45 protein-coding genes, 1 other RNA gene and 1 pseudogene are annotated in these 43538 nt (G+C 51.0%); 1 reads left to right on the top strand and 46 read right to left on the bottom strand.

The genetic code is table 11. From position 1 onward, the window contains the following. The 10 genes from GXX34_11610 to GXX34_11565 form a co-directional block, all read right to left on the bottom strand. A partial coding sequence (locus GXX34_11610; protein ID HHW08152.1) for a chemotaxis protein CheC occupies positions 1–544 on the bottom strand: 544 nt, incomplete at its 3' end. Beyond that, the gene (locus GXX34_11605; GenBank protein HHW08151.1) at positions 541–909 is read right to left on the bottom strand and encodes a response regulator; all 369 of its coding nucleotides are present in this window, start codon (positions 907–909) and stop codon (positions 541–543) included. The genes GXX34_11605 and GXX34_11610, both read right to left, overlap by 4 nt. Before the next feature lie 89 nt (positions 910–998). Further along, the gene (locus tag GXX34_11600) at positions 999–1748 is read right to left on the bottom strand and encodes a prepilin peptidase (GenBank protein HHW08150.1); all 750 of its coding nucleotides are present in this window, start codon (positions 1746–1748) and stop codon (positions 999–1001) included. 17 nt (positions 1749–1765) lie between these two features. Then, positions 1766–3451: a Flp pilus assembly complex ATPase component TadA gene (tadA, locus tag GXX34_11595; protein ID HHW08149.1), complete on the bottom strand. Its 1686-nt coding sequence runs from the start codon at positions 3449–3451 to the stop codon at positions 1766–1768. A gap of 34 nt (positions 3452–3485) precedes the next feature. Further along, positions 3486–4568 (bottom strand): 3-dehydroquinate synthase, encoded by a 1083-nt coding sequence (locus tag GXX34_11590; GenBank protein ID HHW08148.1) that lies wholly within the window; start codon positions 4566–4568, stop codon positions 3486–3488. Then, on the bottom strand, positions 4549–5085 hold the full coding sequence (locus tag GXX34_11585; protein ID HHW08147.1) for a shikimate kinase: 537 nt from the start codon (positions 5083–5085) through the stop codon (positions 4549–4551). Before GXX34_11585 ends, GXX34_11590 begins: the two co-directional genes overlap by 20 nt. Then, the gene (gene aroC, locus GXX34_11580) at positions 5085–6245 is read right to left on the bottom strand and encodes a chorismate synthase (protein ID HHW08146.1); all 1161 of its coding nucleotides are present in this window, start codon (positions 6243–6245) and stop codon (positions 5085–5087) included. Before aroC ends, GXX34_11585 begins: the two co-directional genes overlap by 1 nt. A gap of 127 nt (positions 6246–6372) precedes the next feature. After that, positions 6373–6843: a MerR family transcriptional regulator gene (locus GXX34_11575; GenBank protein ID HHW08145.1), complete on the bottom strand. Its 471-nt coding sequence runs from the start codon at positions 6841–6843 to the stop codon at positions 6373–6375. Between the two features lie 126 nt (positions 6844–6969). Beyond that, complete coding sequence (locus GXX34_11570) at positions 6970–7827, bottom strand: shikimate dehydrogenase (GenBank protein HHW08144.1); 858 nt, start codon at positions 7825–7827, stop codon at positions 6970–6972. Positions 7828–7837: 10 nt separating this feature from the next. After that, the gene (locus GXX34_11565; protein HHW08143.1) at positions 7838–8335 is read right to left on the bottom strand and encodes a YqeG family HAD IIIA-type phosphatase; all 498 of its coding nucleotides are present in this window, start codon (positions 8333–8335) and stop codon (positions 7838–7840) included. 163 nt (positions 8336–8498) lie between these two features. On the opposite strand from GXX34_11565, the gene sigK reads away from it, so the two are divergent. Beyond that, positions 8499–9212, top strand: a complete 714-nt coding sequence (sigK, locus tag GXX34_11560) for an RNA polymerase sporulation sigma factor SigK (protein HHW08142.1) — start codon at positions 8499–8501, stop codon at positions 9210–9212. 22 nt (positions 9213–9234) lie between these two features. Here sigK and GXX34_11555 read toward each other — a convergent pair. The 36 genes and pseudogenes from GXX34_11555 to queA form a co-directional block, all read right to left on the bottom strand. Beyond that, positions 9235–10172: pseudogene (locus tag GXX34_11555) on the bottom strand (cytochrome C biogenesis protein). Between the two features lie 279 nt (positions 10173–10451). Then, positions 10452–10628 carry a hypothetical protein gene (locus GXX34_11550; GenBank protein ID HHW08141.1) on the bottom strand — a complete coding sequence of 59 codons (177 nt, stop codon included), beginning with the start codon at positions 10626–10628 and terminating at the stop codon, positions 10452–10454. A gap of 260 nt (positions 10629–10888) precedes the next feature. After that, the gene (locus GXX34_11545) at positions 10889–11338 is read right to left on the bottom strand and encodes a hypothetical protein (GenBank protein HHW08140.1); all 450 of its coding nucleotides are present in this window, start codon (positions 11336–11338) and stop codon (positions 10889–10891) included. Between the two features lie 147 nt (positions 11339–11485). After that, the gene (locus tag GXX34_11540; GenBank protein HHW08139.1) at positions 11486–12706 is read right to left on the bottom strand and encodes a U32 family peptidase; all 1221 of its coding nucleotides are present in this window, start codon (positions 12704–12706) and stop codon (positions 11486–11488) included. A gap of 42 nt (positions 12707–12748) precedes the next feature. Further along, positions 12749–13828, bottom strand: coding sequence for an endolytic transglycosylase MltG (gene mltG / locus GXX34_11535; GenBank protein HHW08138.1), 1080 nt, complete (start codon positions 13826–13828; stop codon positions 12749–12751). A gap of 107 nt (positions 13829–13935) precedes the next feature. Further along, entirely contained in the window at positions 13936–14190 is a 255-nt protein-coding gene (locus tag GXX34_11530) for a DUF1292 domain-containing protein (GenBank protein HHW08137.1), read from the bottom strand. Positions 14191–14251: 61 nt separating this feature from the next. Next, the gene (ruvX, locus tag GXX34_11525; GenBank protein HHW08136.1) at positions 14252–14683 is read right to left on the bottom strand and encodes a Holliday junction resolvase RuvX; all 432 of its coding nucleotides are present in this window, start codon (positions 14681–14683) and stop codon (positions 14252–14254) included. A 61-nt stretch (positions 14684–14744) separates the two neighbouring features. Further along, positions 14745–15005: an IreB family regulatory phosphoprotein gene (locus GXX34_11520; protein HHW08135.1), complete on the bottom strand. Its 261-nt coding sequence runs from the start codon at positions 15003–15005 to the stop codon at positions 14745–14747. Positions 15006–15112: 107 nt separating this feature from the next. Beyond that, positions 15113–17761: an alanine--tRNA ligase gene (gene alaS / locus GXX34_11515; protein HHW08134.1), complete on the bottom strand. Its 2649-nt coding sequence runs from the start codon at positions 17759–17761 to the stop codon at positions 15113–15115. Between the two features lie 207 nt (positions 17762–17968). Then, positions 17969–19018: an AI-2E family transporter gene (locus GXX34_11510; GenBank protein HHW08133.1), complete on the bottom strand. Its 1050-nt coding sequence runs from the start codon at positions 19016–19018 to the stop codon at positions 17969–17971. A gap of 54 nt (positions 19019–19072) precedes the next feature. Beyond that, positions 19073–19267, bottom strand: coding sequence for a hypothetical protein (locus tag GXX34_11505; GenBank protein HHW08132.1), 195 nt, complete (start codon positions 19265–19267; stop codon positions 19073–19075). Positions 19268–19285: 18 nt separating this feature from the next. Beyond that, positions 19286–19441 (bottom strand): hypothetical protein, encoded by a 156-nt coding sequence (locus tag GXX34_11500; GenBank protein HHW08131.1) that lies wholly within the window; start codon positions 19439–19441, stop codon positions 19286–19288. Positions 19442–19560: 119 nt separating this feature from the next. Then, entirely contained in the window at positions 19561–21399 is a 1839-nt protein-coding gene (locus tag GXX34_11495) for a long-chain fatty acid--CoA ligase (protein HHW08130.1), read from the bottom strand. A gap of 187 nt (positions 21400–21586) precedes the next feature. Next, entirely contained in the window at positions 21587–22675 is a 1089-nt protein-coding gene (gene mnmA, locus GXX34_11490) for a tRNA 2-thiouridine(34) synthase MnmA (protein ID HHW08129.1), read from the bottom strand. Positions 22676–22696: 21 nt separating this feature from the next. After that, the gene (gene nifU, locus GXX34_11485) at positions 22697–23071 is read right to left on the bottom strand and encodes a Fe-S cluster assembly scaffold protein NifU (GenBank protein HHW08128.1); all 375 of its coding nucleotides are present in this window, start codon (positions 23069–23071) and stop codon (positions 22697–22699) included. Beyond that, on the bottom strand, positions 23061–24266 hold the full coding sequence (nifS, locus tag GXX34_11480; GenBank protein ID HHW08127.1) for a cysteine desulfurase NifS: 1206 nt from the start codon (positions 24264–24266) through the stop codon (positions 23061–23063). The genes nifU and nifS overlap by 11 nt, the downstream gene beginning before the upstream one ends. A 50-nt stretch (positions 24267–24316) precedes the next feature. Beyond that, positions 24317–24769: an Rrf2 family transcriptional regulator gene (locus GXX34_11475; GenBank protein ID HHW08126.1), complete on the bottom strand. Its 453-nt coding sequence runs from the start codon at positions 24767–24769 to the stop codon at positions 24317–24319. Between the two features lie 91 nt (positions 24770–24860). After that, positions 24861–26204 (bottom strand): AAA family ATPase, encoded by a 1344-nt coding sequence (locus GXX34_11470; GenBank protein ID HHW08125.1) that lies wholly within the window; start codon positions 26202–26204, stop codon positions 24861–24863. A 79-nt stretch (positions 26205–26283) separates the two neighbouring features. Further along, entirely contained in the window at positions 26284–26607 is a 324-nt protein-coding gene (gene trxA / locus GXX34_11465; GenBank protein ID HHW08124.1) for a thioredoxin, read from the bottom strand. A gap of 21 nt (positions 26608–26628) precedes the next feature. Then, positions 26629–26907: a metal-sensitive transcriptional regulator gene (locus GXX34_11460; protein HHW08123.1), complete on the bottom strand. Its 279-nt coding sequence runs from the start codon at positions 26905–26907 to the stop codon at positions 26629–26631. A gap of 77 nt (positions 26908–26984) precedes the next feature. Next, the gene (locus tag GXX34_11455; protein ID HHW08122.1) at positions 26985–27731 is read right to left on the bottom strand and encodes a tRNA threonylcarbamoyladenosine dehydratase; all 747 of its coding nucleotides are present in this window, start codon (positions 27729–27731) and stop codon (positions 26985–26987) included. A 42-nt stretch (positions 27732–27773) separates the two neighbouring features. Continuing rightward, positions 27774–27967, bottom strand: a non-coding RNA gene (gene ssrS / locus GXX34_11450) — 6S RNA. Between the two features lie 103 nt (positions 27968–28070). Then, positions 28071–29867, bottom strand: coding sequence for an aspartate--tRNA ligase (gene aspS, locus GXX34_11445; protein ID HHW08121.1), 1797 nt, complete (start codon positions 29865–29867; stop codon positions 28071–28073). A 15-nt stretch (positions 29868–29882) separates the two neighbouring features. Next, positions 29883–31151, bottom strand: a complete 1269-nt coding sequence (locus GXX34_11440; protein ID HHW08120.1) for a histidine--tRNA ligase — start codon at positions 31149–31151, stop codon at positions 29883–29885. 39 nt (positions 31152–31190) lie between these two features. Beyond that, entirely contained in the window at positions 31191–31814 is a 624-nt protein-coding gene (locus tag GXX34_11435) for an MBL fold metallo-hydrolase (GenBank protein HHW08119.1), read from the bottom strand. Positions 31815–31841: 27 nt separating this feature from the next. Further along, positions 31842–32282: a D-tyrosyl-tRNA(Tyr) deacylase gene (locus GXX34_11430; GenBank protein HHW08118.1), complete on the bottom strand. Its 441-nt coding sequence runs from the start codon at positions 32280–32282 to the stop codon at positions 31842–31844. Positions 32283–32295: 13 nt separating this feature from the next. Further along, complete coding sequence (locus tag GXX34_11425) at positions 32296–34458, bottom strand: bifunctional (p)ppGpp synthetase/guanosine-3',5'-bis(diphosphate) 3'-pyrophosphohydrolase (protein ID HHW08117.1); 2163 nt, start codon at positions 34456–34458, stop codon at positions 32296–32298. Positions 34459–34487: 29 nt separating this feature from the next. Continuing rightward, positions 34488–37370, bottom strand: coding sequence for a single-stranded-DNA-specific exonuclease RecJ (gene recJ, locus GXX34_11420; GenBank protein ID HHW08116.1), 2883 nt, complete (start codon positions 37368–37370; stop codon positions 34488–34490). Positions 37371–37501: 131 nt separating this feature from the next. Continuing rightward, positions 37502–37885, bottom strand: a complete 384-nt coding sequence (locus tag GXX34_11415; protein HHW08115.1) for a LapA family protein — start codon at positions 37883–37885, stop codon at positions 37502–37504. A 49-nt stretch (positions 37886–37934) separates the two neighbouring features. Then, entirely contained in the window at positions 37935–38816 is an 882-nt protein-coding gene (gene secF / locus GXX34_11410; protein ID HHW08114.1) for a protein translocase subunit SecF, read from the bottom strand. 5 nt (positions 38817–38821) lie between these two features. Further along, on the bottom strand, positions 38822–40060 hold the full coding sequence (secD, locus tag GXX34_11405; GenBank protein HHW08113.1) for a protein translocase subunit SecD: 1239 nt from the start codon (positions 40058–40060) through the stop codon (positions 38822–38824). A 131-nt stretch (positions 40061–40191) separates the two neighbouring features. Further along, entirely contained in the window at positions 40192–40614 is a 423-nt protein-coding gene (locus tag GXX34_11400; protein HHW08112.1) for a type II toxin-antitoxin system PemK/MazF family toxin, read from the bottom strand. After that, positions 40614–40778, bottom strand: a complete 165-nt coding sequence (locus GXX34_11395; GenBank protein HHW08111.1) for a hypothetical protein — start codon at positions 40776–40778, stop codon at positions 40614–40616. The genes GXX34_11400 and GXX34_11395 overlap by 1 nt, the downstream gene beginning before the upstream one ends. A gap of 193 nt (positions 40779–40971) precedes the next feature. Continuing rightward, positions 40972–41253: a preprotein translocase subunit YajC gene (yajC, locus tag GXX34_11390; protein HHW08110.1), complete on the bottom strand. Its 282-nt coding sequence runs from the start codon at positions 41251–41253 to the stop codon at positions 40972–40974. 62 nt (positions 41254–41315) lie between these two features. Then, a complete protein-coding gene (gene tgt / locus GXX34_11385; protein ID HHW08109.1) occupies positions 41316–42425 on the bottom strand; it encodes a tRNA guanosine(34) transglycosylase Tgt in 1110 nt (369 codons plus the stop codon). 28 nt (positions 42426–42453) lie between these two features. Then, complete coding sequence (queA, locus tag GXX34_11380) at positions 42454–43479, bottom strand: tRNA preQ1(34) S-adenosylmethionine ribosyltransferase-isomerase QueA (GenBank protein HHW08108.1); 1026 nt, start codon at positions 43477–43479, stop codon at positions 42454–42456. Positions 43480–43538: the final 59 nt, after the last annotated feature.

Genomic DNA, 43538 nt, shown 5'->3' with positions numbered 1-43538 from the left:
CGTTTATCTCTGTTTCGTCGATTCTAAAAGTGATAAAGAGCATTAAACGGAATAGTTTCTCTTCATTCTGGAGGTCAACCAGAAAATCCCCTTGGCCCAGGAGCCGGACCTGGGGCAGGGTGTAATGGAGTTCCAAGTTCAAGTAATTGCCCAGCTCTCCCACAATGGAATTCAGCACAATATTGGCAATCTCTTTGATGATGTCCAGATCGATATCGTCAAAATGATCATGCTGCCGGTACAACCCTGCATCCTCGCCGTGACACAGATTGAGAAACTGCCTCATCTTATCGGCAGGAAAAATGAGATTGGCCACGCCCGCCAGTTGTTCCCTAAAGCGAATGGACGACACCACCAGGGTCCCTTCAGGCATTCCATGGAAGTGAATCCCCGACACCCTTTTATCGAAGTCCACCAACTCGAGATGGGGCACATTCAATAAAATGCGCCGGTTTACGATTTCCGAAAGGAGACTGGCAGACTTTCCTACACCTACGTTAAAGATTTCCCTCAAAATATCATATTGCATTGGACTCAGTTTCATTGGGCATCGCCTTTCATTATCCCAGCAGCCATTTGGGCTTTTTCCAGATTGAAGGGCTTGTTGAAGAAAGCCTTGATCCCAAGTTCTTCCAGCTCCTTCCTGACACTCATTTGTACGTCGGCGGAGATCACGATGATATTGGCGTTGGGATCGGCTTTCTTGATCCTGGTGATTAAAGTCTGGCCGTCCACCAAGGGCATGAGCAAATCCACAAAAACAAAATCAGGCTTGTACTCCAGGTACTTTTGCCACCCCTCTTCCCCATCCCCGGCGAAAGCAATTTCCAAGTCCGGCATGACACTCCTGAGCATTTTCGCCGTGGTAATCTGGGAAAATTTCGAATCGTCAATGATTAATATACGCATTCCCACGCACCCTTTCTAATCTCTACCACGGTTACTGAAACCGTTTGGCTTATTATACCATATAACTTATCTCTTTTTGATCAAGGATCTCAGCGGATCCCTGACAAAAATAGATACAACTGGATTAATTCTTCTCCCCACAAGGCGGCCACAAAAATGCCAACCGCCAAGAAGGGCCCGAAAGGAATAGGTTCTTTGAGTTTTTTTACCCCGGTGGCGAGCAAGAAACCGCCTCCCAGGGCCCCGCTGACAAAGCTGATAAACAAAGCCAGAAGCACGGCGGGACCTCCCAACATCAAACCGGCGGCAAACATCAGCTTGATGTCCCCTCCACCCATCGCGCCTTTACTGAGGACGGCGATCGCCAGTAAGATGCCTCCGCCTAGGAGAGAACCCACTAGGGACTGCCCCCAGGATATTTCCGGCTCCAACACCTGCCACAACAACCACCAGTTCAGGATCATCAGGATCAACCGGTTGGGAATGAGAAGCAGCTTGATGTCGATGAAGGTAATCACAATCAAAATACTGAACAGGAACCAGTATTTAAGGAGCAGGATATGCCAACCGGTGGCCAGGTAGGTTAGCAAAAAGACAACCCCGGTTAATAACTCCACCAGGGGATACTGTATACTGATAGACTCCCGGCAGTAGCGACAGCGTCCTTTCAGCAGCAGGTAACTCATAACCGGTATTAGATCCTTGACCCCAAGTTCAGTGTTGCAGTGAGGACAGCGGGAATGGCCGTAAACGACGGATTCCTCCCTGGGAATACGGTAGATACAAACATTCAAAAAAGAGCCGGTCACAAGACCTAAAACAAAGGACAGGATAGCCAAGCTGGATCACCCTAGCGTCATGTGTTTTCGGCACCGTAGGCTACACGCATCACTTCGGCCACGGTAGTGAGTTTTTGAAAAGCCTTGGCGATGCCGTCTTCCTGAAGGGGCACCATGCCCGAGGCTATGGCTGCCCTCTTCAATTCATCGCTGGCCGTTCGTTTCATGGTCAACTGCCTCAATTCCCGGTGCATGGGCAGCAGCTCCAAGATGGCCAGGCGCCCGTGATAACCTGTGTACTCGCAATGACGGCAACCCGTGCCCCTGGTTAATTCACCTAACGGAAAACCCATTTCCTCCAGGTAGATGGCCTCGCTGGACCCGGGTTCGGGGCGGTAAGGCTCCTGGCAATGGGGGCAAAGCCGGCGTACCAGCCGCTGGGCCACCACCGCGTGCAAAGAAGAAGCTACCAAATAGGGTTCAACCCCCATGTCCAACAACCTGGTCACGGCACCGGCCGCATCTGCAGTATGTAAAGTACTGAACACCAAGTGTCCGGTGATGGCTGCCCGTACGGCAATCTCGGCGGTTTCCCGGTCTCTTATCTCTCCCACCATAATGACGTCGGGATCTTGCCGTAGAATCGCTCTTAACCCGGCCGCAAAATCCAACCCGGCTTTTGCACGGACACGGATCTGGTTGATGCCCGGTAAAACGTATTCCACCGGGTCTTCGATGGTCATGATGTTGAGCTCAGGTTTATTGATATGATCCAGGGTGGCATAGAGGGTGGTGGTTTTGCCGCTGCCCGTGGGCCCGGTAATGAGGATCATGCCGTAGGTACTGGTAATTAACTGCCGGTATTGTTTCAACGTACCGGCTGAAAAACCGATGTCATCCAAGGGAATGAGGGAGGTCGCTCCATCCAGGATCCTGAGGACCACCTTTTCTCCGAACAGGGTGGGCACCACTGCTACCCGCAGGTTCACCAGCTTGCCATTCAGGTGAAGCTGCAGGCGCCCGTCCTGGGGCAGCCGTTTTTCCGTAATGTCTAAGTTGGCCATGATTTTGATCCTGGATACCAGGGGAGGCAGGATGCCCGGGGGAAGTTCCATTACCTCCCGGAGCAGCCCATCAATGCGGTATCGGAGGCGTACCCTATCCATGGACGGTTCCACATGAATATCGCTGGCTCGCAGCCGAATCCCTTGGCTCAGGGTGGTATTGATGAGCTTGATCACTAAAGCTTCGTCGTGAATGGTCTCCTTAATCTCCCAGGTGCCGGCGGGTGCGGCCGACAGTTCAGGGTCTTGGGAGGCTTGACTGGCCAGTTCCTGTAAGCCGTAGAACTGGCCGATAAACTGCTCGATTTCTCCTTCCGGGCTGATAGCCGGCTCTACCTCCAGTTTGCACACTTGTTGAATATCATCGATAGCCAGCACATCCAAAGGGTCGGCCATGGCCAGCAGCAAGCGGTTATCCTGCCGTTTCACCGGCACCACTTTGTATCTTACGATTAACGATTTCGGGACGACCCCGTGGATGACGCTCATGTCCACTTCGTCAAACAAGTGTATTTCCGGGACCCCCAATTGTTCTGCCAGCGCAGCGGTGATTTCCTTTTCCGGTACCAGTCCCAACCGGATCAGGATACGTCCCAGCCTTTCTTGGGTCACTTGCTGCAGCTGCAAAGCCTCCTCCAAGCCTTCTTTGGTCAAGAGACCCTTCTCCAGCAGTATCTCCCCAAGGCGTTTGCGTCCCATCCTGACCTCTCCCAAACCGCAAGCATTGTGCTTGTTAAAAGTGTTCCAGCATCAGTTTCACATCTTCCGGCGTGAACCTTCTGATGGTCATTTCGCCTATTCTCACCGGTAACACCAGGCGCAAGGACCCGCCCCGCGCTTTCTTGTCGTGCATGATTACGTCCAGGATCCCGGCTTTATCTACATCGGCGGGCCATTCCGCCGGCAACCCGAAAGCATTTAAAAGGGCCAGCTGCCGGTCCAAGACACTCTCATCCCGGCAGACTGCCAGGGCCAAAGCGATTTTCGTCGCAATCACCATGCCGACCGCCACGGCCTCCCCATGACGGTATCTTTCATAGTTGGTCAATGTTTCCAAAGCATGACCAAAGGTATGGCCGTAATTCAACAAAGCCCTGATACCCACTTCCCGTTCATCCCGCCCCACGATTTGGGCCTTGATTTGACAGGAATGCCGCACGACCCTGCCCAGGATGGATTTATCCAGGTGCATGATCTGGTTTCCTTCTGCTTCCAGCAGGCGGAAAAAGGCTTCATCTTGGATGACACCATACTTAACCACTTCCGCCATGCCGGCTTTTAGTTCCCGCCGGGGCAAGCTGGTCAAGGTTTGCAGGTCAATCCATACCACCCGGGGCTGGTAGAAACAGCCGATTAAGTTCTTGCCTTCCCGGTGATTAACCCCTACTTTGCCCCCGACGCTGCTGTCCACTTGGGCCAGCAAGGTGGTTGGCACCTGCACAAAAGGAACACCCCGCATGTAAGTGGCGGCCACAAAGCCCGCCAGATCCCCTACTACCCCGCCCCCCAGGGCCAGGATGGGAGAATTGCGGTCAAAATCATGGGCCACCAGCGCATCGTATACCTGTACGGCGGTGTCGATTGATTTGCTTTGCTCGCTGTCCGAAATGATGAAAGTCTCCGGCTGAAAACCGGCGTCTTTCAGCCCGTCCAGCAAAATCTGGCCGTAGAGCTCGATCACTACCGGGTTGGAGACTACTAGGCATTTCTTGGCCGGGATGAGGCGCCTGAGATACGCCCCCAGTTCTGCCAGTGAGTTCCAACCCAGCTCAATCGGGTAGCTCCTTTCGCCTAAGTCAACGAGAAGTGTTTCCATCTATAACCCCCCTTTCCTGCAGGTAGGCTAAAATCCGGTCTACGGTTTCCTCCTGGCTAAGCTCGCTGGTGTCCAGGGTAAAGTCCGCCTGGGCATAGAAAGGCTTTCTTTCCTCCATCATTTGCCTGATCTTTTCGACGGATTTGTCTTTTTGCAAGAGAGGCCTCCCGCCTCGTTTGCTCACCCTGGCCTGGATTACCTCCGGGCTGGCGGTCAGGCAAATTAAAATGCCGTTTCGCTGTAAAGCCCGGACGTTCTCCTCATTGAGCACCGCCCCGCCGCCGGTGGCAATGACGCAATTGGTACGGTTAGCGGCTTTGGTGACGATGAGATGCTCTTCGGAACGAAAGCGCACTTCGCCATGCCGGGCAAAGATCTGGCTGATGGTTATCCCGGTCAGTTTTTCTATTTCTTTATCGGTATCCACAAATTCCATCTGCAGGATTTCCGCCAATCTCTTGCCGGTGCTGGTTTTGCCCGCGCCCATAAATCCAATGAGAACGATGTTCGCCTTCATCAAAAGCCCCTCACATACTCGCAATAATGCTGCCAGGCGGCTTTGATCTCCGCCAGGTTATCACCGCCGAATTTCTCCAGCATGGCATTGGCCAGTACAGGAGCAATGGCCGCCTTTCCGACAATGCTCGCCGCCGGCACGGCACATACATCGGACCTTTCTTTCGCCGCATCCCGAGGTTCCTTGGTAACCACATCGACGCTGGCTAGAGGTCTCATCAAGGTAGGGATGGGTTTCATGGCCGCCCTTAATACCAGCATTTCACCGTTGGTGATACCGCCCTCCAGGCCGCCGGCACCGTTAGATATACGATAATAACCGTCCACCTGATTATAGTGGATTGGATCGTGGACCCGGGAGCCGGGTAAAGTACCGGCTTTGAAACCCAAGCCGATTTCTACCCCTTTGATGCCCTGAATGCTCATTAAAGCCTGAGCCAAGAGGCCGTCCAACTTGCGATCCCAATGCACATAGCTTCCTAACCCGGGCGGCAGGCCCTTCACCAGGATTTCAAAGATCCCCCCGAGAGTCTCCCCCGCTTGCCGCGTTTCATCCACAGCCTTCATCATGTATTCACCGGCCACCGGATCGGCGCAGAAAAACGGGGACTTGGCGGCCCGTTCTGCAATCGTGTCCCAGTCCAGGTTGGTGCCGGAACAGAAGACACTGCCCACGCAGGTAACGTGGGACAACACCTTAATATTGAACTCAAACAAAAACTGCCACACCAAGGCACCGACCGCCACCCGTGCCGCCGTCTCCCGGGCACTGGCTCTTTCCAGGACATTTCGGATGTCTTGATGATGGTATTTCATTGCCCCGGCCAGGTCCACATGGCCGGGACGAGGACAGGTCACGTTTCTTTGGGTCAAGTCTGCTCCCGCATCGGGGCGCATCACCTCTTCCCAGTTGACCCAATCCTTGTTCCGGATGACCATCGTAATCGGGCTGCCTAAGGTCATGCCGCCTCGGACCCCGGATAAAATCTCCACCCGGTCCTCTTCAATCCTCATGCGGCCGCCGCGGCCGTAACCCTGCTGCCGGTCCCGCAGCCAGGCATTGATCAAATCTATATCAATTTTCACGCCGGAAGGCATCCCCTCGACGATAACCGTCAACTGGGGTCCATGGGATTCTCCGGCGGTGAGAAACCTGAGCATTGCCTTCACCCGCCTTGTCAAGTATTAAATTTATTCTTAACCATATTCTCGCAGTCTAACTAAAATCCTGTTACTCCCATGTAACATTTTGTTAATCTATGCAAAATAAAATAGCTGCTTGCGCAGCTTAACTGACTTCCGGTTTTCTTGTCTGCAGCTTGTCTCTCAAGAACTCCAGTAAGCTCTTATTCTGCTCTTCAAACAGTTTTTCCTCGGCAGCTTCTTTTTGCATCCGGAGGCGCTGTACCTCCTCGGCCAACCTCCTGCTTTCTTCCTGGGCCTTACGCAATTCTTCAATGATGGTGGAGAACATGAAAAAGATCGTCGTTTTCAAATTATGGTCTATGCCCATGGCACTTGCCAGGGTGCGTTCCAATTCCAACCGGCGCTTGGCGCCTTTAATGGTGTACTGCTCGGTTTGCAGCAGTTCTTTGATCTGACTGAAAGTTTCCAAATGGTTTTGATCATATCTCTTTCTCTTTCCTTTTGGTTCACGAATTCTCAAGAATTCGGCGAATTCTTTCTCCCAAAAGCGAAGCGTACTGACTTCGACTTGAAGAATACTCGCTACTTGCTGGATCGTTAGCTTCTCTGACACCTGTTCAGCCCTCCCTCTAAATGCCATGATTTAAATATTATGGATATTATTGAGATTTCCTGCCATGAAATGCTAATTTTCTTTCACCTTTTCCAAACAAAAAACGACAAGTCGTGCAACTTGTCGTCATAGAAACCGGTCCAACACCCGGCGCATGATGAGTACAGGCGCCTCGTGCCCCGTCCACAGGCGAAAGGCCTCGGCTCCTTGGAACACCAGCATTCCCTCGCCGTTGAGGACCCGGCAGCCTCTTTGCTCCGCCTTGGCTAGGAGTCTCGTTTGCCTGGGGTTATAGATCAAATCACACACGATCAAAGGTGGGTTAAGCCACTCCTCGTTAATGGGAGGCATGGCATCCACCTGAGGATACATCCCTAACGGCAGAGTATTAATCAGGATGTCCGCCGACCGCAGGCAGCCGGACAGGGCTTCCGGTACCAATTCCACCGCCTCGGCGATCACGGTACCGGCACGGGCAATTTCTTGAGCCAGGCTCAGCCCTTTGGTAAAACTGCGATTGGCGATAAGCAACCTGCCCACGCCTGCTTGAGCCAGGGCAAAACCGACGGCCCTGGCAGCACCGCCGGCCCCGAGCATTAATACTGATTTTCCTTTGATGTCAATACTGAGTTCCTGAGTCAATGAACGCAAGAAACCGGCTCCGTCAGTGTTGTAACCCCACAGTTCGCCGTCCCGGTTCACAATGGTATTGACGGCACCCACCATTTTCGCCGAGTCGTGCAAGCGATCAAGGAAGGAAATGACCTGTTCTTTATATGGAATAGTCACGTTGCATCCGGCGATGTGGAGGGCTCTAATGCCATTAACAGCATCTGCCAGATTGCCGGGAGGTACGGCAAAAGGTACATAAACATAATCAAGACCGAGATATTGAAAAGCCGCATTATGCATGGGAGGCGACAGGGTGTGTCCTAAAGGATAACCCATAATGCCTACCAAACGGGGACTGGAGAATATCTTCATACGCCACCTCTCATGTTCTCTTCGCCATACCGGATAAGACCAGCTTCTCCAACTGCCGCATGAACCTGGTACCGATGAATTCTTTCTTGGTGAGAGGTACCACCAGAATCGTCATCAACCTCAACCGGTTGCCTCCTAAGACATCCGTAAACACCTGATCCCCAATCACCGCGGTGACCTGGGGATCCAGCCCGAGCATCTCCATGGCTTTCCGGAAAGCCCTGCGGCGAGGTTTGCCCGCTTTAGAAATGAAAGGCACCCCCAGCTGTTCCGCCACCTTCCGCACCCTGCCGTGGCTGTTATTGGAAACCAGGCATGGTTTTAAATTGTATTGCGGCAGCTGCTCAAACCAAGCCCGCACTTTTTCCTGGATAAAATTGCTGTTCCATTCCGTCACCGTGTTGTCCAGATCAATGATTAGACCCCGGATACCCTTTTCCGCCAGTTCGGCCAAAGGAATATCCTCCAACCGGTTTACATACAAATGAGGTCTTAACAGTTTGAACATAGCCAGCTCCTATCCTTCATGTACTCTTCTTAATTATACTATACCAAAACTGCCGGGCAAGGATCAAAAACCGCGGGAGTTGCCTTTTCTTTACAGTTAATGGTACTAGCAACTGTTCCGGTGGATTTCATATATTATAGGGTAACACTGCGGGGGTGATGAAATGTTTAATTACCTGGTCTTAGGTGCTCTAATTCTTTCCCTCCTAAAAGGCATTTCATTACTGGTGTCCTACCTTAGCAACAATGCTTTTCCCCAACCTCTGTCAGAAGAAGAAGAAGCCCGTTACATTTCATTGATGCTGCAGGGAGACGAGGAAGCCAGGAACATGCTCATCGAGCACAACTTGCGTTTAGTGGCCCATATCATCAAGAAATTCGAAGGTACAGGCGAGGATAATGATGACCTTATCTCTATCGGAACCATTGGTTTAATTAAAGCAATTAATACCTTTAATCCCAGTAAAGGCACCAGGCTCGCTACATATGCCGCCCGCTGCATTGAAAACGAAATTCTCATGCACCTCCGCTCCATCAAAAAGACCAAGGGAGAAGTGTCCATTCACGATCCCATTGGGGTGGACCGGGAAGGTAATGAAATCACTTTAATCGATGTACTAGGCACCGATCAAGATATCGTAGCCGACACAGTAGAACTGCTGCACGAGCAAGAACGAGTCCTGGCTAAATTAAAAACCCTCACGGCCCGGGAAAGAAATGTTTTGATCATGCGTTACGGCTTATTTAACAGCTTTAGAAAAACACAGCGAGAAATCGCCAAGAAACTAGGGATTTCTCGCTCCTATGTATCAAGGATTGAAAAACGGGCCTTAGAAAAACTGACTAAGGAGATTACCTCCGAAAACCATGAAGCTTGAGGATGCCTGATGGGCACCGTAATTAAATGAAAGCCAAGGAAAAAAGATACGCCCCCAGTAGAATGAGGATGCCTCCACTGGCATAAGTGACATAAGGACTGTATTTCTGAAAATGCCGCAAATTCTTGATAGCGCCGGTAAAGGTTCCTGCCACTATTAGCGGCATGCCGTGGCCCAACCCATAGGCAAATAACATCAAGCCCCCGTAAACCAGATCTCCTTTACTGGCCAAATAGGTGAGAATCACCGCCAACACAGGCGTGGCACAAGGCGAAGCGACGAGGCCAAAGAAGAGGCCCATGAGAAAGCTGCCCACCACGCCTTTTACTTTGATGGGCATGGTCTTAAAACCGGGAAAACTGAAGTGGAAAACACCGCACAGCTGCAACCCCATGAGAATGGCTACTGCGGCCATGATCAAGTACCAGTGGGAGCCGATTTGTCCAAATACTCTGCCGAAACTGGCGGCCGTGATGCCCAGGATGGCAAAGGTTACTCCCAGCCCGAGGACAAAAAGAAAGGACATGGAAAAACCTTTAAGCCTGGAAGGATTGCTGTATCCACCTACATAGCCTACCAAGACCGGTATCATGGATAAAATGCAAGGACTAAAACTGGTCACCACCCCGGCCACAAAAATCAAGGGCAGTGCCAAACCCAGGCTTCCCGTTATGGATTGGCTCACCAGATTGGTAAAATACTCAATCATCTTAACCCCTTCTCCGCCACCTTACCTCGTTACAACAGCGCTTTTAAGAAACCTTCCAGCGTCGCCTTGGACATGTAACCGGACATATCCCCACCGACCCGTTCACCTTGAGCGTTAATAAATACATATGACGGGATATACATGACCTGGTATTCGATGGCCAATGCCAAGCCGGTACCGTCAGTATCAGCCAGGATAAATTCGATCCGGTCGCCGTATTCTTTCTTCAATTCAGCGATGGTCGGTTTCATGGCCACGCACGCCGGACAGCGGTCCGCGAAAAACTCGATGAATATGGGTTTGTTTTGGGCCAGGGCTAAAGCCAAGCGTTCCTCCGGATTCGGGGTGGCTTCCAACTCACCGGCACCTGCGCTGAGGAGGCGGAAGGCCGTCACCCCGGCTATCAGGATCGCTGCGACCAAGATAATGGTTAGCCGCTTTTTCATAAACAACCCCCCTGTTAAACATAAAGTGGGACAGCATATGGTCCATGTTGCCCCACCGCGCTATTATATTATATCGCAGAAAAACTAAACCATGAACCCATCCACGACCAATCTCTTGAACAAGCCGAAACCTTTTAGGTCCACTTGTAACCCCTCCGGATGGACCGGAACGGTTTTGTCTATATAAACATTTAAGCCGTCCACCTGCGTGTATTCATAAGATTTCACATTATCCGGCTTGCCTGCGAACACGGCAGGCATTTGACAGGAACCTGCTCATCCCCCTACCGAGGCCACCAGTAATGTAACCGTATCAGTTTTACTCTTGATGTAATTAATGGCTGCCTCCGAAAATTTCACCCGTGTCATGGCTTTTCTCCTTTCCAGTGTAATGATGCAAGCAAATTATGCTCCCGGTTGTTTTTTTATTATACTTTTTAAACAAATTGCTGTCAATATATATTTGCGAAAAGAACGGTTAACAAAAAGGCTGCCCATGCAGCCTCTCATGACCGTTACCCCTACTTAAGGGCGCAGCTTTTGCTTAAAGAAAACTTCATGATGCAGCCATCTTCCGTAAAAGCATTATCCACCAACCAGCAATTCTGGCTGAAGCTTCGATTCAAGAAAAATATCAAGAAGGGATCTACCGGGCACAAGTTTTGCCGATGGTGCTGCACTAAATCCAGGTTCGCTTTCTTGAAGGCACATCCATGAACCATCACCGTAATATCCACCGGTGAGGCTTCTTTCAGTTCAAGCCTTTCGCAAAAAGGAAACTCCGCCTGCAGTCTGTAATTTAAGAAAGCAATTAATTGCTCAACGGTCTTAGGCTCAGTTTCCAGACTTCCCCATAAATCTTCGGCCAAAGACCAGCCCATCTTCGCTCTGATATTTTCCATTTCTTTACCGGCGGATTTGCCTAATACCTGGAGGTACTTGGTCAGCAACGCGTCCCCTTTATGATCCACCTTTATCCCCCCGCCTGTCATTGTGTTAGTTAATTATAATAGATGACCCTTTGCTTGAAAACCCCGGCCAGTTATGTATACATCATACTTAAAAAAAAAAGAAGCCACCTCTAGTCAACCAGTGCCGGAGATGGCTTGCCGGCGGGACTAATCACCCTCAACCCGGCGGCGGAGGATGGAGTATGGCGTGATCCTTTCCGGTACTTCCAGATATACTTTTTGCTGGGCATGGGGTGCCGCATCCAGGGGAGCTCCGGATTCATCATATAGCTTTTCCAAGCGAAAGGTAAATGGGGCCCCCTGAGGTGAAAGTACTTCCAAGGTGTCACCCACGGCAAAACGGTTTCTCTGTTCCACCAGGGCCAAATCGGGATACGGGTGTTCCAGGACCAGCCCCACGAATTGCACCGGCAGCGGAACACGCCCGGCAGGCGTTTCCCGGTCACCATGGGGAGGACCAAAATAAAACCCCGTCGTAAAACCCCGGTCCGAGACTTTCTGCAGCTCCAACAGCCAATCTTCCCGGAAACTGTAACTGTCCGGGTTTTCCCAAAAAAGGTCCAGGGCCTCCCGGTAGGTTTTAACCACAGTCGCCAGGTAATGAATGCTTTTCATCCGGCCTTCTATTTTCCAACTGTCTAACCCGGCCCTCACCAGCGCGGGAACGTGGGAAATCATACACAAATCCCTGGGGCTGAGAATATAAGTGCCTCGCTCATCCTCCTCGATGGGCATGTACTGCCCGGGACGAGTCTCTTCTACCAAATGATAGCGCCAGCGGCAAGGATGGGTACAAGCACCCCTGTTGGCACTGCGCCCGGTCAGGTAGCTGCTCAACAAGCACCGGCCGGAATAAGCCATGCACATGGCACCGTGCACAAAAGCTTCCAGCTCCACCTGGGTCTTTTCTCTTATCTCCATTATCTCTTGGAAAGACAGTTCCCGCGCCAGGACGATCCTCTTAACCCCCTGCTCCTGCCAAAAGCGGGCACTGGCCCAATTGGTGGTATTGGCCTGGGTACTCAAATGAATCGGAAGCTCGGGCACCGTTGCCCTGGCTAATGCCACCAGGCCGGGATCAGATATAATTACCCCATCTGCTTTAAGGGCCGCCAGTTCTCTTAAATAACCGGGTAATCCTCCCAGGTCCCGGTTGTGGGCCAGGATGTTCACGGTCACATAAACTTTCCTGCCGTGCTGGTGCGCAAACCGGATTCCCTCAGCCATTTCCCCTAAGGAAAAGTTTCCCGCAGCGGCTCTTAGGCTGTACCGCTCTCCTCCTAAATAAACGGCGTCAGCACCATATATAACGGCGATTTTCAGTTTTTCCAAGTTCCCTGCCGGGGCAAGGATTTCAGGCTTGGTCATTGCATGTTGCCTCCACCTGCGAGCACAAATATCCTTAACTTATTATTTTGAGGCTCCGGCTCTGTTATGCTCTGCCAAGGTCCGGGAAAAGACATGGGAACCGTCAGGATTTGCCCTGAAAAACATGTAATCCACCTCTGCCGGATATAAAGCCGCTTCTAAGGACGCCCTGCCGGGAGAGGCAATGGGTCCGGGAGGCAGCCCGTAGTACTTGTAGGTATTGTAAGGCGAATCAATCTCCAGGTCTTCATACAAAAGCACTTCCTTCGGCTCATCCAACAGGTACTGTACTGTAGCACAGGATTCCAATTTCCAGTTCTTTTTCAACCTATTGTAAAAGACCCCGGCAATCATTGCTCTTTCCTCATCCAGTTTCGCTTCCTTTTCCACCAGGGAGGCCATCGTCACCACTTCCAGCGTCGATAAACCCAGCTCTTGGGCCCGCCGGCGATAATCTTCATGATAAACCTCGCCGAAGCGCTTCAGCATCTTGTGGATAATCTCTTCGGCGGTGGCACCGGCAGCGAACTGGTACGTATCCGGGAACAAGAAACCCTCCAGCCGCTTGTCACCCTCGGGTACTCCGTTCAAAAACTCATAGTGAAATTCCCCGTGGGCTGCCGCCTGAAGGAATTCCTCGCGGCTCACCAGATTCGCCGCGGCGATCCTGGCCGCAATCTGCTCCAAGTCAAAACCTTCTGGGATGGTGACCGTGACCACCGCTCCCCGGCCCCCCCGCGTTAAAGCTACAGCAATCTGCTCCATGGGCCAGGCAGCGTCCAAAGTATAGGTTCCTGCCTTAAATTGAGGACTGATCCCTTTTAACCTGGTATAGTAATAAAAGACTTTGGGATGGCGGATCACTTTTTTATCAGCCAGTATCTGGGCCACCGCATAAGGACTGCTGCCCATGGGTATTTCCACTTCCACCGGTCGGGATTCGGCAGCATAAGGTTTGAGGTAGTAGTTCATCAGCGGAAATGGTAAAATACATAAAACCGTCAGAAAAACTAAAAGCACAACCAGCCGTTTCACCCTATTCCCCTTGGCTCTCTCCCCGGTACGCCTCCGGCGGGCCCGGGTGCCCATTTCCGCCGTCGCCAAATTCTGACGAGTATCCAACGCAGATTCCCCTTATAGAAAACAATTAATACAATTATTATAGCGTTTAGGCAATATTTCCACAACCAACCGGGAGAAAAACAAAAGCCGCCCAAGGGCGGCCGGTCCTACTCGTCCATCAAAGCTTCCCAAACTTGCATTACGGTGTCCCATTCCTCGTCATCGGTGATTTCATAGAGGCATTCTTCCCCGTTCTCATCAACTTCTATTTTCAGCACTAATGCCTCACCGGTATCCTCATCATTGGGGATCAAGACCGCATATCTTTTTCCTTCCACTTCAAAGGCTTCAATCAACGTAAAGCTGAAGACATTCCCTTCCTCATCCACCAGTTCAATAATGTTATCATGTGTTTCAGTCATGGCATCCACCCTTTCAAAAAATACATACCTTATCTTACCGCGTAAAAGATGTCCTGTCAAACTAATCCTGGTTGTGACGGCTATGGTAACGACTGTCCAAATAGCTTTGCAAAATGACACCGGCGGCCATCTTGTCGATGACTTTTTTCCGCTTGGCACGACTAACGTCTGCATGAAGCAAAAGGCGCTCTGCTTCTATTGTTGACCATCTTTCGTCTTGTAATACCGTCGGAATCTGTAACTCTTTTTCCAGTATGTCCCGGAAAGCCAGTACCTTTTCCCCTTGTGGCCCAAGAGTGCCGTTCATGTTTTTCGGCAATCCCAGGACGACCAGTTCCACTTCATACTCTTCGATCAGTTGGGCCAACCGGCGCAAATCTTCCTCCGGGCCAGACCGTTTAATGACGGTAACTCCCTGGGCCGTCAACCCTAAAGGATCGCTCACGGCCACTCCGATGGTTTTATCTCCGATGTCAAGTCCCATAATTCTCATACCACATACCTCGCCCTAAGCAGGGAAAAACCTCATACAAAACTGTATGAGGTTTAACTGCTTACTCTATTTTCAAATAATGGCGTAATAGTTCCTCCAGCAGTTCATCTCTCTCCAATTTCCTGATCAGGTTACGGGCGTTATTGTGACTGGTAATGTAAGCGGGATCACCGGACAAAAGGTATCCCACAAGCTGGTTAATAGGGTTGTACCCCTTTTCCTGCAGCGCCTGATACACGGCCATGAGTACTTCTTTGGCTTCCGGTAGATCTTCCTTGTTCACTCTAAACATCATCGTCTGCTCCAGGTTACCTTTAGTCATCATCCCACCTCCACCATCTACCAAGCCCTAATGTGTACATTCGCTACTACCAGGCCAATCCCTGCTTGAGGAAAGACTTTACCACAAAATTTTCCCAGCAGGCGGAGCTATTTAAGCTGCTCTTTCACGATATCAACTACCTTACTTAAAGCTTCGTCCAGCTTGGACGGGTCCTTGCCTCCCGCCTGGGCCATATCCGGCCGGCCGCCCCCGCCCCCCAGGGTTACTTTGGCTACTTCTTTGACGATCAAGCCGGCATGAATCCCTCTCGGCAACAAATCCTTAGTTGCCGCCGCCACAAAGTTAACCTTGTCATCCATAACGGCACCTAGGACTACCACGCCGGATCCCAGCTTTTGTCTTAATAAATCCGCCATGGTTCTAAGCCCTTCCATATCGGATGCCTGCACCTTCACGGCCAGCACCGCGGCTCCGGCTACCGTTTGTTTTTGATGCAACAACTCCTCCACTTGATAGCGGGCTATTTTTTGGTTGAGCTGTTCGATTTCCCTGTCCTTGTCCTTCAACTCCTGCAAAAGACCTTGGATTTTGTTCACTACCTGGTTAGCCGGCGTTTTGAGCAGGCTCGTGATTTGACTCAAAAGGTCTGATTGTTGTTCATAGAAATCCAAGGCAGCCGTGCCGGTTACCGCTTCAATTCGTCTTAGACCCGCCCCGACACCGGTTTCACTCAAAATCTTGAAGGAGCCGATGACACCGGTTTGCGGCACGTGGGTACCCCCGCACAATTCCTTACTAAAATCGCCCATTTTAACGACGCGCACCTGTTCACCATATTTCTCACCGAAGAGGGCAATGGCCCCCACACTCCTGGCCTCATCATAGCTCATTTCAAAGGTTTCAACCGGCAAGTTGTTTAGAATCTGCTCGTTGACCTGCCTTTCTACCGCGCGCAGCTGTTCTTCCGTGGGCGCTTCAAAATGAGTGAAATCAAATCTTAACCGGTCGGCCTCTACCAGGGAGCCGGCCTGGTGCACATGGCTGCCCAAAACATTTTTCAAGGCTTGGTGCAGGAGGTGGGTAGCGGAATGGTTACGAGCAATGGCTTGTCTCCTATTGCCGGCTACCTCGAGCCTGACCGTGTCACCGGCTGCCACAGAACCGTTCATTACCCGGCAAAGATGCACCGGGTGCCCGTCGGGGAGCTTCTTTGTATCCAGGATCTCCCCTTGCCCGTTGCGACCGGATAACAACCCTTCATCTCCCACTTGGCCGCCGCTCTCCCCGTAGAAAGGAGTCCGGTCAAAAATCAGCCATCCTTCGCTGCCGGCGTCAAGTTGTGTTAAAGGCCGGCCGTTCTGGACAATCGCCAGGACTTTGGCGTCGCAAGCCAGGGTGCTGTATCCCAAAAACTCAGTGGGCGGGATTGCATGAATAACGTCCGCGAAAGAGGTCGCAAAATCAAAGGCATTGGCTTCTTCCCTGGCTGCCCTCGCCCGGCGGCGCTGTTCTTCCAGCGCTGCTTCAAAGGCCTCCCGGTCGATAGTCAACCCATGTTCTTCGGCAATGTCTTCCGTCAAATCCAGGGGAAAACCATATGTATCGTAAAGGAGGAATGCGTCCTTGCCGCTGATGACTTTGCTGTTGCTTGCCAGGACACGCTGCACAATTTCGTTAGCCACCCTGGTGCCTTCCGTCAATGTTTCATGGAAGCGGGCTTCCTCCACTTGGATGACCTTCATCACCTGTTCTTTTTGCTCCAGCAGTTCCGGGTAAGCATCCTTCATAATGTCTACGACCACGGGCACCATGCGGTCCATAAAGGGCTCCTCGATGCCTAAAGTCTTGCCAAACCGGATCGCCCGGCGCAAAATTCGCCGCAGCACATAGCCCCGGCCTTCATTGGAGGGAAGCACCCCGTCGCTAATGAGAAAAGTGCATGCCCGGGCATGATCCGCAACGACCCGGAAAGGAAAACCTGCAGTCCCTTTTTGATATTTTTGGCCGCTGATGTCCTCCACAGCCTTGATCAAAGGAGTAAAGAGATCTGTATCGAAGTTGCTGTCCACATCCTGCAGCACGGAAGCAATTCTTTCTAAACCCATGCCCGTGTCAATGCTGGGTCGGGGCAGGGGAGTTAGCTTACCGTCCGCATCACGTTCATACTGCATAAAGACCAAATTCCAGATTTCCAACCACCGGTCGCAATCACACTTACCGATGGCACATTCCGGCGCCTGGCAGCGAAACTTTTCGCCACGGTCAATGACGATCTCACTGCAGGGACCACAAGGCCCGGTATCGCCCATGGCCCAAAAATTATCTTTCTCTCCTAACCGTACAATTCTTTCCTTGGGAATCTCCGTTAATTCCAGCCAGAGGTGGAAAGCTTCATCATCATCGTAGTAAATAGTGGCCCACAGTTTATCCTTGGGCAGCTGCAATACCCCGGTCAAGAACTCCCAGGCATAGGCAATGGCTTCCCTTTTAAAGTAATCGCCAAAGGAGAAATTACCCAGCATCTCAAAAAAAGTGTGGTGCCTGGCCGTCCGTCCTACCGTATCCAGGTCATTGTGCTTGCCGCCGGCCCTGACACACTTTTGTGACGTCGTGGCACGCTTGTACGGTCTTTTATCCAGTCCTAAAAATACGTCCTTGAACTGGACCATACCGGCATTGGTAAACAGCAAGGTTGGGTCATCATGAGGCACCAGGGAACTGCTGCGCACGATCTGATGACCTTTACTTTCAAAAAACTTGAGAAATTTGGTCCTGATCTCACTTCCGGAGAGCATCTCTGACAACTCCTTTAACCCAGTTATCCTTAAAATTAAAAACCCGTCGCTGACAACACGTCAGGGACGGAACTCAATCGGGACGGTGAAGCTTACCCCTTGTCCATCATGGTCAGCTACTGTCTGCTTTGCTGTAATATTATACATAAGGCTGCAATCATTGTCAATTATTCCGGCCGGTTCTCGGCAAATTGTGACAATCATCCTTCAGTCTTGCACCGGCCTAAGCAGCCATGCCAGGACCACATGCCGCCAGAGCACTCTGAGGGTCAGGGCCACGGGTACCGCCAGCAGCATGCCGATGACTCCGTAGAGCTTATTGCCCAACAGCAGTACGAAAATAACCAGTAAAGGGTGCAGTCCCACACTGGAACTGATGATCTTAGGAGATAGGACGTTGCTTTCCAACTGCTGGATGACAAAGATCACGATGAGGGCGGAGATGGCTTTACTTTTAGACTCCAGGATCCCTACCGCAAACGCCGGGATAGCTCCAATGATGGGCCCAAAATACGGGATCACGTCGAATATCCCCACAACAAGGCCCAGCAGAAAGGGAAACTCCAGTCCAATGAGAAAAAAACCGATGGAGGTCAACAGGCCCACCGTCAATGCCAGGATTAGATAACCTTTCAAATATTTGATTAACTGCTCGTCCAGTTCCGCCCAAAGATGAAGAATTCTCGTTCTTTTTGCTTCCGGTATCATTGCCAATATCTTTTTCATGGTGCGCCCTTCATCCTTGAGCATGAAAAAGGCCAGCACGGGCACGATGAGAATGTTGAAGACATGAGTAAAAACGCCCAGGATTCCGTTGATGACCTGCCCGATACTATCGGTAAGGGCCGTCTCCACTTGCCTGATGGCATGGTCAATTTCTTGCCGCACGGCATGCGGTATGTCAATTTTTTGATACTTATTGTAAAATCCCTGCAGTAGTTCATGGGCCTGATTTGTATATTCCGGGATAGAAACCAGCAGCACCTGCAGCTGCCCCCATAAAATAGGAAAGAGATAAATCCCCGCCAGCAATAAGATGACGACAATAATGGAATATGTAAGAACAATACCGCCTGTGCGGGAAAACCCCTTTTGCTGAAAGAACTCCACCATAGGGCTTAAGAAGTAGGCCAGCAGGGCGGCTATCAGGAAAGGTTCCAAGATGGAACGAATCCAATAAAGAAGCATCACGGTAATGGCCACCAATGCCCCCGCCAAGATCCGGTACCACCACTTGGGCTCTAGATGCAATGTCAATAAACCTCCACCCCTCCCGGCCAAGCTAGCAAAAAAGAGGGATTGAACGATCCCTCACTTTTTTCTGGCTATCCCTTTGACGCCGTCCTTGGCTTCATGCATGGCTTTTTCCGCTCTTCCTCTTAACTCACTGATCTTGTGGGACATGTCTTCCATATTGACCTTTTTCAGCGGTTTGCCAAACCATTTACTCATGAGACCGCCGATAATACCACCTGCAATCATACCGCGCCAAAATCCCATGGTCATACGCATACCCCCTGTCCTTTATGTTCCGTTACCGATAGCAACAAGACTCCCATCTTCTTCCACCTGATAAATACGGTTATGGACATCATACTCGACAAAACAGTTCCAGCAGTAATACTGGTCAACATTAATCTTTCCCACTTCCCGCCCTCCACAAATCGGGCAGTTCACCATGAGCCACCAAACCTCCTATGATGCTGACCGCAGTTTTTGCTATATATCATTGCCCGGATAATCCTGATTTATACAAAAAAACGCAGCCTTCATTCGATAGGCTGCGGACCGCATGCACATTAGGCCGGTTGTTCAGGTTTCATCATGGATGCCGTCTTAGGAACGTCCTCCTCGAACAGGCCGCTGATGATGTCCTTATATTTTTCCTGCACAAATTTCCTTCTCACCTTTAATGATGGCGTCAGCTCACCGGTGTCAGTTGAGAACTCTTCCGGCAACAGGGCAAATCTCTTAATCTGTTCGTAAGAGGGCAGGTCTTTGATGAGATGTTTGATTCTTTCGTTGTACAGCTCGATGACTTTCGGGTTCTGGATCAATTCCTGCCTTGAACCGAATGCAATGCCGTTTTCCTTGGCCCAGCCGGTCAGCACTTGGAAATCCGGAATGATGAGAGCCGCCAAGTATTTTTGCTTATCGCCGAATACCACCGCTTGGCTGATGAAATTATCGGTACCGAGCAATCCTTCGATGTTTTGCGGTGCTACGTTCTTACCACCGGAGGTAACAATGATATCCTTTTTCCGGTCCGTAATGGTCAAGAAACCGTCTTTATCGAGAACACCTACATCGCCAGTGAGAAACCAGCCGTCGCTGAAAGCTTCCGCCGTAGCATCGGGCCGGTTCCAGTACCCTTTGAAAACATTAGGGCCTTTGGCCATGATCTCGCCGTCATCGGCAATTTTAATGTGAACACCGGGGATCGGTCGGCCTACGGTGCCTAACCGGAGGTGTTCGAATGTGTTCACCGTCAACACCGGTGCTGTTTCCGTTAGGCCGTATCCTTCCAGGATAGGCAAGCCAATGGCATGGAAGAACTCGTTAATATCCTTGGCCAGGGCAGCACCGCCGGAAACAAAGAACTTCAGGTTACCTCCGGTCAAATCCCTTAGTTTTGAATATACCAATTTATCAGCCAATCTATGCTTGATTCTCAGCACCAGGGAAGGATTCTTCTTAGCCCGGTTAGTGTAGAACCATTCCTTACCTACTGCCACCGCCCAGACAAAAATCTTCTTCTTGAGGGCACTTCCTTCATTGATCTTATTCAAGATGCCTGCATACATTTTTTCGTAAAGCCGGGGCACACTCACCATCACATCCGGTTTCACTTCCGGCAGGTTTTTCACTACTTCGTTAACGCCTTCGGCATAAGCGATGGTGCCGCCGTTGTAGAGGATTAAGTAATAGCCGGCCATTCTTTCCAACACGTGGCTCAGGGGCAAAAAGGATAACGCCACCCAATGGGGTTCCACTTGTACGACGGAAGAGCAGGCTCTGGCGTTCGAAAGGAAGTTCTTATGACTCAACATAGCTCCCTTCGGATTGCCGGTGGTTCCTGAAGTATAGACAAAAGATACGGTGTCATCTTCTTTGGCCGATTGGATCAATTCCTTGACTCTTTTCTCATACTTATTTTTTTGACTAGTGCCAAGGTCCAAAACATTTTGAAAGCTTGTAACGTCTTTTGGCAGGTCTCCGGCTTGGTCGGCATCCATCAACACGATTTTGAAGAGTTCCTTGAGGTTTTCCCTGACCTCCAAGACTTCCTTCAACAGGGACGGCTTGGAAACAAAAAGTACCCGGGCTCCTGAATCCTGCAGGATAAACTCGATCTGTTTCGCTTTAAGGGTGTGATAAATAGGCACCACAACACCCTGCACGCTGATAATGGCTAAATCGGTAATGGCCCATTCCGGACGGTTTTCCGACAAGATGGCTACCCTATCGCCAGGATTAATACCTAAAGCTAACAGGGCACACGCCAATCGCTCAACCCGGCTGCCGAATTCATGCCAGGTTATATCATGCCAAACACCGTCTTTTTTGAAACGCAGGGCGGTATGTGCCTGGTATTTATTCACCCGGTCAAAAAACATCGCTCCTAACGTCGCGTCCAAACTGAGGTGCCCCCTTCCGTAGTGTTTGAATGTTCATTCATTTTTACTGTACGCAAAATAGGAACAAAAGTCAAGCACAAACCCCGAAAATTCTAAATCTTTGTACAAGATTTTTATGATCCTGTGAGTAAAAATATGCAAAAAAGAGTTTCGAGCATTCCTTTACCAAATGCTTGAAACCCTTTAGTTAAACACATTTTCGTTCTATAATGCCGCCCCCCAGGACCAAGTCATCCATGTAGTAGACTACTGCCTGGCCCGGTGTCACCGCTTTCTGGGGTTCGGCGAAAGTCACCCTCACCTTGTCCTCGCTGGGTTCCAGATATGCCGCCACGGACGGGGCGCGATAACGGATCTTCACCGTAACTTCCAACGGCCTTTCCGGGGCATCCACCAGAATGTAATTATTATGCCCGGCGATCAGGCCTTTACTGTACAGGCTTTCTTCCGGTCCCACAATGACGGCGTTTCGTTTGGGGTCAATATCCACCACGTAAACCGGACGGCCCAAAGCCAAGCCCAGGCCCTTCCTCTGCCCGATGGTATAACAGGCGATACCTAGATGGGTACCGACTCTCCTGCCCGTCTCATCCAGGAAAGGACCCGGTTCTAATTTCATCCCCACCCTGTCTTTCAAGAATCTGCGGTAATCATTATCGGGAATAAAACAAATCTCCTGGCTTTCCGGCTTTCTTGCCACCGGCAAACCTATTTCCCGGGCGATTTCCCTGATTTCAGGCTTCGTATAGTTGCCTAGCGGCAGGATGGTGCGCGCCATTTGCTCCTGGGTGAACCCGTACAAGAAATAGCTCTGATCTTTATTGGTGTCCTTACCCTTGGCCAGAACATATCTCTGCCTGTTTTCGTCGTAATAAATCCTGGCATAATGGCCGGTGGCTACATAATCGATTTCCAGCTCATCCGCTTTCCGCGATAATGCCCCGAAACGGTACACCCGGTTGCATGCCATGCATGGGTTGGGAGTTCTTCCCTGCAAGTATTCCCGGATAAAATACTGGATGACCTGCTCCTCGAATTGAGCTTTATAGTTAAGCACGTAGTGCGGGATATCCAGTTTGTGGGCGACCCGCCTGGCATCTTCCACCGCCGACAAGGAACAACAGCCCGTCTCACCTTCCGGCAGCGGGGCATCATCAGGCCACTGCTGCATGGTGACTCCAATCACGTCATAGCCTTGTTTTTTAAGGAGATATGCTGTAACCGAGCTGTCTACCCCTCCGCTCATGGCCACCAGAACTCTTGGCTTGGCACTCATTATTTCAACTCCTACCAGGGATCATGCCTGTTGCTGCTTCGCCAAATAGTCGTCAATAGCCAAACGCAGGGCATCGGCCGCCAAATTGGAGCAATGCATTTTGTTCGGCGGCAGCCCGTCCAGGGCATCAGCCACATCTTTCCTGGTAATCTGTTTGGCCTCGTCGAGGGTTTTGCCTTTGGCCAATTCCGTTACCATACTGCTGGTGGCAACGGCTGCACCGCACCCGAAAGTCTTGAATTTAATATCGGTAATAATATTATTCTCCACTTTGATGGTTATTTTCATGATATCGCCACAGGTGGGGTTGCCAACTTCCCCTACCCCGTCAGCATTCTCAATTTCTCCGACATTACGAGGATTAATGAAGTGATCCATTACTTTCTCACTGTACATGATGACACAACTCCTTTGTTTCACGTTTTCCTGTTTGTTGACTCCGGTATAACGGCGACATGTCTCTCAGTCTCTCCACAATCTTCGGCAGTTGTTCCAGGACATAATCCACATCTTCTTCCGTATTATCACGCCCTAAAGTCATGCGCAAGGAACCGTGGGCAATTTCATGGGGAATCCCCATGGCCAGCAGCACATGGGACGGGTCCAGAGACCCGGAAGTGCAGGCTGAGCCGCTGGAAGCGGCAATACCTACTAAGTCCAGGCTCAATAACATGGACTCTCCTTCCACATAGCGAATGCTGATATTCACATTGGTGGGCACTCTCTTGGTCCTGTGCCCGTTGAGCCGGCAGTCAGGAATTTTTTCCAGCAACCCGTCAATTAATTTATCCCGCAACACCGCTAATTTCTGTTCTTCAGGCAGGTCCAGGCGAGCCAGTTCGCAGGCTTTGCCGAAACCTACGATACCGGGCATGTTTTCGGTCCCGGGGCGTCTTTTTCTTTCTTGGCCGCCGCCGAAGTGAATGGGTTGAATGCGAGTTCCCTTGCGGATATACAGGCAGCCGACCCCTTTCGGACCGTAAATCTTATGGGCTGACACCGTCAACAGGTCTACTTGCAGCTCATTCACGTCCACGGGTATTTTGCCGACACTTTGCACCGCGTCGGAATGGAAGATAATACCTCTCTCCCTGGCAATCTTCCCGATCTCCTCGATGGGCTGGATGGTACCCACTTCATTGTTCACATGCATGACACTAATCAAGATCGTGTCATCCCGAATGGCTTCCAGCACATCATCCACCCTAACCAGCCCATCCCGGTCCACCGGCAGATATGTTACCTCAAAGCCATTTTTCTCCAACCATTGGCAACTATCCAAAAGGGCATGATGCTCGATGGCAGAGGTGATGATATGCTTGCCCTTCTTGCGGTTGGCAAGGGCTGTCCCAATCACCGCCATGTTGTCGGCTTCCGTACCGCCGCTGGTAAACACTATTTCTTCGGGTCTGGCTCCGATTAACAAAGCTACTTGTTCCCTGGCTTCCTCCAATAGCTTTTTGGCCGCCCGGCCGAAGCTGTGAATGCTGGAAGGATTGCCGAATTGCTCTGTCAGGGTGGCCGTCATGGCTTCTACCACTTCCGGACGAATGGGGGTGGTGGCACTATGGTCAAGATATACCTTTCTCATGTTTTCACCTCATCACAGTCAAATAGCTTGAATTTATCATGTGACACTTGTTAGATATAATACATGTCCCCGTTACATTCTTCTGCCAGCTTTTTCGCTTCCATGCACATATCTTCTAAGGTGATGGAATCCATTACCTCAACGATGCTGTCTCGTACACGTTCCCACACCCGGCGCGCAATACATGTTTCCGATTTCTTACACAACACCGCATCTTCTTCACTGACACACTCGGTGGGTCCGATCGGTCCTTCTAACACGCGTACAATGTCACCGACGGTTATTTCGTTGGGCGGTCGTCCCAGCAGGTATCCCCCTTGGGCGCCGCGGATACTCTTGACCAGGCCGGCTTTGCGCAAGCTGGCAATTAATTGTTCCAGGTAATGACCTGAAATATCTTGTCGCTCCGCAATATCTTTTAAGGGAACCGGTCCTTGCCCTTGCCGCAGGGCCAAGTCAAACATCGCTCTCAAACCGTACTCCCCTCGGGTAGACAGCTTCACCCCAATCCACCCCCTTATGAAATTCCTAGTGATTTACTCGGTATTATTGTAACCATATGCGAGTATTCCTGTCAAGATTAAACCGAGTAATTTACTCAGATTTATTTTTACTATGATGAGAAGCCAGCCGTTCTTTTAATCGCTGCCGGATTACTTTTTCATACCCGTTCTCGTTGGGCTGGTAATAAGCTACCCCTTTTAGGTTATCCGGCAAATACTGCTGTTGGACATAGTTGCCCGGAAAATGATGCGGGTAGAGATAACCTTTGCCGTGTCCCAGTTGGGCGGCTCCTTGATAGTGGCTGTCCCGCAAGTGGGCCGGTACCGGCCCCAGGGGTTTATTTCGCACGTCACTGATGGCCTGGTCAATAGCCTTGATGACGGCATTGCTTTTCGGAGCACAGGCTAGGTAAATAGCTGCTTCTGCCAGGGGCAGTCTCCCTTCCGGCATCCCGACAAACTCAAAAGCCTGGGCGGCGGCAGTCGCCACCACCAGAGCCTGCGGATCTGCCAGCCCGATGTCCTCGGCTGCCAGGATCACCATCCGGCGGGCGATAAACCTCGGATCTTCTCCGGCTTCCAGCATCCTGGCCAGCCAGTGGAGGGCCCCGTCGGGATCAGAACCTCTTAGGCTCTTGATGAAAGCGGAAATCACATCATAGTGCTGGTCCCCGGTTTTGTCATACCGCACGGCTTTTTGCTGGATCGATTCCTCGGCCACTTCCAAAGTAATGTGAATCACGCCGTCGTCGTTAGGGCTTGTGGTTAACACCGCCAACTCCAAGGCGTTAAGGGCTCGCCTGGCATCACCTTCCGCCCGGCGAATGATATGGCTCAAAGCTTCCTCAGTAATGGAAACTCGAAAGGAACCCAGGCCCCTTTCTTCATCGGCCAGGGCTCTCATCAGTATTTCTTTTAAATGGTGCGGTTCCAGAGGTTTCAAAACAAAGATTTGAGACCGGGAGAGCAAAGCCCCGTTAACCTCGAAGTAGGGATTCTCCGTAGTGGCTCCAATCAAGATCACCTGGCCGCTTTCCACCGCCGGCAACAAGGCATCCTGCTGAGCTTTATTAAAACGATGAATCTCATCGATGAAAAGAATGGTTTTTTGCTGCCACATGCCCAGCCGCTCCCCCGCTTCATCGATCACCTTTTGCAGGTCGCCTTTCCCGGTGGATACCGCATTCAGCTGTACAAAAGCAGAGGCGGTGGTGGCGGCGATAACCCTGGCCAGGGCGGTTTTGCCCGTTCCCGGCGGGCCGTAAAAGATCATGGAGGACAGCCGGTCGGCCTGGATGGCCCGGCGGAGGAGCTTTCCCGGTCCTACTAAATGCTCTTGCCCTACGTATTCATCCAGGTTACGGGGACTCATCCTCATCGCCAGGGGAGCGTTCTTTTTCAAATGCTGCTCCCTGCTGTAATCGAAAAGGTTCATGAAATCCTCCTCCCATATAAAACAAAAACGGTTAGCGTCGATTAACTAACCGTTGTACCAGTACTCGCCCAGCCACTACTTAAATATGATTTCGGATAAACTTGATTAAAGCATCTTTTGGTTGAAATCCGATTTGCTGCCCCGCCAGCACTCCGTTCTTGAACAGCAGTAAAGTAGGAATGCTCATAATGCCGTACTTGGCCGCTGTTTCACCGTTTTCATCCACGTTCAGCTTGCATACCTTGACTTCACCTTTCAGTTCATCAGCAACTTCCTCAATCACCGGGGCAATCATCTTGCAAGGACCACACCATGCAGCCCAAAAGTCCACTAATACCGGGAGTTCGCTTTCCAGGACTTCCTTTTGGAAATTGTCATTGGTGACCACAACTACATTGGACATTTTCATTTCCCCTTTCTTTTACTATTTCATAAACTTGCGTAGGACCTCGATTAACTCATCCACCATTTCCTCTTGCCGTCCCTCTTCCAAAGCCTTGACAAGGCATTTCCGGGTATGATTTTCAAATAGAATAATACCCACTTTATCCAGGGCGGCTCGTACGGCGGCGATCTGGATTAATACGTCCACGCAGTCTTTATCTTCTTCTAACATGCGCTGGAGACCCTGCACTTGCCCTTCGATTTTTTTTAACCTGGTCAGGAGACTCTTTTTTTCTTCTCGGCAATAAGCGGCAGTCATAGTTAACCCCCTCCAGCTACCCCATGTGGGTATTATAATACAGGACGGCGAAGAATGCAATTTTTCCCTGCAAAATTTTATCGGTTTTTTGCCAAAAGATCATTGACCACGACGCTGGCCAGGATCATACCCACCACCGGAGGCACAAAGGAGATGCTGCCGGGCACTCTTTCTGTCATACTGTTTTCCCTCATGACCTTGGCGCACGGTTTGGGCGAAAAGACCACTTTTACTCCTTCCCCAATACCCCGGTTGCGCAATTCTTTCCGCACCACCTTGGCCAAAGGACAATTAAAGGTGTCGGCAATATCCGCCACCCGGAACCCTACCGGGTCCAACCGGTTGCCTGCCCCCATGCTGGACACAATGGGCAGCTTTCTGATGACACACTGCTCGATCAAATCAACCTTGCTCTTAACCTTGTCGATGGCATCGACCACGTAATCGTATTTTGCCTGAAAAAACAATTCTCTATTACCGGCCTCGTAAAACTCTTGCCATGTAACGACTTCGCACTGGGGGTTGATATCGGCGATGCGTTGCCGGAGCACGGCTACTTTGGGTTGTCCCACCGTGGAATGGAGGGCCGGCAATTGCCGGTTCAAATTGCTCCAAGTCACTACATCATGGTCCACCAAAGTCAGTTTCCCAATGCCGGCCCGTGCCAGGGCCTCTACCGCAAAAGAGCCTACCCCGCCCACACCGAAAACGATCACCGAGGCTTGGCGTAAAACTTGAAGGCCATCCTCCCCAATTAATAACCTGGTGCGCTCAAACTGGTCTGTCAAGTTAACAACCTCCCAAAAACAAAAGGCTTCAAACATCCATGGATGATGAAGCCTTTGCTTGCTCGTGGCAACGAAAGATGAAACCCCACACGTGCCGTGACGCCCTGTTTTGAACCTGCTCTCCGCAGGTGGGTGCCCTCCTGAATGCTTCTTTGTTTCCTTCACGAGCTCGCGCACAGTACGAAGGCCTACAATCCACATCCAGAGGCCAGGCTCCCTTTTAATAGGTGTTGGCTCAAAACTAGTGGCTATCACAAACACCGCAGGGTAAATCTCCGTTTTTGCTAGGACTATAGTAGCACACTTTGCGATGATTTGCAAGCGCCATCACGGTCTAACCTATATTTGACAGGCTTTTCACTCAATCCGGGTCTTTTATAAAGATGGCTTTTCCACGGGCTCGATTTTGATTCTCAACTCTTTCAACTGGTGTTCACTTACCCCTGAAGGGGCCCCCGTCATCAAATCGGAGGCGCTTTGGGTTTTGGGGAAGGCCATCACGTCTCTGATGGTATCCTTACCTGCCATCAGCATCACCAGCCGGTCCAGGCCAAAAGCGATGCCTCCGTGGGGCGGCGTCCCGTATTCAAAAGCCTCCAGCAGGAAACCGAATTTTGCCCAGGCTTCTTCCTGGCTAAATCCCAAGAGGGAGAAAAGCTGTTCCTGGACCTCTCTTTTATGGATCCTGATGCTGCCTCCACCCACTTCGACCCCGTTAAGAATCAAATCATAAGCTTGTGCCCGGACCTGCAAAGGTTCACTCAACAGTAAGGGCAGGTCTTCTTCCCGGGGGGAAGTAAAGGGGTGATGGATAGCCACGTACCGTTTTTCCTCCGCATCGTATTCCAATAACGGAAAATCCACTACCCAGGCCAGTTTATACTCTTTGGAATTGATCAGATTCAACCTCTTGCCGAACTCCACCCGGAGGGCGCCCAAACTTTGCGCCACCACCGCCGGGCTGTCCGCTACGAAGAGGAGGAGATCGCCGGTTTCTGCCTGCATTTTGTTGACAATGCTCTCCAACTCTGCCTCAGTAAAGAACTTACTGATGGGAGATTTGAGCCCCTCGGCGGTTAACGCTATCCAGGCCAATCCCTTTGCCCCGAAACCGGCGGCGAATTTGGTCAGGTCATCCAAGTCCTTCCTGGAATAGCCGGCACATCCGGGTACCCGCAGCCCTTTAACTTGTCCACCTTGGGCACAGACACCGGCAAAAACTTTGAACCCCGAATCTTTCACCAGCTCCGTTATGTCCTGCAGCTCCAAGCCGAAGCGGAGATCAGGTTTGTCGGAGCCGTATTTATCCATCGCTTCCTGATAAGTCAGGCGCGGGAAGGGCCTGGCCAGTTCGATGCCGAGCACCCGGGCAAATAGATCGCAAAACATCTCCTCAATTAGATCCATGACATCCTCGCGGGTCACAAAAGACATTTCCATATCCAGTTGAGTAAACTCGGGCTGCCGGTCCGCCCGCAAGTCTTCATCACGAAAACAACGGGCAAACTGGTAGTACTTTTCGTAGCCGGCCACCATGAGCAGCTGTTTGAAGAGCTGGGGCGACTGGGGCAGAGCATAAAATTCACCGGGATGCACCCGGCTGGGTACTAAATAGTCCCTGGCTCCTTCCGGCGTGCTTTTCGTCAACATGGGGGTTTCTATTTCCAAAAAGCCCTTTTTATCAAGAAAGTCACGCATAGTCTTCGTGATGCGATGCCGCAAGATAATCGCAGCTTGCATGTCCGGTCTTCTCAAATCTAAATAACGGTACTTCAGGCGCACGTTCTCGTCCACATCAATGTTTTCGGCGATATAAAAGGGAGGGGTCTTAGCCTGATTGAGAATCTCTGCCGCTGTGGCTTCCACTTCGATGTCACCGGTAGCCAGGGTCGGGTTTTCCGTCCCTTCCGGCCGCCTGGCGACTTGTCCGGTCACGGCCAGCACATACTCCCCGCGGACCGTTTCCGCCAGTTTAAATGCTTCCCGATTGATCTCGGGGCTGAACACCACCTGCACTTTTCCGGAACGATCCCGCAAATCAATGAAGATCAGTCCCCCGTGATCCCTTCTCTTGCTGACCCATCCCATCAAGGTTACTTCTTCTCCCACGTGCTGGAGACCCAGTTCTCCGCAGCCATGGGTTCTTTTAAATCCACTGATTGATGCCACCATAGCGTGAAAACCTCCTTAATCTCTGCCTAATCCCTTTGCTAGGAACGATACTAGTTCGGGTATGCGTATGTTTTGTTGTTCCCCGCCGCTCATGTCCTTCACTGCCGCCTGCTCCCGGGCGAATTCCTCCTCACCCAGAATGACCACATAACGGTACCGATGTTTACCTGCGTACTTGAGCTGGGCTTTCATACTCCTGTCCAGGTAATCCATATCTGTTTTAAATCCATGCTGCCGTAGTTGATTCACCAGCTTAAAGGCTTCCTCTTTCATTGATGGACCGGAAACGGCGACAAATACCTCGGGAAACACATCTCCCTCCAAGTTCACGCCTTGTTCCTGCAGGGCCAAAAGGATCCGTTCCAGGCCTAAGCCAAAGCCGATGCCGGGCAGCGACGGCCCGCCTACTTCCTGCACCAAGCCGTTGTAGCGCCCTCCACCCCCGATAGCACTCTGGGCGCCGATGCCTTCCACAATGATCTCAAAAGCCGTATTCGTGTAGTAGTCCAACCCTCTTACCAGGTGGGGCGCGATAACATAAGAGACGCCGGCAAGCTGCAGGTATTTTTGCACCCGGGCAAAGTGGTCCTTGCAGTCATCACACAAGGAAGCCAGAATGGTAGGACCCGTACCGATGATTTCCTGGCAGATGTCACTCTTACAGTCAAAAATGCGCAAGGGATTGCGCTCAAAACGTCCTTGACAAGTGCTGCATAGTTCCTGCTTTCTCGGCTCTAAAAACCGGTGCAGCAAGCTCCTGTGCTCTGCCCGGCACTTAGGGCAGCCCACGCTGTTAAGCTGTAAGGTCAGGTTTTTTAGCCCCAAGCGAGCATAGAATTCCATGGCTAGGCAGATCACTTCGGCATCGATGGCCGGGTCATTGGTGCCGAAAGCCTCTACGCCAAACTGGTGGAACTGGCGAAATCTCCCCGCTTGCGGCCGGCCGTAGCGAAACATGGGACCGATATAATACAGCTTCACTGGTAGGGTTTGCGTGTGCATGTTATGCTCCAAGAAAGCCCGCACGGTGGGAGCGGTCCCTTCCGGCCTCAGGGTCAAAGAACGGTCACTCCGGTCGTAAAAGGTATACATCTCCTTTTCTACAATATCGGTGGTCTCTCCCACTCCTCTGAGAAAAAGCTCCGTATGCTCGAAAATAGGAGTGCGGATTTCTTTATAACCGTACTCGGCACAAATCTGGTGAATAATCCCCTCCACCCGTCGCCACTTGTCACTGTCTCCGGGCAGGATATCATTGGTGCCTCTCGGCCGTGTCGTCAACATCTTTAATCCTCCTCGCCTGGTCTTACCAAACCCTTCCGGTTATCTAAAGAAGGGATTAGTCTGCTTTTCATATGCCAAGGTACTGCCCGGGCCGTGCCCCGGCCAGACGCGGCGGTCCCCGGGCAAGGTGAATAGTTTCGTGCGGACTGAATTAATTAATGTTTGGTACGATCCACCCGGAAAGTCAGTTCTACCGATGGAACCGGCAAAAAGAGTATCACCGGTAAACAAGTGCTCACCGGTATCCAGGCAGATGCCCCCGGGTGTATGGCCCGGCGTATGGATCACAGTCAGGGTAACCTCTTGACCGATGTTGATTGCATCCCCTTCTTTTAACAACCTGTCCGCTTGTAATCCCTTGATGGCCTTGCCGAAAAACCCAGTCAGGTTTTTCTGGGGATCCACAAGATAACCGGCATCCTCTTCATGGATTAATAGGGAGGCGCCGGTCAGTTCTTTAAGCTCCTCGTTGCCAAGAATATGGTCGCCATGCCCGTGGGTATTAATAATGTACTCTATCTCAAGCTTGAGGGCATCGATTTCCCGCTTAATCATCCCGGCATCCCCGCCGGGATCAATTACCGCACCTTTTAAAGTCTGTTCGCAACCAAGAATATAACAATTAGTTCCCAAAGGGCCTACTTCCAGCCTTTTTAAAATCATTTCCATCCACCCGCCTTTTTAGAATTCTCACTTGCTGTCTAAGAGAATGGTCACCGGCCCGTCATTATGAATCTCCACCAGCATTTCTTCCTGAAAACGCCCGGTGGCCACCGGGATCCCTTCAGCTTGAATTAAAGCCACAAATTCTTCATACAATTTGTTTGCCTTCTCAGATGCAGCCGCATCAATAAAACTTGGTCGGCGACCCTTGCGGCAATCCCCGTATAGGGTGAATTGAGAGACGATCAACATCTGACCGCCGACATCTTTGATGGACCGGTTCATTTTTCCTTCTTCATCGGGAAAAATGCGCAAGTTGACTATTTTGGAGGCCAGGTAATCCAGGTCATCTTTAGTATCCGCATGGCCCACGCCTAGTAGGACCACCAATCCGCGACCGATTTCTCCCACCACCTCACCGGCAATGGTCACCCTGCCCTTTGCTGCTCTTTGTACTACGGCTCGCATCCGCAACACTCCTCTAACTGGGTGTAACCCTCTTTACTTCGATGACATCATGTACTTTCTTAATCTTGTTGGTAATATATTCTAAATGCTCCATGCCCCTGATTTCAAGCTTTAGGTCTACCGTGGCAAGATTATCTTTGGTGCTGCGCGCATTAATGGCGTTAATGACCGTCTTGGTATCCGCCACAGCCATCATAATATCCATCGCTAACCGGGGCCGGTCAATGGCGATGGCCTCCAATTGAACTTGGAAAATCCCGTCAACTTCCTCGTCCCAGGTAACCTCGATCAGCCGCCCGGCGTCTTCCGCCCGGTAGTGAGTAATATTGGGACAATCGGTGCGGTGAATGGAGACGCCTCTTCCCCTGGTCACATAACCGATGATATCATCTCCCGGTAAAGGATTACAGCAACGGGACAGCCTGAGCATCACATTGTCAATGCCTTTGACTTTAATACCTTTTGATGGTTTCCGGTTGGCCTTACTGGGAGTAACAGCCAGGGCAGCCTCTTCGCTTTCCCCTTTGGAACTCTTGCTGATCTCCCGGAGCTTCATGAGCACCTGGGGAACGGTGATCACACCGTCATTGACGGCTAAATACAGCTCCTCTACTCCCTGGAAATTAAATTTCTTGGCCACCTCGGCCAAATATGTCAGCCTGTAGTCTTCCTCCGTTAATCCTTGCTTCCTAGCTTCTCTTTCCAGTAATTCCCGTCCTTTGCTAACGTTCTCCTCCCGCTCTTCCTTTCTGAACCACTGCCTAATCCTATTCTTCGCCTGGGAGGTTTTCACGATATTAAGCCAATCCCGGCTCGGGGCGCCGGTCTTGGAGGTCAGGATTTCCACAATATCTCCGGTTTTCAATTCATAATCCAGGGGCACAATGCGCCCGTTAACTTTAGCACCGATACACCGGTGACCGACGTCGGTATGCACCCGGTAAGCAAAATCAATGGGTACCGAGCCGGCGGAAAGCTCCACCACATCGCCCTTGGGTGTAAAGACGTAAACCCGGTCGGAGAATAGATCTATTTTCAGGGAGTCCATAAACTCCCGGGCATCCCGCAATTCCCTTTGCCATTCCAACAACTGCCTAAGCCAGGACAGTTTATCTTCAAACTCCCGGTCTGAAAGGGCAGAACCTTCCTTGTAACGCCAGTGGGCCGCGATGCCGTACTCGGAAGTCCGGTGCATTTCCCAGGTCCGGATTTGGATCTCAAAGGGTTCGCCCCGGGGGCCGATCACCGTAGTATGCAGGGATTGATACATGTTGGGTTTAGGCATGGCGATATAATCCTTGAACCGGCCCGGAATGGGCTTCCACAAGCTGTGCACTACACCTAGGACTCCGTAACAGTCCTTGACGGTGCTGACAATCACCCGCACGGCAATCAGGTCGTAAATCTCGCTCAGGGTCTTGCCCTGTTTCACCATCTTGTTGTAGATGCTGTAAAAATGCTTCGGTCGCCCTTGTATGTCAGCTTCAATCCCCATTTCCTGCAGCTGTTTCTGGAGAACGGCGATAACCTCGTTAATATATGCTTCCCGCTCCTGCCGCTTCATGTTAATGGCTTGCACCAGCTCATAATACTTCTCTTTCTCCAGATAGCGCAGGGACAGGTCTTCCAATTCCCATTTCAACCTAAAAATACCCAAACGGTGAGCCAGAGGGGCGAATATCTCTACCGTTTCTTCCGCGATCTCTTTCTGTTTCTCAGGGGGCTGGTACTTCAAAGTGCGCATGTTATGCAGCCGGTCCGCCAATTTGATCAAGATCACCCTGATATCTTTGGCCATGGCCAAGAACATCTTGCGGAGGTTTTCTACCTGCTGCTCTTCTTTCGATTTAAACTCAATCCGGCTTAATTTGGTGACCCCATCTACTAACAGCGCTACTTCTTCACCAAATTCCGCTTTGATATCTCCCAGGGAGATTTCCGTATCCTCCACTACGTCATGGAGCAGTCCCGCGGTGATGGTGGTAACATCCAGCTGCAATTCGGCTAGGATTCTGGCCACTCCCATCGGGTGAACGATATAATCTTCACCGGATTTGCGCTTTTGCCCTTGATGAGCCCGGCAGGCATACTCATATCCCCTTTTCACCTTGTCACAATCGGCCTGGGGATTATAGCTTTTGATCTGTTCAATCAGCTGGTCAATGGGCTCCGGCATCTACCCCCACCTCCTTGTCGACTGTCAACTCAAGGCGCACCCCGGAAAAGGTAGGCAGTGTAATCGCCCGTTTGCTCCAAGTGTTTTAGTTTGGCGAAAGCTCTTTTTTCTTTCTGGGCTGCTTGATAAACCCGGGTCTGGTGATAATCTAAAGTAATGTCCGGGCATTCGCTGATTTCACGCAGGATATCCAAGCCAAACTGTACGGTGGGTGCTTGAATACTGGAGAACTTAAGCCGCATCTCTTTTACCACTGCCGCCGGATCCTCCTCCAGGCTGGGACTCAGTTCCTTTAAAGCAAACAGCAGTCCTTCCAAAAGGGGTTCTTCCGGGAAAATCGCCTGTAAAGTCAATTCGTTGCGGCATAATTCCTCCCAGTCCCAAACCCCGTACACTGTCATGCCCGGTCTGGCCGGTCGTGTTTTCAGGTACAACTCTTCCACACTGTAAGGGGCATCCAAAAGGATGCGGGTGCCTGCCCCATAACGTTCAGGGATCAGGAATTCAAGAAACTCATTAGCAACCACTATCTCAGCTAAACCGTGGGAAACGGCGTTAAGGACCAATTCCTTTTGGGTAAAACTCAGGTTATGATGATAATACCAAATCCTTTGTTTCCTTTCCGGCAGCAGCAGCCGCAGCTGCTGGTACAAATAGGTGACTTGGTTTAACCGGTTGGTGTAGATGAATAAGGGACCTGACCATTCGGTGCATAAATCCTTTAAGAAAGTCAATTTCCCCCGGGCCGGAATTGGTTCCCGCACAAAAGCGAGTGCTCCCGGCGCCGGCTCTTTAAAGCCTAATACTGTTCCCGCTTCTTCATGTCCTGCTCCAATCCCATCATCCCAATCAGGATAGGCCAGTTGCACCACTTTGGCCCCCGGTGGGGGATCCAATAGGTGCCCCGCGGCTAATAAAACCCGGACCTGCTCCGGGGGGTTCTGTTGACGTCCATTATGATAACGCCCGCAAGTAACATCGTATTTGACCAAGACGTCGGTTAAAAGTCTTTCATAAAGGGCTAATACGCGCTGGGTCGGAAAGACCAGGTAAACCGGCGCTCCTGCTTGCACTGTTTCTAAAATAAGCTGCACCAGGCGCCGGAACTGTTCCTCCCCATGCCGGCACCGGTGGACAGGGCCGCCGGCTTCAACCGGTCCTGCCCCGGTGTCTAAACACATAGCATTCACCCGGGGCTTTGTTTCCCGGCAGGGTTTAATATCTTCCAGGACCAGCTGCAACTTCGCCTGGCCGTTCCATAGATTCCGCTGCAGGCGAAAAGCCAAGTCCACCGGACCCGTTAAGTCCAGCTCCTTCAGTACCGCCGCCATGTTAAAGCCGATACCGTCAAGAGCTTCCTGGCCCGCCAGGACTTGAAACTTTAAATGCTCTCCCTCTTTACCGACGGTACGACAGTCTCTGATGATGGTAGACCGTAAAGCTAACACCGGTTCCGGATTCCCGTACCCAAATGGCTGCAATTGTGCCAGCTCATCCAGCAGTTGGAAGTCCAATTGGCCCGGCAGCACCTCAGCTTCAATGGGCAGGGTTGGTTCCAACCTGGTAGTCTTTAACACCTCAGCGGCGAAACAATTGATTCTCTCCCGGAATTCTTCCAGGTGCTCCAACGCCACGGTCAGTCCCACTGCTTGGGAATGCCCGCCGGCTTTTACCAACAAGTCCTGGCAATGCCGGATGCCCTGAAAAAGGTCAAAACCGGGAACGCTGCGGCCTGACCCCTTAGCTAATTCACCTTCGACAGTTAACAGGATCACCGGCTTAAAAAGCATATCCGCCAGCTTTGCCGCCACAATCCCAATAACACCGGGATGCCACAAGGGAGAAGCCAGAACCGTTACCGGCTGCAGCCAGGCTCCGGCTTCCTGCTCAATCATGGCCAGTGCTTCTTGCATGACTTGCTGCACCAGCAGCTGGCGGGTGGCATTAAGTTCGTTCAGCTTCAAAGCCAGCTCTCTCGCTCTTTGCACCGAATGGGTCAAAAGCATTTCCAAAGCGATAAGGGGCGAGGCCATTCTTCCGGCTGCATTCAACCGTGGAGCCAAAGCATATGCTACCTGGTTAGGTGTCAACTGCCCGTCGCCGACACCGACCGCCTCCAGCAAGGCTCTGACACCGGTTCTCCCGGAATCTTGCAACAAAGCCAGACCGTTTTTGACAATGATGCGGTTTTCGCCCACCAAGGGCACCACATCAGCTATGGTACCTAATGTCACCAAATCCAAGTAGCTGAAAAGGCTCTCCGGGGCCAAACCCAGCCTCTCCGCCAGCCCTTGGAGGAGCTTGAAAGCTACCCCTACCCCGGCCAGTTCCCTTGCCTGGTGCCGGCAGCAACCGGCTTTTGGATTGATGACCGCTTCACAATCCGGAAGCATATCCCCCGGCTCGTGGTGATCCGTGATGACAAAATCTAAACCCAGCTTCCTACCATAAGCTATTTCCGCCGTGGCCGAAATGCCACAATCAACGGTAATAATCAAGCTGTAACCCTGCCGGTGGATATCTTGCAGCGCCTCCAAGGTTAATCCATAGCCTGCTGACCGTTCCGGTATATAGTATCCAACGGGGACGTCAAGGTGCTTAAGAAAGGAAACCACCATGGCAGTGGCTGTGATGCCGTCTACATCATAATCACCGAAGACCAGTGTTTTTTCTTTTGCCCTGATGCCACGCACAATCCGCTGCACCGCTGCCTCCATGCCCGGCAAATCCCAGGGAGAACTCAGGTCAGACAGCGTGCCATTAAAAAAAACACGGCCCTCTTCTGCAGTCGCAATACCCCTGTTAAGCAATACCTTGGCGGTAATCGGCGAAATCGACAGTTCCCGGACTAACCCAGCCACGGCATGCCAGTCGAAAGAGGGCAGGTGCCATTTTGTATTTCTGATATTCATCGACTTTCCTCCATGCAACCATTATAGAATAACCATTTCCTAGGTGCAAGCAGACTTCAGGTAAATAGAAAAGCTGTCTGTTCAGACAGCCTGTAAAGAAAATTGCCGGATTTTGACCAAACCGGAATGATTCATAAAAGGGACTGGGAGGTCATGTCGCCCGGTTGGCTTTGCTTGGATTCCTCAGCCTGGGGTGGCGGTGTACTGGCCTGCAGTTCCTTCAATTGGTTTTCCAGCTTGCGAATCTTGTTCTCCGCTTCCTTTAGCCGCAGCATCAAACTGAACTGTTTGATACTGCCCAAGATAAACAGCAATAAAGCTCCGACGGCAGCTGAACCCAGGATGACCAGCACCAGGGAAATGTCCTGAAACTGCCAATACAAGAGCCGGATATTAACCGTTTCCGCATTCTGCACCGCAAAAACAGCCACCATCAAAGCAAACAGCAACGCCGTAACCCAGTATACCTGTACCAGAAGTAACACTCCTTTTTGGTTTTTAGCATTATTCGACATGGGGGAGGATTTTCCTGCATGAAAAAACCAGCCTTGCCGGCTGGCTTTCTTAGCGAGCATTAGCATGTTTTACTTTAAAATTGGCAAAGACTTTCGTTTGAAAGTCATACAATAGAGAAGTAGAAATAAGAATGGATGAATAGGTGCCAACTACGGTACCCGTCAACAAGGCCAAGGCAAACAGTTTAGTAGTGGCCCCTCCCAGGAAAATCAACGCCAGCAGGGCAAATATCACAGTCATTGCCGTATTGATGCAACGGACAAGGGTCTGCTTGATGCTGTTGTCCACCAAGACGTCAAAGGGCAGTTTCTTGTCAAAACTGAGATTCTCCCGGATCCGGTCAAAAATGACGATGGTATTGTTGATGGAATAACCGACGATAGTGAGCAATGCCGCCACAAAAGTGCTGTCGATTTCAATTTGAAAAATGGAAAACAGTCCGGCCGTAACTAACACGTCATGCAGCAGCGCCAGAATGGCGACGATACCATAAGCCGCTTGGAAACGAAAAGAAATGTAAATGATCATCAGCACCGAGGCAATCGCCAGCGCCATGATGGCATTTCTGGTCAATTCCCGGCCTATAACTGCCCCGACTTTCTGGTTTTGCTTAACTGTAAGCTCACCCAACTTTTCCTCGAAAGCCGCCAGCAGCTCTCTATTCTGTGCTTCCGTCATTTCTTTGGTCCGGATAATATAATCCGATCCGTCACCCGCCGCTTGAATAGAATACCCTGTCAAGCCCTGAGCATCTAATACAGCCTCAACTTGCTGCGTGGAAATAACGTCTTCAAATTCAATTTGCAGCACGTTCCCGGATGTAAAATCAATTCCTTTATTAAAACCTTGAATTCCCAGGGAAATGAACCCAGCCAGGAGGAGGATCAAGGAAATGGCGTACCAGATTTTTCGGTTCTGAATCACTGACATGACGGCTACCTCCTCACCCCATAAAATGATAGCTTGTTAAACAAGCCTGATTGGACGGTCAAGCGCAGCAGCCACCTGGTCAAAGTGATAGCGGTGAACATACTGGCGATGATACCGATACTCAGGGTCACGGCAAACCCACGGATGGGACCGGAACCCAAATAGTACAGAATAGCTGCGGCAATTAATGTGGTTAAGTTAGCATCGAAAATCGTCCAGAAAGCTCTCTTGAAGCCCGCTTCCACGGCGGCCCGCAGCGTCTTCCCATTTCTCAGTTCCTCTTTGATCCGCTCATAGATCAGGATATTGGCATCTACCGCCATACCTACCGACAGCAGTAGACCGGCAATACCGGGCAATGTGAGCACCGCCTTTAGGAGATAAAGGGCTCCCAGCACAATAATTCCGTAGACTATTAAGGATAGATTTGCCACAATTCCCGGTACACGGTATACCAGCAATAAGAACAAGCCGATGGCGGTTAAGCCCACCACAATGGCCGTCTTGCTCTTATTTAAGGATTCCAGTCCTAACGTGGGTCCCACAGTCTGCTTGGCGATCACTTCCGTTTCAACCGGCAAAGCTCCGCCTCTGAGCAATGCGGCTAAATTAGCCGCTTCCTCAAAACTCTCAAACCCACCGCTGATTACAGCCTGTCCATTGGCGATGGGCTCGTTCACATGGGGATTAGAAATTAACTGGTTGTCGAGATAGATAGCAATATACCGCCTAGGATCACCTTGGGGGTACTTGGCTGCCTCAGCAGTGGCGTCTGCAAAAGCTTTGGCTCCTTGGGAATTAAACTTCAAACTGATCATAGGACTGTTATCCCTGGGATCATGCCCGGCCCTGGCATCCTGAAGTTGGTCGCCCTTCAGGATCACTGTACCGTCGGCTTTCTTGAACTCCAACATGGCAGTCTTACCGATGAGTTCTACAGCTTCTTCCGGGTCCTCTATGCCAGCCAGCTCTACAATTAACCTGTCGGCGCCGGCGATTTGAATCCTGGGCTCGGATATGCCTAACTGGTCAACTCTTTCCCTGATCACCGCCTGCAGCTGCTGCATTTGCTCACGTGTTACTTTTTCTCCCGGTTTTTCCACCGCTTGCAAAGTAACCTGCACACCACCCCGCAAATCCAAACCCAAATCAAGGCCGGTAACGAGGGGTTGGAACGCAAATAAACCGAGGGCAATGATGGCTATAATAACAACTGCAAGCTTTGTTACTCCTCCCGGTCGCAATAGGTTCCCCTCCTTAACACCCATTAATGATTCCATACTTTAAAATTATAAACCTCAGGATCTGCGTTGTCAATGAAAGCCGGGGCAAGGGCAAACAGCAAAGAAGCCGGCGAGGCCGGCTCCTTTGTACCTCAAGAAGACTCTACTTGGCTGGGAAAACGGTCTTGCAGTTTTTGCAGGGTGCTTAGCCCTAGGCTCAAGGCCAGGCACTGGTCGATTTTCTCCATGGTTTGGCTGTCCACCCGGCCCAAGTAGTTATCATTGGAAAAATATGATTTCTCCACCGTGCGAATTTGTGAAAGGACAGCCACTGCATCGTGAATAAGGCCTGTCTGCGGGGTGCTTTTCACCAGCACGCCGAAAAACAAGTGTTTCGCACGCAATTTATAGGACAGGGGAACTACAATGACAGAATTGCAGTACCGGTTGCCGATATCATTTTGGATGACCAGAACCGGGCGGTAAAAATCCCGCCCATCCTCGTTGGTTCCTAATTGGATAGAAAACAGGTCACCTCTTTTAATGGACACTCTACTGCGAGGCAGCCGCAGCATCAACCTCCCTCCCCGGATTCTTCCAAACTAAGAAAGGCCCTGTTTTCCGTTTCATTCCACACACTTTCCACACCAATGCCCCACATAACAGCCTTGGTGTAATCCCTGGCGTATTTCTCAGCAAATTCTTCTTTGAATCCAAATAGTCTAACCAACCACGACATGATATCACCCCTGCTGCAAAAACAAGTTAATAGAATAATTGGATATACTTGCCAGAATCCCTTTGACTCCTATTGTAATTTCCTGCCTAATTATGCAGGTAGCTGTCAACAAAAACGGTCTCGATGCTTATCCCGCCCTCGCTTTCTGCTTGAAAGTTCGTGTCCGGGAATAAGCTCACGAGACCGCCCGTTTCTAACTGTCCTTATTGCTGATAACCCGCCCGATAGCCTGCTTTTCCATTTCCACTTCCACTTTATCAGCTATGCGAACAGTGATGACATCGTCTTTGATTTTGGTGATCCGGCCGTGCATACCGCCGATAGTAACAATACGGTCGTTCACTTTAACCGAATTCAGCATTTCCATTCTCTGTTTTTGCTGCTTCTGCTGCGGCCGAATCATCAAGAAATAGATGATGCCGAAAAATACCGCCAAATAAATAATTGTTCCACCCCATTGACCAAGACCTTCCACTATACCAACATCCTTTCTGCAAGTTTTCGTTTAGGAATTCGTGATATGTAGTTTAATTCCTTTTAGTTTGGATAAAGTTCCCGAATTTCCTTGACTAATTCTCTCAATCTTTCCTCCTTCACCGCTTCCCTGATCCGGTGCATGAGCCGCATCAGATAAGCGAGATTATGAATCGTGGTTAACCGCAAGCCCAGTATTTCCTCCGCCTTAAACAAGTGGCGGATATAGGCCCGGGAGTAATTGCGGCACGTATAACAATCACAGGCGGGATCCAGCGGCCCAAAATCCCTGGCGTAAGCAGCGTTCCGCACGGTGACTTTTCCCTCGCTGGTCCAGACGGTGCCGTTCCTAGCAATCCTAGTAGGCAGCACACAATCGAACATATCCACCCCCCGGAGGACACCCTCCACTAAGCAGTCCGGCGAACCTACCCCCATCAGGTAGCGGGGCTTGTGCTTGGGCATAAGCGGTACCACCACTTCCAACATTTCATACATTAGTTCTTTCGGCTCCCCGACACTTAGCCCCCCGATACCGTAACCGGGAAAATCCATGGTTTCCAATTCTTCAATGCTGCGACGGCGCAGATCCGCATACACGCCCCCCTGCACGATCCCGAAAAGGGCCTGTTCCTCCCGGTGGTGATAGGCTTGACACCGTTTTGCCCAGCGCAAGGTGACTTCCAGATCCTTCTTAGCAGCTTCATATTCATGGGGGTAAGGAGAACAAATATCAAAGGCCATGGCAATATCAGAGCCAAGAGCCATTTGAATCTCCATCGACCGTTCCGGGGAAATAAAATGCCGAGAACCATCCAGGTGGGAGCTGAACATGACCCCTTCCTCACTGATCTTGCGTAAATCAGCTAAGCTGAAGATTTGAAAGCCGCCGCTGTCGGTTAGGATAGGCTTATGCCAATTCATGAAGGAATGCAATCCCCCGGCTTCGGCGACCAGGTCATGCCCAGGCCTTAGATACAGGTGATATGTATTACTTAAAATTATCTCCGCTCCTACTTGGTCCAATTCTTCCGGAGTCATGGTCTTGACCGTGGCCTGGGTACCGACGGGCATGAACACAGGGGTTTCCACGATTCCATGGGTTAAGTGGAGTTTCCCCAACCGGGCGGCAGATTCTTTGCTTTGATATAAGACCTCAAAACTTGCAGCCAAACACTTCACCTCGTAACCAAGAGTATTTCTACAGAATCAACATGGCATCACCGAAACTGAAAAAGCGGTACTTGGCCTTGATCGCTTCCTCGTAGGCACTTTTGATCAAATCAAAGCCGGCAAAAGCACTAACCAGCATCAGTAAAGTGGATTTCGGCAAGTGAAAATTGGTAACCAAGCCATCTACCGCTTTAAACCTGTAGCCGGGGTAAATGAAAATATCCGTCCAACCGCTTTGGGGCACAACCTCGCCCGTATCCCGGGCTGCCGTTTCCAGGACCCGGACACTGGTAGTTCCCACGGCTATTACCCTATGACCGGCCTCCCTGGCCCTGTTAATGCGCAAGGCGGCACTTTCATCGATGCGGAAATACTCGCTGTGCATGTGGTGCTCTTCCACTCTTTCCGCCACCACCGGCCTGAAAGTACCCAAACCCACATGCAACAGCACCTCCACAATCTCTACACCAAGGAGTTCAATTTCTCTCAGCAGCCTGTCCGTAAAATGAAGCCCGGCGGTTGGGGCCGCAGCGGAACCCGGGTGTTTGCCGTACACCGTTTGATAACGCCGGGGATCCTTTAATTCATGGGTGATGTAGGGGGGCAGGGGCACTTTCCCCAGCTTATCCAAGAGTTCTTCCAGGACACCCTCATACTCCAGCTCCAGAATGCGCCCGCCCTGAGCAGTATACTCCACTGCCCGGGCCGTTAACTCCCCGTCGCCAAAAATGATGGTGGTGCCCAGCTTAACCTTCTTGCCCGGTTTAACCAGGGCTTCACACCGGTGGGTACCCAATCGATGCAGCAGCAGTACTTCGATCCGGGCGCCGGTGTCCGCCTTCACTCCATATAGACGGGCAGGCATCACCTTGGTATTGTTTAACACTAACACATCGCCGGGGCAAAGATAACCGGTGATTTCCCTGAAGATCCTATGATCTAAAGTCTTAGCCGCCCGGTTTACCACCATCAAACGGGATGCATCACGCGGTTCCACCGGCTCCTGCGCAATTAATTCTTTTGGTAAGTCATAGTCAAATTCCCTGGTTAGCATGGTACCTCATTCACTGATAGTCAGTCTTCCGTCAAATTTCCCCTGGTTATAATAGTGTT

This window comes from Clostridia bacterium, from assembly GCA_012840125.1.
In the GTDB taxonomy this organism is placed as follows: Bacteria; Bacillota; DULZ01; order DULZ01; family DULZ01; genus DULZ01.
Note: the sequence above shows the minus strand (reverse complement) of the source record. Positions and strands in the feature narration are given on the sequence as shown.

What these genes read in the sequence shown, in the direction of transcription:
- GXX34_11605 (HHW08151.1), bottom strand. Translation starts at nt 909, where the DNA reads ATGCGTATATTAATCATTGACGATTCGAAATTTTCCCAGATTACCACG.
- tadA (HHW08149.1), bottom strand. Translation starts at nt 3,451, where the DNA reads ATGGGACGCAAACGCCTTGGGGAGATACTGCTGGAGAAGGGTCTCTTG.
- GXX34_11590 (HHW08148.1), bottom strand. Translation starts at nt 4,568, where the DNA reads ATGGAAACACTTCTCGTTGACTTAGGCGAAAGGAGCTACCCGATTGAG.
- GXX34_11585 (HHW08147.1), bottom strand. Translation starts at nt 5,085, where the DNA reads ATGAAGGCGAACATCGTTCTCATTGGATTTATGGGCGCGGGCAAAACC.
- aroC (HHW08146.1), bottom strand. Translation starts at nt 6,245, where the DNA reads ATGCTCAGGTTTCTCACCGCCGGAGAATCCCATGGACCCCAGTTGACG.
- GXX34_11570 (HHW08144.1), bottom strand. Translation starts at nt 7,827, where the DNA reads ATGAAGATATTCTCCAGTCCCCGTTTGGTAGGCATTATGGGTTATCCT.
- GXX34_11565 (HHW08143.1), bottom strand. Translation starts at nt 8,335, where the DNA reads ATGTTCAAACTGTTAAGACCTCATTTGTATGTAAACCGGTTGGAGGAT.
- sigK (HHW08142.1), top strand. Translation starts at nt 8,499, where the DNA reads ATGTTTAATTACCTGGTCTTAGGTGCTCTAATTCTTTCCCTCCTAAAA.
- GXX34_11550 (HHW08141.1), bottom strand. Translation starts at nt 10,628, where the DNA reads ATGCCTGCCGTGTTCGCAGGCAAGCCGGATAATGTGAAATCTTATGAA.
- GXX34_11540 (HHW08139.1), bottom strand. Translation starts at nt 12,706, where the DNA reads ATGACCAAGCCTGAAATCCTTGCCCCGGCAGGGAACTTGGAAAAACTG.
- GXX34_11530 (HHW08137.1), bottom strand. Translation starts at nt 14,190, where the DNA reads ATGACTGAAACACATGATAACATTATTGAACTGGTGGATGAGGAAGGG.
- ruvX (HHW08136.1), bottom strand. Translation starts at nt 14,683, where the DNA reads ATGAGAATTATGGGACTTGACATCGGAGATAAAACCATCGGAGTGGCC.
- GXX34_11520 (HHW08135.1), bottom strand. Translation starts at nt 15,005, where the DNA reads ATGACTAAAGGTAACCTGGAGCAGACGATGATGTTTAGAGTGAACAAG.
- alaS (HHW08134.1), bottom strand. Translation starts at nt 17,761, where the DNA reads ATGCTCTCCGGAAGTGAGATCAGGACCAAATTTCTCAAGTTTTTTGAA.
- GXX34_11505 (HHW08132.1), bottom strand. Translation starts at nt 19,267, where the DNA reads ATGACCATGGGATTTTGGCGCGGTATGATTGCAGGTGGTATTATCGGC.
- GXX34_11500 (HHW08131.1), bottom strand. Translation starts at nt 19,441, where the DNA reads ATGGTGAACTGCCCGATTTGTGGAGGGCGGGAAGTGGGAAAGATTAAT.
- mnmA (HHW08129.1), bottom strand. Translation starts at nt 22,675, where the DNA reads ATGAGTGCCAAGCCAAGAGTTCTGGTGGCCATGAGCGGAGGGGTAGAC.
- nifU (HHW08128.1), bottom strand. Translation starts at nt 23,071, where the DNA reads ATGTACAGTGAGAAAGTAATGGATCACTTCATTAATCCTCGTAATGTC.
- nifS (HHW08127.1), bottom strand. Translation starts at nt 24,266, where the DNA reads ATGAGAAAGGTATATCTTGACCATAGTGCCACCACCCCCATTCGTCCG.
- GXX34_11470 (HHW08125.1), bottom strand. Translation starts at nt 26,204, where the DNA reads ATGAACCTTTTCGATTACAGCAGGGAGCAGCATTTGAAAAAGAACGCT.
- trxA (HHW08124.1), bottom strand. Translation starts at nt 26,607, where the DNA reads ATGTCCAATGTAGTTGTGGTCACCAATGACAATTTCCAAAAGGAAGTC.
- GXX34_11460 (HHW08123.1), bottom strand. Translation starts at nt 26,907, where the DNA reads ATGACTGCCGCTTATTGCCGAGAAGAAAAAAAGAGTCTCCTGACCAGG.
- GXX34_11455 (HHW08122.1), bottom strand. Translation starts at nt 27,731, where the DNA reads ATGTTTGAAGCCTTTTGTTTTTGGGAGGTTGTTAACTTGACAGACCAG.
- aspS (HHW08121.1), bottom strand. Translation starts at nt 29,867, where the DNA reads ATGGTGGCATCAATCAGTGGATTTAAAAGAACCCATGGCTGCGGAGAA.
- GXX34_11440 (HHW08120.1), bottom strand. Translation starts at nt 31,151, where the DNA reads ATGTTGACGACACGGCCGAGAGGCACCAATGATATCCTGCCCGGAGAC.
- GXX34_11435 (HHW08119.1), bottom strand. Translation starts at nt 31,814, where the DNA reads ATGATTTTAAAAAGGCTGGAAGTAGGCCCTTTGGGAACTAATTGTTAT.
- GXX34_11430 (HHW08118.1), bottom strand. Translation starts at nt 32,282, where the DNA reads ATGCGAGCCGTAGTACAAAGAGCAGCAAAGGGCAGGGTGACCATTGCC.
- GXX34_11425 (HHW08117.1), bottom strand. Translation starts at nt 34,458, where the DNA reads ATGCCGGAGCCCATTGACCAGCTGATTGAACAGATCAAAAGCTATAAT.
- recJ (HHW08116.1), bottom strand. Translation starts at nt 37,370, where the DNA reads ATGAATATCAGAAATACAAAATGGCACCTGCCCTCTTTCGACTGGCAT.
- GXX34_11415 (HHW08115.1), bottom strand. Translation starts at nt 37,885, where the DNA reads ATGTCGAATAATGCTAAAAACCAAAAAGGAGTGTTACTTCTGGTACAG.
- secF (HHW08114.1), bottom strand. Translation starts at nt 38,816, where the DNA reads ATGTCAGTGATTCAGAACCGAAAAATCTGGTACGCCATTTCCTTGATC.
- GXX34_11400 (HHW08112.1), bottom strand. Translation starts at nt 40,614, where the DNA reads ATGCTGCGGCTGCCTCGCAGTAGAGTGTCCATTAAAAGAGGTGACCTG.
- GXX34_11395 (HHW08111.1), bottom strand. Translation starts at nt 40,778, where the DNA reads ATGTCGTGGTTGGTTAGACTATTTGGATTCAAAGAAGAATTTGCTGAG.
- queA (HHW08108.1), bottom strand. Translation starts at nt 43,479, where the DNA reads ATGCTAACCAGGGAATTTGACTATGACTTACCAAAAGAATTAATTGCG.